This is a genomic window from bacterium, assembly GCA_035691305.1.
Lineage (GTDB): Bacteria > Sysuimicrobiota > Sysuimicrobiia > Sysuimicrobiales > Segetimicrobiaceae > DASSJF01.
The window spans coordinates 56,917-114,285 of the sequence record DASSJF010000041.1; the positions used below are offsets into that span (position 1 = coordinate 56,917).

The following is a 57,369-nucleotide window of genomic DNA, read 5'->3' on the forward strand; positions in this document are numbered from 1 at the left end:
CGGCGCCGAGATCGGGCTGCTCGCCGGGCCCCGGCTGCTCGCGTTTCGGCGGCAGGCCCAGATGATGTTTCAGAATCCGTACGAGGCGATCAATCCCCGCTTCACGATCGGTCGGGCGCTCCTCGAACCGCTCATCATCCACCGCATCGGAACGCCGGACGACCGGATGGACCGGGTGACGGCCGCCCTGGCGCAGGTGCAGCTCTCGCCCCCCGGGACATTTGTGGATGCGTTTCCGCACCAGCTGTCGGGCGGGCAGCTGCAGCGCGTCGGTCTGGCGCGCGCCCTGTTGGTCGATCCGATCTTCCTCATCGCCGACGAGCCGGTGTCGATGCTGGACGTCTCCATCCGGGCCGGCATCCTCAACCTCATGAAGGAGATCGCGCGCACCCGCCAGCTCACGACCGTGTATATCTCGCACGACCTCGCGCTCGTCCGCTATGTCTGCGACACCACGATGATCATGTACCTCGGGGCCGTGGCGGAGATGGGGCCGACGCAGGAAGTCCTGACGAGAGCCAAGCACCCGTACACCCGCCTGTTGCTCGCCGCGGCGCCCGTCCCGGACCCGACCTTTCGCGTCCCGGAGATCGCTTCGACGGAGCTCGTGCCGACCGCGATCGGGCCCGCGCGGGGGTGTCCGTTCGTGGACCGCTGCCCCGAGGCGATGCCGGTCTGCCGGACGACCGTGCCGCCGTCGACGCTCGTCGGTCCGGGGCACCACGCGGCGTGCCACTTGTACGTTTGACCGCCGCCACATCCCGCCGGAGGGTGACGATGAAGCGAAAGAACTATCGAGGATACCGGTCGTTCCAGTATCTCGAGCCGGGCGTCGACTACAAGCCGTTCAAGCTCGCCGCACAGCTCGGCCGCGTCGCCTCGACGCCGTATCCTGTGTCCGCGGAGCAGGAGGCGCGCGTCCAGCGGCTGTTCGAGGAACAGGTGGTCATCTCGCTGCACGAGCACTGCTTCGTCGCGCCGGAGAACCTCGAGGAGATCTGGGAGTTCCGGCGGTGGGGGCGCGATTGGACCGCCTACGAAGGGCTGGCCGCCTCGGGTCTCGACGCCGTCTTCGACAACCTGATGGACGGCACGGCGCTCATCCATTCGCGCGCCGGGTGGAAGTGGGACGACGTGCTGACCGATCTCGGCCTGCGGCTTTCCGACATCGCTCACCAGGACATGGTGATCCAGTGCCGCACCGTCGCCGACATCCACCGGGCCAAGGCGAACGGCCAGATCGCGTTCATCCCCGCGCTCGAATGCATCACGATGATCGAAAACGAGCTGGACCGGCTGGACGTCCTCTACGGCTTCGGCGTCCGGAACATGGGGATCGCCTACAGCGAGGGCAATGCCGCCGGCGCCGGTCTGCGCGAGGCGCGGGACGGCGGGCTCACCCAGTTCGGCCGGCAGGCCGTGCGGCGGATGAACCGGCTCGGCGTCGCGATCGACGTCTCACACAGCGGCGACCAGACGAGCCTCGATACGGTCGAGGTGAGCGAGGATCCCGTTTTCATCACGCACGCCGGCGCCCGCGCGCTGTGGAACACGAGGCGGCTGAAGCCGGACGACCTGCTCCGGGCCTGCGCGGCCAAGGGCGGGGTGATCGGCATCGAGGCGGCGCCGCACACGACGCTCACCAAGAAGCATCCGCGCCACACGATCGAGTCCGTCATGGAGCACTTCGAGTACGTGGCGGAGCTCGTAGGGATCGACTCCGTCGCCTTCGGACCCGACACGCTCTTCGGCGACCACGTCGGCCTGCACCACGTGTTCGCGAACCAACTGTCGATCTCGAGCGCGCACGGAACGAAGGACTTCGAGGAGGTCGAGTACGTGGACGGGCTCGAGAATCCCGCGGAGGGATTCTGGAACATCACCCGCTGGCTGGTCGCGCACGGCTACTCGGACGCGGAGATCGCCAAGGCGATCGGCGGCAACGTCCTGCGAGTGCTCGAGCGGGTCTGGGCGCCGAGGAGCGGAGCGGCATGATTACGGCGATCACGGCGCAACGGGTGCTGGACTGTACGGGCAAGGCCCCGATCGAGCGCGGCGTGGTGCTCGTCGAAGGCGAGCGGATCAAGGCGGTGGGCCGGCGCGCCGACGTGGCCGTCCCGGCCCGCGCCGAGGTGATCGACTGCGGCGCGCAGACGGTGCTGCCCGGGCTCGTCGACGCGCACTCCCATGCGTCGATCGTCCCGGGCCTCGGCGACCAGATCGGGCAGTTGCGGCAGCCGCCGGCGCCGCAGCTGCTGCGCGCGGTGCGCAACCTGCGGACCGACTTGTTGTCCGGCGTGACGACGCTGCGGGTCGTCGGTGAGGAGCACTTCCTCGACGTCGAGCTGCGCGACGCGATCGCGGCCGGCCGGCTGCCGGGCCCGCGCCTGCTGGTCGCGACCCGGCCGATCACCGCGCGCAACGGGCACGGCGCGGCGCTCACGTTTTCCGACGGCGAGCAGGAGATTCGCAAGCACATCCGCGAGAACGTCGCGGCCGGCGCGGACCTCATCAAGCTGTTCATGACCGGCGGCGTGTCGAGCAAGGGCACCGCGGCGCGGTGGTACGCGTATTCGCGGCATGAAGTCGAGGTGGCCGTCGAGGAGGCGCATCGCAACAGCAGGCCGGTCGCGGTGCACGCACACGGCGGCCCGGGGGTCCGCATCTGCATCGAGGCGGGCGTCGACACGATCGAGCACGGCAAGCTGACCGAGATGGACGACCTGATCGCGATGCGCCACCGGGGCACGTGGCTCGTCACCAACAACGCCGTCTCAGGGCACCCCGACGGCATCGAGAAGGGCGACGCGCACGTCCCGTCGATCATGGCGAAGCTGCTCGAGTCGCGCGAGAAGTCTCGCGAGAACTTTTCGGCGGTGCTCGAGAGCGGCGTGCGGTGGGCGCTCGGCACCGACTCCATGCACGGCCTGATGTGGTGGGAGATCGCCAAAGTGGTAGAGTGGGGCGCCGACCCGTACGACGCGCTGCGGGCCGGCACCCAGCGCGCCGCCCAGGCGATCGGCCTCGGCGACGACTGCGGTACCCTCGAGCCCGGCAAACGCGCCGACGTCATCTCCGTCGACGGAGACCCGTTGACGGACGTGGCCAGTCTCGCCCGCGTCGGCATCGTGATGCAGGGCGGCCGCCGGCGCGACACGCTCTCGGTGGAGTAGGGCCGGCGCCGTGCGCACGATGAACGCGGCCGTCGTGCACGGGCGCGGCGGGCCGGAGGTCGTCTCCGTCGACCGCGTGCCCGTGCCCGACCTCGGTCCCGGCGAGGCCCTCGTGCGGGTCCGCGCCTGCGCGATGAACCGCATGGACGTGTGGGCGCGAACCGGTCCACCGCAGCCGGTGTTTCCGTGGAAGGGACGGGCCTATCCCGTCATCACCGGCGCGGATATCGCCGGCGAAGTCGAGGCCGCCGCCTCGGGCGTCACCGGCGTCCGGCCCGGCGACCGGGTGGTGGTGTTCGGGGCGCTCTCGTGCGGGCGCTGTGAGTACTGCGCGCGCGGCGAGCAGACGATGTGTCCGGAGTACCGGATCTTCGGTGAGCACACGCAGGGCGGCTTCGCGGAGTACGTGGCGGTGCCGGCGGACAACCTCGAGCCGATCCCGGCGGGCACGGACTTCGCGGCGGCCGCGGCCGGCTCGACCTCCTACTGCACGGCGTGGCGCTGCGTTGTCACGCGCGGCGAAGTGCGGCCGGGAGACGACGTGCTCGTGCTCGCCGCGGGCGGCGGCGTCGGGGTCGCGGCGATCGACATCGCGCGGCAGGCCGGGGCCCGGGTGTTCGCCGGCGCCAGCACCGTGGAGAAGCGCGAGAAGGCGATCGCGCACGGCGCGGCGGCGGCCGTCGACCACGGCACCGCGTTCTCGGCGTGGGTGCTCGAGCAGACCGGCGGCCGGGGGGTCGACATCGTGGTCGATTCGCTCGGCGCGACGTGGCCGGAGAGCATCCGCAGCCTCGCGCGGGGCGGGCGCCTCGTCGTCTGCGGCGCGACACTCGACAACAAGCCCGCGTTCGACATTCGCGAGCTCTACCAGCGCCACCGCTCGATCCGCGGCGCGCCGATGGGCAGCCGCGCGGAGTTCCGGCAGGTGCTGAAACTGCTCGGGCAGGGCCGGCTGCGTCCGACCATCGACTCCGTCTTTCCGCTCGACCGCATCCAGGAGGCCCACCGCCGGGCGGAGAGCCGCGTGCCGTTCGGCAAAATCGTCGTCACGATGTAGCAGACAGAGGGGGTCGAACATGCCCGAGATCCGGCCGAAGGCTACGATCGCCACCCGGGAGTACGACTACGTCGCGCCGCTCGCGCTCGGTGAGGTCACCGCCGATGGGGTCGACCTTCGGATTCGGCGCTCGTTCGACGCGCTGCGCCGGTTTGCCGGCGACGAGGCGATGGAAGGCGGCGAGGCGTCGTTCAGCCAGTACCTGCGGCGCATCGCCTCAGGCGACCGGTCGTTCGTCGGACTGCCGGTGTTCATCATGCGGGAGTTCCGGCACCGCTGCTTCTTCGTGCGCCGCGACAGCGACATGAGCGACGCCGCGCACCTGCGCGGCAAGCGCATCGGAACGGACGCCTGGGGCGCGAGCGGCAACACGTGGAGCCGCGCCATCCTCCGCGGCGCGGGCGTGCCGCTCGACGGCATCCGGTGGTTCGTGGGGCCGGTCAACGCGGGCGACGCCCCGGCCGACACGCGCGACCTCCCGGCCGGGGTCTCGCCGACGCCGGGTGGACGTCCGCTCGGCGAGCTCCTGCTCGCGGGGGATCTCGACGCGCTGATGTGCCCGTGGCCGCCGCGCGGGTTCGACGATCCGCGCTCGAAGATCCGGCGGCTGTACGACGACTACCGGACCGCGGAGCGCGAGTACTACCGGCGCACGCGCATCTATCCGGGCCACCACGTGATCGTGCTGCGCCGCGCCTTCGTCGAACGCCATCCCGGCGCCGTCGTCCCCATCTACCGCGCCTTCGTGGGCGCGCACGAACTGGCGGAACGCCTCCATCTCATCCTGCACGAGACGAGCCCGTGGGTGCTCGCGGATCTCGAGGAGCAGAGGGCGTTGATGGGCCCGGAGTACCGGGCGTACGGGTACCGCGAGAACCGGGCGATGGTGGCGGCGTTCTGCGAGGAGCAATACGCGCAGAGGCTGATCCGTGAACCCCTCGAGCCGGACGCGCTGTTCGCCGACTTCGAGAGCCTGCCGGGTGTCTAGAGCTCGTACCGGAGACGGTAGACCAGCAATTCTTGGAGTTTGAAAAGGACGTCCGGCTCGGCTTCGACGCGGACCGTCCGCGGCGCGATGCGCCGCACGCCCGGGACGAGGGCCGCCGTCTGCGCCATGTCCGTGCGGTTGTAATCGATCTCCATGACGAGCGGATTCGTCACCGCGACCGGCCGGATCTGTCCGCGGGCGCGCACCGCCTCGGCCGCCGCCTCGCGGATGCGCCGGCAGGCTTCGCGCGGATGCAGCGAGGCGGCGACGCCGCGGCCCCGTCCGGTCTTCACCGCGACGGTGCGCGCCTGCGGGAGGAACTCTCGCGTTTGCGCCATCGTCGCCTCGTCGCCGGTGAGCAGCACAACCGGCACGCCGAACCGGCCCGCGACGAGCGCGTTGAGCTCAGCCTCGTTCATCACGCGGTCGTTGATGCGCAGATTGTAGATCATGGTGCTGTTCCAGGTGTGGTCGAGCACGGCGTCCGGCGTGCCGGCGCGTCCGTGGGTCCCGGTGATGAACACCGCGTGGAACGACGCGTCGAGGCCTTCCATTTGCAGCGAGTCGCGCATCGCGCCGCGCAGCAGCACCGCCCGCTCGTCGAGGCGGCCCGGAATGATGTTCTGCATCCCGGCGTGGCTGTCGCAGACGTACACGTCCGTCGCGCCGCCGTCGAACGCGCCGGCCACGGCCGCGCTCACCTCGTCGGTCATCAGCTCGCGGCCTTCCTGGTATTGGCGGGCCGCGTCGAGCGTCTGCAGCGCCGTCGCGACGCCGGCGACCCCTTCGATATCGGCGGAGATGAAGATGCGGCACCCGGCCATCGTGTGACCCCCGTTAAGACGGATAGCGGATCTTCCGCACCATCGCGGGGAGATCGGCGTCGATCAGGCGGCGGCTGCCCGACAGGTCCGTGAGGCACGCCCCGCCGCGCATCCTGTCCTTCAGCACCTTTTCGGCCGCCTCCGCGTCCCGGGCGCGCTTGAGCAGTGCGGGCGCTTCGCCCGGATCGAGCACGAGCACGCCGTTGTCGTCGGCCGTCACGAGGTCGCCCGGGCGTACGGTCACGCCGCCGACGGACACCGGGACGTTGATCGCGCCGCCCATCCCCCACATCTTCGTGGTCAGCGCCGTGAGACCGCGCGCGAACACAGGCAGACGATACTCTTCGATCTCGCGGATATCCGTGGCCAGGCCGTCGATGACGACGCCGGCGACCTTCTGCGTCATCGCGGCGAATGCCACCACGCCTCCAAATCGCGCGTGCACCGTGTCGCCGCTGCCGTCGATCACCAGCACGTCGCCGGGCTTCACGTACTCGAAGCACCGGTGCAGCATCGTCGTGTCCATCGCGGGGGTGCGGACCGTAAACGCCGGGCCGGCGAACTTCACCGGCCGCCACAGTGCCTTGATCCCGCCGTCGACGAATCCGTGGTGGATGAAGTGTCCGACCGTGGCGGGGTCGACGTGCAGGAAGCCCTCCACCAGATCCGGCGGCAGGCGGTCGACCCGCGGGCTGATGCTCATCGTCCGGCCTCACTCTGCTCGCGCGCGCCCGTGCCGAGGTGCGGATCCACCGTGCGGAACCACTTCAAGAAGCCGGCGCACTGCTCCACCGCGTATTCGAGGAGCTGCCGGCCGCGCTCCCCGCTCCCGAGCTTCGGGTCGGAGAGACTGCCGGTCGGCGGAGTAACGTCCTCCATGTCGAGCGGGACCGCGGCGCGGACGCCGTTTACCTTGATGCCGCCGAGCCCGTCGGTCGGCATGCCGAAAACCTTCTGCCGGCCGAAGGCGCCGGCGCGGTGCATCTGCATGCGTTCCGGCCGCAGATACATCATCAGCGATCCGATCGGCTCGCCGCCGTGCCCGAGTTCGACCCTGCCGCCGTAGACGCGCTCGACGAGGTCCGGCGCCTGGATGATCTGGAACGGTGCGATGGAAGGAATGATCAGGCCGTGCGAGCGCCGGTAGCGCCGCTGGACGAGCTCGACGGTGCCGGTGTTGCCGTTGTGGCCGTTGAGGATGACGATGCGCTTGAACTTGTGCAGCAGCAGGCTGTCGATCGTATCCGTCAGCACCGCCGCCAGCGTCTCCGAGCGCAGCGTGATCGTGCCGGGATAATTCCGGAAGTACTCCGAATAGCCGAACGGCAGCGTCGGCGTCAGCACGTCGCCGGAGAGATCCGTGGCGCGGGTACCGATCTCATCGACGATGATGTAATCCCCGCCCGGGCTGTGCGGACCGTGCTCTTCGATCGATCCGAGCGATACGACCGCGGTCGCGCCGCGGGCGATTGCCTCCCGAACTTCCGTCCAGGGCATCTCACCCAGTCTCACGCCGATTCCCTCCTCAAGAGCCATTCGGTCTGGAGCCCCGCTGATTTCAGGAGGAAATTCGTGAGATATGTCAAATATCCTGGCTCACATATCACATATCTTCGAGGGTGATAGAGATTGGCCCCATTAGGACCCGTTCCGGTCAAGCGCCTCGGTGACACCGTATACGAGACGCTTGCCGAAGCGATCGCGTCCGGCCAGCTGCCGGAAGGCGCGAAACTGTTCGAGGATGAGATCGCGAAGCAAATGGGCGTCAGCCGGACGCCGGTCCGGGAAGCGTTCCGCCAGCTCGCGAAAACCGGGCTCGTCGACGCGGATCTATACCGGACGCCCGTCGTGCGTCGGCTTACCCGCCAGGATATCGAGGAAATCTACGCGCTTCGCGAGGCGCTCGAACCGCTCGCTCTCGGCCTCGCGGTGCGCAATCCGGACAGGGCGTGGCTCGACGATCTCGACGCCAAGCAGCGCGCGATCGAAGAGCAATACGCCCTCGGCTCGGCCGGCGTCGCCGAGTCGGTGCACTACAACGAGTTCTTCCACCGTGCCTTCGTGACCGCCAGCCGGCACGAACGGCTCGCCAATATCATGGATCCGTTGTGGATCCAGGTGCTGCGGCTCTCCTTCCTGTCGCATCAGTTGGAACGGCTGCCCTCCGGCCGCCTGCCGCGCGCGATGGCGGAACATCGTGCGATTCTCGAAGCTGCGCGGGATCGGGACGTCGAGCGCGGCGAGACGCTGCTGCGCCGCCACGTTCGTCGAGGACACGAGGATCTGATCGCATCGCTCTTTTCAGCGTCGCTCCAAGGAGGCACGTCGTGAGCATGGTGAACCCGGCAGGCAAGACGCAGACCGCGGCGGCGGCGCCGCGGCCCGGCTTCGTTCTGGTACGCGGGGCGCCGCGGACCGATCCGGCGACGGTCGAGGCGTTCCGCGACGTTCCGGCCGCGCTGGTGTCGGATTCCCAGGGCCGGCAGCTGACGCTGCACCATTCCGTAAAGCCGATCTATCAGCCGATGCCGCGGCTGCTCGGCTCGGCGCTGACGGTGAAGGCGCGGCCCGGCGACAACATGATGGCGATGAAGGCGATCGAGGAGGCGCGGTCCGGGGACGTGCTCGTCATCTCGAGCGACGGCGAGTCCAACCTCTCGGTCTGGGGCGGCATCATGGCCACGATGGCGGTCCGCCGCGAGATCGCCGGCGTCGTGACGGACGGACTCGTGCGCGACGTCGCGCAGATCAGGAAGGCCGGCCTGCCCGTGTTCGCCACCGGATTGACGCCGGCGGCGCCGACCAAGGACGGGCCGGGGCAGCTCAATACGGTCATCGCCTGCGGCAACGTCATCGTGCACCCCGGCGACATCGTGATCGGCGACGAGGACGGCGTCGTGATCGTGCCGCGGGCGGAGGCGGCGTTCGTGCTCGAGATGGTACGCAACCGGCAGGCGCGGGAGCGGATGTGGCTGGAACACATCGCCCGCGACGATTTCAGCCCGCTCGTCAACACCGACGAGGATTTCCGGGCGCGCGGATGCGACATCCGCGGAGCGTAGTGCGGCGGAGCGCCGGTACGGCCGGCGAGTCGGGGGGAGGGTCACGATGAACGAGATCGATCTGCGAGACGTAGCGCGGCTTTTGGGGGTCCGCGGAGCGGGGGTGACACGGCGGGCGCTGCTGCGGCGGGGTCTGTCGGCCGCCGCCGTGACGACGGTGCTGGGAGCCGCGGGGGCGCTCACCGCCGGCGGCCGCGCGTTCTCGCCCGCCGCGGCACTCGCCGCGCCCTCCGTCGCGGGCTCCAAAACGCTCACGCTGGCCCAAGCCGCCGAACCGAGCACGCTCGATCCACAGTTTGAACAGTCCGGAATCATCGGCACGTACTTGAACGCCATGATGGAGCACGTCATGGAGTTCGACCGCAATCTGGCGATCAAGAACGTGCTCGCCCAGACCTCGACGCCTCCCAAGGACGGCGTCACCTACCGCTTCAAACTACGCCCCAATATGAAGTTCTGGAACGGCGAGCCGGTCGATGCGGCCGCGGTGAAGTTCACCTACGACCGCGGGCTCAGCAAGGAAAACCGCGCGAAGGGTCTCAGCGATCCGGTTCCCATTCTCCAGGGCATCGATCACGTGCGGGTGGTGGACCCCCTCACGGTGGAGGTCGTCACCGCAAAGCCGTCCACCCTGGCGTGGCCGTTCTTCTGTCAGGAGTTCATCCTCGCGCCCAAGTACTACGCGTCGCTGAGCTTTCAGGACTCAGCGATCAAGCCGATGGGCAGCGGTCCGTGGAAATTCGGGCACTGGATGAAGGGCGACCGGCTGGAGATGACGGCCAACGCCGATTACTGGCGTGGGAAGCCCCAGATCGACAACCTTGTCTTCCGTACGGTGCCGGACGCGTCCACCCGCCTGGCGATGCTGGAGCGGGGTGAGGTCGACATCATTACCGATGTCGATCCGGACGACCTCCCGACGATCCGCGGCAACGCCAAACTGCGCGCCGAGGCCGCGCTCACGACGTTCCGCGTCCATATCGGCGTGCCGTGCAACCAGGCGAAGTGGAAGGACCGGCGGGCCCGTACCGCCCTGAACTACGCCGTCAATGTCGACAACATCATCAAGTACGTCCTCGGCGGCATTCCGAAAGAGCGGCTCCGTACCCCGGTCATCACGCCGGGCTGGCCGAACGCCAACATCAAGTCCTACCCGTACGATCCGGCAAAGGCGAAGGAGCTCCTGAACGCCGCCGGGTTCGACTGGAACCAGAAGGTCACGCTGTACACCATCACCGGCGGGATGAAGCGCCTCGACGTCGCACAGGCGATTGTCGCCGACCTCAAGAGGCTCGGCATGAGCAGAGCGGAGGTGCAGGTGCTGCAGAGCGCCGAGTTCACCTCGAAGCTCAAAGCGAAGGAGTTCGACGACCTGTATCTCAACCTGCTCGGTGCCCCGAGCTACGGGCCGATCGAGGTGGCGCTTCCGACGGGCGACCTTGCGCTGGACTCATCCCACTTCACGGATGCGACGCAGAACGGGCCCAAGTACCTCGAGCTGTACCACGAGGTGCGGGAGACGTTCGATGTCCGCCGGCAACACGACCTGGTGAACCAGCTGCAGTCGCTGTTCATGGAAGAGTCCGCGTGGATCCTGCTGTACCGTGAGGCCTATCTGTTCGGAGTGAACAAGCGGACGGACTGGCGCCCCACGAGCTACACGCGGATCCACTTCTGGCTGCCCGACGACCGGGACGTGCGGATCACCGGCTGACGGCGTAGACCGTGCTGCGGTACGTCGTCCACCGCGTGCTGCTGGCCGTGCTGGTGGTTGCCGGTGTCTCCATCGTCTCCTTCGGACTGCTCTTTCTTTCGGGCGACCCCGCGGCGGCGCTCGCGGGAGACAACTGGACGCGGACGCAGATCGACGAGTTCCGGCATCAGATGGGATTCGACCGTCCGTGGTACGTGCAGTACGCCGATTTCGTGGCGCGCGCGGTGCGGGGCGACTTCGGCACGTCGCTGCGCGAACACCGGCCGGTGTTCGAGCTGCTGATGGAACGGATGCCGGCGACCCTGGAACTGACGGGGACCGCGTTTCTCATTTCCGCCGTCCTTGGTATCGCGCTCGGCGTCGTCTCGGCGACGCGGCGGCGGTCCCTGTACGACCGGGCGGTTCTCGTGCTGACGCTTGCGGGGCAGTCGATGCCGGTTTTCTGGGTCGGCACGATGCTGATTCTGGTCTTTGCCGTACGGCTTGGGTGGCTTCCCATCGCGGGGCGCGGCGGTGTCAGCCACCTGGTGCTGCCGGCCGTCGCGTTGGGCTTCTTTCCGGTCGCGCGCAACGCGCGCGTCGTCCGGTCGTCCATGCTCGAGGTGCTCGGCGCCGACTACGTGCGGACCGCCCGGGCGAAAGGCCTGCCGGCGCCGCGGGTGCTGCTGGCCCACGCGCTGCGGAACGCCTTGCTGCCGGTGGTGACGCTGCTGGCCCTGGACATCGGGTATCTCCTCAGCGGCGCCGTGATCACCGAGAGCATTTTCGCGTGGCCGGGCGTCGGGCGGCTGACGGTGGCCGCGGTGCTCGGCAAAGACCTGCCGCTCGTCGAAGCGGCGGTCGTTGTGCTCGCCGCCGGCTTTGTCATGATCAACCTCAGCGTCGATCTCTGCTACGGCGTCATCGATCCCCGGGTACGGTTCGAGTGATGCTTGCCCCGGCTCGCCGGCCGGCCCTCCGGGTGCCTGCGGGCCGCGGCGCGGCCGCCGAACTGCTGGCGCGGCTGATCCGGGACCGGCTCACGCTCACGGGCGCGGTCATTCTCCTGCTCCTTGCCGCCCTGGCCGCGCTCGTGCCATTCCTGTCTCCTATCGATCCGACGGCGACCAGCCTGCCGGACCGGCTGCTGCCGCCGGTGTGGATGCCGCGCGGAACGCCGGCCCATCTGCTGGGGACGGACGGCCTCGGCCGCGATGTTCTGATCCGCATCGTCTACGGCGGACGGATCAGCCTCACGGTCGGTTTCGGCGCCGCGTTGATCGCGGCCGGGCTCGGCGTGCCGCTTGGCCTGTGCTCCGGTTATTTCGGCGGCGCGCTGGACGCCGTGATCATGCGTCTCGTCGACATCCAGTTGGGGTTCCCGTCGATTCTGCTGTACATCAGCGCGCTCGCCGTCGTGAAGCCGGGCTTGTTCAACATGGTGGCGATCCTCGGTGTCGCCGGATGGGTCATCCACGCGCGGGTGGTCCGCGCGCAGGTCCTGTCCCAGCGCCGGACAGAGTACGTCGAAGCGGCGCGCGCCCTGGGATCGAGCCACCTGTGGATCCTCGGCCGGCACATCCTTCCGAACGTGCTCGCGCCGGTGGTGGTCATCTCGACGTATTCGATCGCCGTGTTCATCATCACCGCGTCGTCGTTGAGCTTTCTCGGACTGGGCCTCCCGCCGTCCACCCCGGATTGGGGCCAGATGATTGCGACGTCGATGGACTACATCCGCCGCGCGTGGTGGCCGTCGACGTTTGCCGGACTCGCGCTCAGCCTCACCGTTTTCGGCGTCAGCGTGCTGGGGGACTGGTTGCGCGACTATCTCGATCCCAGACTGCGGGTGGAGACATGACGGGTTTACCTCTGACGCCGGACGACGCGATCCGCGCGGCCGACCGCCAACTGATCGGCGACGTCTGGACGAGCGACGAGGCCTGGTCGCACTGCGAGGCCCTGGTGGACCGTTTCCCGCGCCGGTACGCGGGGCATCCCGACGAGGCGGGTGCCCGCGACTACCTGCTCGCGGCGCTTGAGCGCTACGGCGTCGCCGCGCGGGCGGAGCCGTTTCCGTGCATGCATTGGTCGGCGGGGTCCGCGGAGCTCATCATCCACAGCCCGGAGCGCCGCGCGATTTCCGGCGTCAATTTGCCGATGAACGTGGACACCGAGGTGACGGCGGAGATCGGCTTCGTCGAGGAGGGGACCCCGGCGCAGTACGCGGCCTACGCGGACCGCGTAGCGGACCGCATCGTGCTGGTGACGAGCCGCTGTCCGGCGTATTCGCACCGCCCGCGCACGTGCCGCCGCGAGAAATACCTGCGGGCCGTCGAAGGCGGCGCCCGCGGCTTCCTCTACATGCGGCACGAAGGCGGGCTGCTGCCCGAGACGTACAGCCTGAGCGCGGACGGACCGCCGCCGATTCCCGGCCTGAGCCTGACGCGGGAAGCGGGAGCGGAGATCCTGCGCCTGCTGGCGCGCGGACCGGTCCGCGCGACGCTGCGCACGGCCGGCAAGGTCTCGCCGGGGACGTCCTGGAACATCGTAGGCGACATGCCGGGCCCGCGCCGTCGGGACCGGGTGATCCTGGTTGGTGCGCACTACGACACGCTGATCGGATGCCCGGGCGCGGTCGACGACGCGTCGGGCGCGGCGGTGCTGCTGGAAGTGGCGCGCGCCCTCTCGAAGCACGCGCCGCTCCTCGGCACGACGGTCCGGTTCGCGTTCTTCGGTCTCGAAGAAGGCGGGCTGCAGGGCGCGTACGCGTACACGGAGGCGCACGCCGGCGGCCTCGGCGCCGTCGATTTCATGCTGAACGTCGACGGCGCCGGTTTCGGCGATCCCCACAAGGGCGTCGGCCTTCAGGGATGGCCGGAGCTCATTCCGTTCTTCCGCCGCCTCGGCCGCGAAATGCGCGAGGACTTCCCGGTCGACGTCTGGATCACGCCCAACTCCGACATGCACCCGTTTCTCCTGCGCGGCGTGCCCTGCGCGTGGCTGTTCGATCTGGGGATGTCGCTGGCGAATCTCGGGTGGCCGCACACGGCGGCGGACTCACTCGACAAGATCTCCCGTCGCTCGCTCCGCACCGTGGCCTTGCTGGTCGCGCGCCTGCTGCTGTACATGACAAACCGGGATTGGCCGGGACGGCACGCGCGGCCCGAAGAGGTCGCCGCGTGGCTGTCGGAGTGGAATCTCGAGCCCCGGACGAAAAGGAGGATGGACATATGAAGCACGCACGACGGATCACCCGTCGGCGGCTGATCGGACAGGCGGCGGCCGGCGGGCTCGGACTCGGCGCCGGCGGCCTGCTCGCGCCGTGGCGGCGCCCCGCGGTCGCCGCGGCGAATCCGGCGGTCGTGGTGATGCAGGGCGTCGATCCGGAGACGCTCGATCCGCAGTTCGGCGAGTCCGGGATCATGGCCAACGTGCTCAGCAACGTGGTCGAAGGACTGACCGCCTACGACCGCAACATGAACGTGGTGCCCTTCCTCGCCGAGTCGCTGCGCGTCCTCGACGACAAGGTGACCTGGCGGACCGTCCTGCGCGACGGCATCAAGTTCTCCAACGGCCGGCCGCTCAACGCGGAGGCCGTCAAATTTACCGTGGACCGGACGCTCGATCCGAAGATGCGCGCGCAGGGGCTCAACGATCCGTTCCCGTCGCGCTCGGGCGTGGTGCGGGTCAACATCGTCAACGCGAAGACGGTCGACATCGTGCTGCGCGAGCCGAACGTGATCTTTCCGGTGTTTCTGTACTTCCTCTACATGCTGGAGCCCAACTACTACTCATCCACGCCGCCGCAGCGCACCGCGGTCGCGCCGGTGGGCACCGGCCCGTGGACCGTGAGCGAGTGGGTCAAGGGCGACCACCTGACGATGGTCGCCAACAACGGATACTGGCGGGGGGCCCCGCACGTCCGGGAGTACCGGTGGCGTCCGGTGCCGGAGAAGGCGACGCGGCTCAACAGCCTGATCCGCGGCGAGGGCGACATCGCAACCCACCTGGATCCGGACGACATCCCGATCATCCAGCGGGTCGACCGCCTGCGCGTCTCGACCGCGCCGGGCAGCCGGCGGGTGCACATCGGCTTTCCCTGCGACGTCGCGCGCTACCACGACCGCCGGGTGCGGTACGCGCTGTCGTCCGCGGTGGACTACAACGGTCTCGCGAAAGGGCTGCTCGGCCAGTTGGGGCCCAAACCGGTCTCCACCGTGCTTGTGGCCGCCGACGTGTGGCGCAATCCGGCGCTGCATCCCTTCGAGTACAACCCTCAGAAGGCGAAGGCGCTCCTCGCCGAGGCGAAGTTCCCGATGAACGAGCCGATACGCATCTACGTCCCGGTCGGCCGCTACCTCAAGGGCGAGGACGCGGCCCGGGCGGTGGCCGGCTATCTCCGCAACGTGGGCCTCAAGGCCGATGCGGCCCCGCTCGACTGGTCGGTGTATACCGACAAGATGCGCAGCCCAAAGGGCATGGACGACCTGTACCTGCTGGGCCTCGGCTCCCGGTTCAACGGCCCGGAGGATCTGAGCATCGTGACTACCGGGCAGATCTGGGACCAGACGAAGTGGGTGACATCCACGGAGAACGGCCCGAAATTCAACGCGCTCTACAAGCAGCTCAGCTCGACGTTCGATCCGGCGCAGCAAAAGAAACTGGCGTTTCAGATGGAAGCGCTGTTCGTCGAGGAGGCGCCCTGGATCAACCTGTGGATCGAGCCGGGCGCGTCCGGCGTCAACCGGCGCGTCACCTGGCAAGATTCGGGCGGGGGCGACCGGCTGGAGTTCTGGCTGCCGGGTGAAGGGGACGTCCGCTACACGTAATCCCGATGACCGCGTACGTCGCCCGGCGCATCGCCCAGACCGTGGTCGTCGTTTTCGGCGTCTCCGTCCTGGCCTTTGGGATGATGTTTCTCACGGGCGACCCGACGATGGTGATGGCCGGCGAGAACTGGACCCGGCAGCAGGTCGACGAGTTTCGTCACCAGATGGGGTTCGACCGGCCGTGGTTGGAGCAGTACGGGACGTTCGTGACGCACGCCGTCCGCGGTGATTTCGGGATGTCCATTCGGCAGCAGCAGCCGGTGTTTCAATTGATCATCGTGCGGGTGCCGGCGACGCTCGAGCTCGCCGGGACCGCGATGGCGATCACGATCGCGGTCGGCATTCCGCTCGGCATGCAGGCGGCGATGCACCGCAACACCGCCCTCGACCGGGGCGCCATGGGACTCGCGCTGCTCGGCCAGTCCATGCCGGTGTTCTGGCTCGGCCTGCTGCTCGTGCTCGTATTCTCGGTGTGGTTGGGATGGTTTCCGGTGGCGGGCCGCGGCGGGCTCGCCCACCTCGTGCTGCCGGGCCTGACGCTCGGGCTCTTCTCGCTCGCCTACACGGCGCGGATCACGCGCTCGGCGATGCTCGACGTCCTGTACACCGACTACCTCCGGACGGCCCGGAGCAAGGGCCTGGCGGAACGGCGGGTGCTCGTGCGCCACGCGTTGCGCAACGCGCTCGTGCCCGTCATCACGGTGCTCGGGCTGCAGTTCGGCGGGCTGCTCGGCGGGGCGGTGATTACAGAGACGATCTTCGCCTGGCCCGGCGTCGGGCGCCTCGTCCTCCAGGCGATTCAGGGCAAGGATCTTCCGCTCGTGCAGGCCGCCGTGTTCCTCCTGGCGGTCATGTTCGTCACCCTGAACCTGTGCGTCGACCTGCTCTACGTGTGGATCGACCCGCGCGTGCGGTTCGCATGAGCGCCCGCGTCCCGCCGTCCGTCCTCGCGGCGCTCGGCGTCCTGGGCCTGCTGGCCGCCACGGCGGTGTTCGCGGGCCAACTGTCGCGGTACGATCCCGGCGCGGTCTCGCTCGGGGACCGGCTCACGCCGCCGGCGCTCTTCGGCGGCACGTGGCGGCATCCGCTCGGCACCGACACGCTGGGCGAAGACGTCCTGAGCCGGGTCATCTACGGGGGGCGGATCTCCCTCATCGTGGGCCTCTGCGCCGTCGCGATTTCCGGAACGATCGGCATCGGCCTCGGAACGCTCGCGGGTTACCTCGGCGGCGGCGTCGACGACGTGATCATGCGGGTGGCCGAGATCCAGCTCGCGTTCCCGTCCATTCTCCTGTACGTCAGCATTATGGCGGTGCTGGGTCCGGGGCTCGGCAAGATCATCCTGGTTATCGGCATCGTGAGTTGGGTCGCGTACGCGCGGATCGAGCGCGGCGTCGTGTTCGGGCTCAGGGAGCGCGAGTTCGTCGAAGCGGCCCGCGCGATGGGCGCGCCCGCGTGGGCGATCATCCGGCGACATATTCTACCGAACACGCTCGGGCCGATGATTGTCGTCGCCAGTTTCACGCTGGCCGGCGCGATCATCACCGAAGCGTCCTTGAGTTTCCTGGGTCTCGGCGTGCCGCCCGCGGTGCCGTCCTGGGGACGGATGCTGGCCGACGGGCGGGATTATCTCGAGCGGGGATGGTGGATCGCGACGGCGCCCGGGATCGCGATCATGCTGGTCGTGCTGGCGGTCAACATCACGGGGGACTGGCTGCGGGACGTCCTGGACCCGCGCCTGCGAATCTGAGATGCCGTCCCGGGTTGTGACCACGGCGGACGTGCGCTGTACGGTCCCGGAATTGCGGTCCCGCGGCGGCATGGTGGCGTCCAACCACCGGCTCGCCGCGGAGGCCGGCGCCGCGATACTCGCGCGGGGCGGCAACGCGATCGACGCGGCCGCGGCCGTTTCGTTCGCGGTGGGCGTAGTCGAGCCGGCGATGAGCGGGCTCGGCGGCCGCGGCTACCTCGTCATCCGCTTCGGCGCGTCCGGAGAGACCGCCGTGATCGACGGCCATGAACGGGCGCCGCGGGCGGCGACACCCGACATGTTCGAAGTCGCCGACGTGCGCGAGCGCCCGAACCCCGGTTGGGGGCCCGAAGTCCCCGTCGTTGGACAGGCCAACATTATCGGGCATCGCGCCGTCGCCGTGCCGGCGGTGCTCGGGGCGATCGCGCTGGCCCACGGCCGGTTCGGCCGCCTGCCGCTGGCCGCCGTGCTGGAGCCCGCGATTACGTTGGCGGAGGACGGTTTTGACGTGAGTGTGGCGCTCGCGGCGGCGATCGCGCAGCACCGCGGCAAGCTCGCGCGGTATCCGGCCGCCGCGGCCGTCTTTCTTCCCGGCGGCGCCGCCCCCGCGCCGGGCGAACGGCTGGTCCAGCGCGATCTCGGGCGCACGCTGCGGCGCATCGCCGGACGCGGGCCGGACGAATTCTACACGGGCGAGATCGCCGGCGCGATCGACGCGGAGATGGTCCGCGGCGGCGGGCTCGTCACCCGGCGGGATCTGGCGGAGTTTCGGCCGCGCGTCTGGGCGGGCCCGCTCGCCGGTACGTATCGCGGCTATCACATTCTGACGGTTCCGGAGGCGACCGGCGGCGTCACACTGCTGCAGATCCTGAACCTTCTCGAAAGCATCGACACGGCGGCGTTCGAGCCCTTCGATCCGCGGTATCTGCACCTGCTGCTGGAGGTGTTTCGGGCGGCGTTCCGCGACCGGCTCGCGGTGATCGACGACCCCGCGTTCACGCCGGTCCCGTACGCGGGCCTGGCGTCGAAGGCGTTCGCGGCCGCGCGCGGCCGCGCGCTGTCGCCGGACCGCAGCGTGGATCCGCTGGATCCGGCGGATCCCTGGCCGTTTGACGGAGCGCGCGACGGCGCGCTTCCGCCGTCGCGCCACGCGTCGTGGCGGGCGCCCGCCGTCGAACACGAGACGACGCACTTCTGCGTGGTGGATGGCGAGCGGACCGTGGTGTCGATGACCCAGTCGATCATCGACGCGTTCGGGTCCGGCGTCGTGGTGCCCGGTACGGGCATTCTGCTGAACAGTTGCATGCACAATTTCAACCCCGTGCCGGGACAGTTGCGATCGATCGCGCCGTGGAAGCGGTCCGTTCACAACGGGGTGCCGGTGATCGTGCTCCGCGGGGACGGCCGGCCGCTCCTGGCCGTCGGGGGCGCCGGGGGCACCAAGATCATCACCGGAGTCGCGCAGATCCTCGTCAACCTCCTCGACCGCGGTTGGGACGTCCAGCGGGCCGTGGAGGCGCCGCGCGTGCACAACGAGGGGGACGCGAGCCAGGTCGACGGCCGCCTGGGGACGGAGACCGCGGACCGTCTTGCGCGGATCGGCCACACGGTCTCGATCGTGACGCCCAGGTACGCGAGACCGGTGTTCTCGCGGATCAACGCGATCGTGATCGACGCGGACGGTGAGCTCGCCGCCGGCACGGATCAGTTTGGCGACGCGGGCGCGGCGGGGGTGGAATGATGAACGGCATGATCGTCTGCGCCGAGCCCCTTGCAGCGGAGGCGGGCCGGGAGGTTCTCCTGGAGGGCAACGCGGCGGACGCCGCGGTGGCGACGGCGTTCGCCCAGGGCGTCGTGAACCCGTTCATGTGCGGGCTTGGCGGCATGGGCATCGCCGCCGTCCACCACGGCCCGACGGCCGAACGGACCGTGCTCGACTGCTACGCCGCGATCGGCTCCGTGCCGCCGCCGGCTTCGTGGGCCGACGAGTACATCGGCCGCCTTGAGTCGTACGGCCGGTTCGTCATCAAGAGCGAGGACAATCAGGCGGGCTACAAGTCGATCATGGTGCCGGGCGTGGTGCGCGGGTACGCCGAACTCTGGCGGCGCTACGGATCGGGCCGGGTGGCGTGGCGTCGCCTCGTGGAGCCCGCCCTGCGCCTGGCGCGGGAAGGGTTCGCGGTCGGCGCTACGCTCGCCGGCATGTGGGGCCGCGACGACGACGCGCCGGGTTTGCCGAGCCGGGCGGCGAAGTTTGCGCGGTCGCCGGAAGCCGCGCGCGTCTACGGGCGGCCCCACCGGGAAGGTGAGCGGTTCGGGCAGCCCGACTATGCGCGCACCCTCGAGCGGATCGGGGACGGCGGGCCGGAGGAGTTCTACACGGGCGCGCTCGGCCGCGAGATCGCGGCGGATCTAGAACGCCGTGCGTCATTGATCGCCCCGCACGACTTGTCCGGGTACCGCGCCGGGCCGATCCCGCCGCTGGTGGGCATGTACCGCGACTGCGAGATCGCCGGCCCGCCGGTGCCGTGCGGGACGGCGCACGTTCTCGAGATGCTGCAGGTCGCCGACGGCCTCGACCTGGCGCGGCTCGATCCGTTGGGTCCTGACTACGTCGAGCTCGTCACGGCAATCATGCGGGTGACGTTCGGCGAGCACGTGCCGCTCAAACTCGACCCGCCGTATCTCGTCGCGCACCACCGGCTTCACGAGCTCACCTCGCGCCTCCATGCCGGCGAGGTCCGCGAGCGCATCAAGGCGGAGCGGCGGGGCGCCGATCCCGGGACTACGCATCTGACCGCCGCGGACGACGAAGGCACCGTGGTCAGCTTCACGCACTCGCTCGGCTCCGGCGCGGGGTCCGGCGTGGTCACGCCGGGCCTCGGCTTCTTGTACAACAACTTCCTCGGACACTACAATCCGCTGCCGAACCGGTGGGACTCGATCGTGCCCGGCAAGCGCGGCGTCGGCACGACGCCGGCGGTGCTGTACCGCGCCGGGCGGCCCTGGCTCGGTATCGGCGCGGCGGGCGGCAGCCGCATCAACACCGCGGTCTTCCAGACCATCCTCAACATCGTGGAGCGCGGCATGACCGCGCGCGACGCGGTGGCCGCGCCCCGCTGCCATTCCGAGGAGGCGGACATCGTCTTCGTGGAGGGGGACGCCTACCCGGAGGCGACGGTGCGCGACCTCGGCCGCCGCGGCTACGACGTGCGCCGGACGCAGCAGGTCGCGCGAGTTCAGGCCGTGTTGATCGACCCGACGGGCACGATGCACCCAGGTCCGGATCCGCGCGGGGGAAGCGGGTTCGCGCAGGTGCCGTGACGGCGCCGCGGACCGGCGCCCCCGGCACAGCCGGCCTGACGTCGTCAGCCCGCTGTCGGTGTACTCGAGCCTGACCATCTCGGGGCCACGTTTTCTCGGCATCGGGGTGCAACCGCCGAGGGCCGACCGGGGAGTTATGTTGACCCGCGGCCGCGAATATCTCCTGGTGGCGCCGTGGATTCCGTTCTTCCACGGCCTCGCGATCTTCCTTACCGTGATGGGGTTCGATCTGCTCGGCGACGGCCTGCGGGATGCGTTGGACCCGCGGCTCAGGCTGGTGGTGTAGAAGGGAGCCGACCGATGGACGAAACCGCGACGCTCTACGCCGCGACCGGGGAGCTGGCCGAGGCGATCGCCGTGCTGCAGAAGGCCTCGCCGGCGTGGGTCAGCGACGCGCAGAGCACGATGAATACCATGGATCCGGGGATCAAGCCGGTCTGGAAGGGCGCGCGCGTCGTGGGGCCGGTGTTCACGGCCCGGTGCCTGCCGGAGAGCATCATCACCGTCCACAAGGCGTTGCTCGAGGCCCCGAAAGGCTCGGTCATCGTCGCGGACGGCGGCGGCTCGCACCTCGGAGCGCTGTTCGGCGAATTGATGGCGACCGAAGCGCGCAACCGCGGCATCGCCGGGCTCGTCGTTGATGGTGCGGTACGCGACACCGAAGCGCTCGAGGCGCTCAAGTTCCCGGTGTTCGCGCGGACGGTGACGCCCCGCGTGGGCTCGAACCGGCGGCTCGGGGCGACCCAACTGCCGGTGGTGTGCGGGGGCGTGCCGGTCCATCCCGGCGATGTCGTCCTCGCCGCGCACGACGGCGTGGTCGTGGTGCCGCGGGCGCGGCTCGCCGCGGTGGTCGCGGCGGTGCAGGCGATCGAGAAGAAGGAAGCCGACCTGCGGACCCGCATGGGGCGCGGGGAAGGGCTCGCGGAGATGATCGGCATGATGCCGATCATCTACCCGAAGTGACGCGACGCCGCCCGCGCGCGAACGCGCACGCCTCGGCGGATCCGGGACTTCGGGTTCGCCACCACACGTTCTTCGGCTGCCCGCCTCGTGACCCGGCGGGCGGGCGCACCGACCTCGCGTTCCTCGGGGCGCCGTTCGATCTCGGCACAACGCTGCGGCCCGGCACCCGGTTCGGTGCCGACGCGGTGCGCGCCGCCTCGGCCTGGTGGCAGTACGCGCGCGACGACGGACGCGCCGCGCCGGCCGAGGGCTGGTACGATCTCGACGCCGGCCGGTGGATCCTCCGCGGTGTCTCGATGGCCGACTGGGGCGACGTGCGGATCACCCCGACCCACCTTACGGAGAACCTGGACCGCATCACCGCGGGCGTTCGCGCGATCCTCGAGGCGGGCAGCTTCCCCGTGCTGGTCGGCGGCGACCACGCCGTGACCTATCCGGCGATCCGCGCGTTCGCCCGCGGCGGGCCGCTGCACATCGTGCAGTTCGACAGCCATCAAGACTTCAACGACGAGCGCCACGGCGTGCGGTTCGGCCACGGCAACGTGACGCGGCGGGCCTCCGAGCTGCCGTTTGTCACCGGGATCACCCAGATCGGCCTGCGCAGCCTGCAGAAGTACACCGATACGCTCGAGGCCGGTCGGCGGTACGGCATTCGCACGGTAAGCGCCTCGGAGCTGCGCCGGGGCGGCCCGGGCGCCGCGGCGGCGGCCGTGCCCGCCGGCGTACGCTGCTACCTCACGCTCGACATCGACGGCCTCGACATCGCCATGGCCCCGGGCACGGGAACGCCCGAGCCGGGCGGTCTTACCTTCGCGGAGATGCGCGAGGCGGTTCGAGCGGTCGCAGGGCGGTGCACGATCGTGGGCGTCGATCTCGTCGAGGTCTCGCCGCCCTACGATTGGGCGGAGATCACGTCGCGGACGGCGGCGCGCCTTCTACTCGATACGCTCGCCGCGATCTTCGACGGCGGCGCTCCGCCGCGGTCCGCTACGCCACGGACCGCAGACGCGGGTCGAAGGCGTCGCGGATCGCGTTCCCGAGGAGATTGAAGCCGAGGACCGCCAGGAAAATCGCGAGCCCCGGAAACGTCGGGTACCACCAGGCGTCGACCATGTAGCTGCGCGCCTGCGCGATGAGGGCGCCCCACTCCGGGGTGGGCGGCTGCGCGCCGAGGCCGATAAAACTGAGGCTCGCGGTCGCCAGGATCGCGAAGCCGATGTCGATCGACGCCTGGATCACGACCGTGGTCCCGACGTTCGGAAGCAGGTGCTGCAGGAGGATACGGGGCCGGCCGGCGCCGAGCGAGACGGCGGCCAGGACGTACTCCTGCTCTCGTAGAGAGAGCAATTGTCCGCGCACGAGCCGCGTATACCACGGCCACCACGACAGCGCGATCGCGACCACGCTGTTGGACAGGCCGGGGCCCAGCGTCGCCGCGATGGCGATCGCCAGCACGAGGCGCGGGAAGGCAAGGAACACGTCGGTCGTCCGCATCAGAATCTCGTCCATCCAACCGCCCCAGTACCCCGCGATGAGACCGAGGCCCACCCCCACGACCATGGCGAGGATGAGCACGACCACGCCGACGGCGAGCGAGATGCGGGCGCCGGTCAGCACGCGGCTCAGCAGGTCGCGGCCGAGGTCGTCCGTGCCGAACGGGTGGACCGGCGACGGCGGGCGCAGCTTGTCGGCGGCGGAGATGTGGAACGGGTCATACGGCGCCGCCGCGGGACCGGCGAGCGCCACCGCCGCCAGCAGCGCGACGATCACGGTGCCGATCCAGGCCGACGGGATGCGGGCGAGCAGGCGAAAGGAACGGCGCAGGTAGGTCGTGCCGTGCCCCGCCGAGGGCTTAGTAGCGGATACGCGGGTCGACGACAGCATACAAGAGGTCCACGCCGAGATTGACCAGCACGAAGGTGAGCGTCAGTAGCAGCGACGTCCCCATGATCGCGGAGTAGTCGAACGCCGTGATCGCGTTCACGCTGTACAGCCCGACGCCCGGCCAGTCGAAGATCAGTTCCACCAGGAACACCCCGCCGAGGAGGCCGCTCGTGTAGAGCCCGAGCACCGTGATCACTGGGATGAGCGCGTTGCGCAGGCCGTGGTGGATGAAGACGCGCGACGACACGAGGCCTTTCGCCCACGCCGTGCGGATGTAGTCCTGCGACAGTGCCTCCATCATCGTCGAGCGGGTGATGCGCACCGTCGGCGCGAGCGAGGTGAGCGCGAGCGTAAGGCTCGGCAGCGCGAGGTGTCGGACGGCGCTCCAGAGGTCGCCGAGGTTGCCGGTCAGCAGGCTGTCCACGACGTACAGGCCGGTGACGTGGGCCGGGGGCGCCGCGGTGATCGCCAGCCGGCCGGAGAGCGGAAACCAGCCGAGGGCCCGTACGAAGACCAGCTGCAGCAGAATGCCGAAGAAGAAGATCGGGAACGACAGCCCGCTGACGCTGAGCACCTGCGCCACGAGGTCGATCGGGCCGCCGGCCTTGACCGCGGAGATGATCCCGAGCGGCACGCCGAGCACGACGGTCAGAAACATCGCCGCCGCCGTCAACTCGATCGTGGCGGGGAAGTACGCGAGCAGATCGCTGAGGACCGGGGTGTTGGTGAGCATCGACACCCCGAGGTTGCCGCGGGCCAGCTTCCCAACGTAGATGAGGTACTGTTGGGGAAGCGGCAGGTCCAGGCCAAACGCGTGCCGCACGGCGGCGACGGCCTCAGGGCCCGCGTGCTCGCCGGCGATCAGCTTCGCCGGGTCGGCCGGCACGAGATGCGTCAGCACGAAAAGGAGAAGGCTCACCCCGATCAGCAAGGGCGGGATCAGGGCGAGCCTTCTCAGCGCGTAGGCGGCCACGGCCCCTCCGCGGGGCTAGGACGGAACGCTACGTCTTCGAAATCGCGTACACGTCGAACGTGTTGCCGAGCCACGGGTTGTAGCTGTAGCCTTGGACGTTCGCGCGCATCGGCACGCGGTTGACGAGCGTGCCGATCAGGATCGCCCCCGCCTCCTGGACCACGACCTTTTGGGCGTCGCGGAACAGCGCGACGCGCTTGCCTTGGTCCGTGATCTGATTGGCCTGCTTCATCAGCGATTCGACCTTGTCGTTCGCGTAAAAGCTGAAGTTCCATCCCGCGGTGCCCCACCCGTCCCGGCCGAAGGTGGCGTCGAGCATCGACGACGGGTCGGCGTAGTCGGGATAGTTGCGGACCGGTAGGAGGTCCGGCGCGGTCTCCGGCTTCCCGGCCTTCTCCAGCAGGACCGACGACGTCATGGACTGGATGTTGAGGGTGATGTTGAGCGTCTTGAGCGAGTTCTGGAGAATCTCCGCGGCCTTCTGGAACGTCGGATCGCCCTGGAAGAGGAACAGGCTCAGCGTGAAGCCGCCGTTGGGCTTGCTCGACTCGCTCAGCAGCTGTTTGGCCTTCGCCATGTCGAACTTGTACGGTTTGTCGGACGCCGACAGATGCGACGGGTCGCTCGGCGGCAGCGGGCCGTACAGGGGCGCCAGGTTGCCGTTGAAGATCAGGCTCTTCGCGCTCTCATAGTCGAACGCGTACGACAGCGCCTGCCGGATCTTCATGTCGTTGAGCGGCGCGCGCTGGCAGTGCATCGCGATGTAGAAGATGCGCTGGGTCTGGAACGACGCCACTTTGATGCCGGGCTCCTTGGCCAGCGCGTCGATGATGTCGGGCGCGACGACGGTCAGGATGTCGGCGTCGCTCCGCTCGAGCATGAGGCGCTGCGTCGAGGCCTCCGGTGTGATCTTGTAGATCACCGTCCGCACGTGATTGCCCTGCCAGCCGCCCCAATAGTCCGGGAACGCCGAGAGTACGACCTGCCCCGCGCCTTTGTCGTAGCTCGCGATGCGGTACGGGCCGGTGCCCGCGTCGTTCGCGGCGAGCCAGCCCTGGCCCATGTCGGTTCCGGAGGCGTGCGCGGCGACCGCGGCCGGGCTAACCATCAAGGCACCGGAGATCGCCGCGAGCTTCGACAGAAATGCGGCGTCGGGGCCGGTCAGGTTAAAGCGCACCGTCAGCGGATTGGGTGTGTCGATCGTGTCCACGACGCCCTTGTACGCGTAGCCCATGCCGCGGTTGATTTTGATCAGCCGCTCGACCGTGCTCTTGACGGCCGCCGACGTGAACGCCGTCCCGTCGTGGAACTTGACGCCGGACCGCAGCCGAAACGTCCAGTGCTTGGCGTCCGGCGTGCTTTCCCACGAGGTCGCGAGGGCCGGCACGATCTGCGCGGTCCCGCCCTTGAGCGTCACCAAGCCTTCGTAGACGCCGCGCGTGATCCGGACCGTGTTGTCGTAGACGATGTTCGGATCGAACGTCTGCACCGAGGTGTCCTGCGCCACGACGAGCGTGGTTGGGCCGACGCCGGCGGCGGCCGCCGGGGTCGGGCGGAGCAACTCCCGGGCCCCGGCGGCGCCGGAACCGACCGCGGCCGCGCCGAGTCCGGCTGCCTTGAGGAACGAACGACGAGATATCCCAGACCGCGAGCCAGATTGCGCCATGCGACTTTGCCTCCCCAGTCGTTCTCGTGGTTCGTAAAGCTCCGGTGATGGGTGTAACGCGGATGTGCCTCGGGAGGTTCGCGGTGGGACGGCGCGGTCCTCCGTCGGGAGAGGGGGGCCGCCGGAACACACCGAAGTTGCTCAACCCTGCACTTATCGGCGGTCTCTCAGAGGCACGCGATCGTCGCCGCGGCGTTCGGGGCGGCCGACGTGATCGCTCGAATCCGCGCTGAACCTGAAGGAGGCGGAGCGATGAGTGGTACGGCTGAGATCACGGGGTGGAGCGACGCCGTCCTTGAAGGGCGCGTGCTCGACGGCGTCTCGCTGAAGGTGCCCTGGCGGGTCGTCCAGGACTTCTCGAGGCTCGTGCGGCTCTCCGGCTCGCCCGAGGAGCGCCGCGCGTTCGAGATCCTGATCGGTCACCTGGACAAATGGGGCGTGCCGCACCAACTGCACGAGCCGATGTGCTTCATCTCGATCCCCGGTCCGTCGAGCGTCCGGTGCAGCGGGACCGTCTACCGCGCGAAGACGCCGGCGATGTCCGTGTCCACGAACGGGCAGGACGTCGCCGGCGAGCTCGTCTACGTGCCGGGCGCGAGCGCGGACAGCGCCTACGACGTGTTCTCGAGCGGCGTCGAGTTCGGCGGCGCCCGCGTCGCCGGCAAGATCGTGCTGACCGAGGGCATGGCGTCGCCGGGGAAGGTGAGGGACCTGATGGCGGCCGGCGCGCTCGCCGGCATCTTCGTGAACCCCGGCCGGAACATCCACGAGGGCATCTGCACGACGATCTGGGGCGCGCCCGATCTCGACTCGGCGCCGCGGCAGCCCTCGATTCCGGTGGTCGCCGTCAACAACCCCGACGGGCAGGCGCTCATCCGCGCCGCCCAGCAGGAGGCCCGCGCGTCGGTCGCCACCCAGCTCGACACCGGCTGGCGGCGGATCCCTGTGCTGGTCGCGGAGATCGAGGGCCGGCAGGCGCCCGACGAGTTCGTGCTGCTGCACGGACACCTCGACGGCTGGCACTACGGCGTGGGCGACAACGCGACCGGCGACGCAACGCTCTTGGAGATGGCGCGCGTCTTCTGGCGGCACCGCCGGCGGCTCGCGCGAACGCTGCGAATCGCGTGGTGGTCCGGCCATTCCCACGGCCGGTACGCCGGCTCGACGTGGTACAGCGACGCCCATGCCGTGGAGCTGGCGCGCGGCGGGGTGGCGCAGGTCAACTGCGACTCGCCGGGCTGCCGGTGGGCGACGACGTTCAATCACCTGACCGCCATGAGCGAGACCGTTCCGCTGGTGGAGGCGACGATCCGCGCCGTCGCCAACATCACCCCCGAGCCGGAGCGCCCGCCGCGCGCCGGCGACTACTCCTTCAACGACATCGGGCTGTCGTCGTTCTACATGCTGAGCTCGACGATGTCGGAAGAGGACCGCGCCGCCAAGCAGTACTACGCCGTCGGCGGGTGCGGCGGGAACATCGCCTGGCACACCGAGGACGATACGATGGAGATCGCCGACAAAGAGAACCTGCTGCGGGACATGCGGGTGTACGCGGCAACGGTGCTTCGCGTGCTGAACGCTCCGGTGCATCCTCTCGACTGGACGCGGACGGCGGCCGAGTTCCGCGAGACGCTCGGGCGATACAGCCAGGCGGCCGGGGACCAGTTCGACTTCGCGCCCGCCCGGGCGGCGCTCGACGCGCTGCGATCTTCGCTCGAGAGATTCTACGGAAAGGCGCCCGGGCGGGGGACGGCCAAGGCCGCGGCGGTGCGGCGTTTCAACGCGGCACAGCGGCGCCTCGGCCGCCTCTTGATCCCGGTGAACTACGGCCGGATGCCGGCCTTCTGGCACGATCCGGCGGTCAACGTGCCGCCGCTCCCGGATCTCGCGCCGGCACTGTCCGCCCCGCGGGCGGCCGGGAACACCGCCCAGGAGGGCATCCTGCGCGCGCACCTGACCCGCGGCCAGAACCGCCTGGTCTGGGCGCTCGAGCAGGCGCGGGAGGTCGTGGAAGCCTAGGCGGCCGACGCCAGACAGCTTTCGACGATCCAGCAGGCGGTCCGCAGCGCGTCGAGCACGGCGTTGCGGCCGCGGACAAGGTCGACGCGGAGAAACTTCGCCTCGTTGCCGTCCGGCGGCAGTCCGGCGAGGCGTTTGGCCGCGGCGAGCCGCGGTAGAAACACGGTGTCGAGCGCGGGGTCGTGGGCATAGGAGCCCGCGACGGTGTACGTCGCGGGGATCAGCGTCCGTCCGAGCCGGGCGAGGCAGGCGTTGATCGCGTGGGCCTGCGTGGCCGCGGCGCCGCCCGCCGTGCCGGCCAACCGGCCGCACAGTTCCTCGAGGCGTCCGGCGGCCGAAATAGCCGCCGTCAGGTCGACGGACGGTCCCGCTTCCGCGGCGAGCGTCCGCAACTCGTTCCGCAGGTCGGCGGCCGCGGCGGCGTAGTCGAGCGGAAGCACCGGGTCCGCGAGCAGCCGCTCGAGGGCGAGCGCGAAGATCTTCGCGTCCCGCACGAGCCGCTCCGGATCGATCTTGTCGAGCGTATCGTGCGGCGTGTGCCACCACCAGCCGAGGCTGCCGTCTTCTTGGTGTGAGAGCGAGCCGAAGAGCGACGGGATGCCGATGCCGAGGAACGACTGATCGGAGTCCCGGCCTACCCGCTTCGGCGTGAGTGCCGCGCCCGCGATCTGCCGCACCGCCCATACGCCCAGGCCCGCGGTCTGCGGCATCGAGTTCGTTACGAAACGGTCGGCTCCGGCGCCGCCCACCGAGTCGATGTTGACGTGCGCGACGCAGTGCTCCGCGAGGTCGAACCAGTGGTTGTCGGCGTACCAGGCCGACGAGGAATACCGCCCGTGCGAATGGCCCGACCACATCGCCACGCGCATGCCTCGCCGCCACACGGAGCGCCGCCCGGCGAGCACGCGGGCCACTTCCAGCGTCGTCGCATTCGCGCTGCCGTTGTCCATCGCCCCGAGGTGCCAGCCGTCCAGGTGCCCTGAGAACAGCACGAACGTCCCCGGGTCGGCGTCGGGGTGGCCCGCGGCAAGGTCGGCGAGCACGATCGGCGTCTTGGTCCATCCGGTTCGCACTTCGGCCGTCAACCGGACGGCGGTCCGTCCTTCGGTGCAGAGCCGCTGCAGCGCCCGGCCGTCCGCCTGGTGCACCGAGAGCATCGGAATGGTGGGCAAGGTGCCGGCGGTGCTCGGGGCGGGGTTGCCCCACACGGGCGAGACGCACATCTCGTGGGCGTGCCGGCCGCTGACGAAGATGAGCCCGGCGACGCCGACCTGCGAGCCGAGCACGGCCTGCTCCGGCGTCGCGAGGTCGTCGACGAGCGCGATTTTCCCGGCGGCGCCGGCGCGCGCGTAGTCTTCGGGGCGGCCTTTGCCCACGTCGACGAGATCCGCGGCGACGCCCTCGGGGCCGGTGGGGCGTCCCATCGAGTGCGTGATGCAGAAGACCTCGCGCGCCGCGGGCAGCGTGACCTGCAGGGCCGCAGGGCCGGGCAGGCTGATGTAGGCGTCGTGCACGACGATCTGCGTACGGTAGCCGAACGCACGGAGCTGCGCTTCCGCGTACTCGGAGGCACGGTATTCATCTTCGTTGGAGGAGAGCCGCGTCCAGCGTGCGAGCTGCCGGTTGTGCTCGACGAGGTTGGGCTGCGAAACCTCGTCCGCAGCGGATCCTATGACGTGCGCCATTACGGGAGCACGATCGCGTGGGTGGCAAACTGCGGCGGCCACACGAGCGCGCGCGTGTTGGGGGCGATCCACTCCCAGATCACGCTCGACGCGCGCAGGTTCTCTCCCGCCGCGGCCGTCCCGGGCGCGCCGAACCGGAGTCCCGCCCCGTTGGGCAGCGCGCCCGCGGGCAGGTTTGCGGCGCGCGCCGCCTCCGCGATCCCGGCTGCGGAGAGGTCGCGCGCCCGCGGCAAGACCTCCTCGAAGAGCGCCAGGCCGCCGGTGAAGCCCGAGAGCGCGGGCTCCCACAGCGGATGGCCGTACCGCTCCCGGAAGGTCTGCCGCGCCCAGAGGAGGGCCTGTGCCGCATGCGGCGTGAGTGCCCGAGTGGGGAGCAGATCGCCGGTCTTGTCGGCGGAGAAGACGCCGACCGCGCCCGTGCCGAGCCGCCGTCCGAACTCCGGCATGATGTAGGCCGAGCAGCCGCCGATGTTGACGGCGAGCGGCACGCGCGCCTTCAAGATCGCCCGGCGCAGCGCCACCGCGTTCTCCATGTAGGCCCCGACGATGAGCACATCGGTCCGGGCGTCCGCGATCTCGCGGGTGAGGGCGGCGTAGTCGACGTGCCACGGATCGAACGGGAGACCCGCGGCGAGCGGCAGCCCCGATCGGTGGATCTCCGCGATTTCCCCCCGGGCCTCCGACCGGCCAAACGCGTCGTTCACGTAGGCGACCGTATAGCGAAGCGGGCCCGGCCGGTGCAGGCGCGGCGCGAGTCGATCGCGCACGAAGGCGACGGCCTCGCGGCCGAGCACGCCGCCGCTCGGGGCGACGCGGAAGAAATGCGCGCCGGGCCGGGCTTCCGCGGGGATCTCGCCGACCGCGCCGGTCTCCCAGTAGACGACGCCGAGCCGTCCGGCGGCCGCCGCGCCCGGCCGGGCGATGACGCTCCCGTAGGTGCCGGCCATGACGGCAACGCCGCTCTCCGCCAGCTGCTCGACCGCGTCGGGCGCCGCGTCCGATGACGGCGCGGACGCGAGCCGGATTTGGACCGCCCGGCCCCCGATGCCCCCGTGCGCGTTGACGTAGGCCGCGGCGAGGAGCAGGCCGTGGTACTCGTCGACGCCCGCTCCCGGCGCCGCCTGCGGCCCCTCGACGGGATAAATGGCGCCGACGACGATCGACCGCCCTTGGCCGGCGGCGGGCATCCCCGCCGTGAACGCAAGGAGAAGTACGGCTGCCGCGATGCGCCGCATCAACCAGTCACCTCGGACCCCGTGGACTTACCTCTTCGACGGCACGTTCTACCTCGGCACGCTGCAGAATCCCTGTGCTTCGATGCGGAACGCGTGGTTGAAGCGGCTGCGGAAGTTCTCGAACGCGATGTGCGCCGTCAGCTCCACGAGCTGGTCGGCGGAGAACTGCCCGCGCAGCGCGGCGAACAGCTCATCCGTCGTGTCGCGTCCGGTGATCGTCACCGCGTCCGCGTACGCGAGGACCAGCCGTTCGACCGGCGTGAACACCGGACTGGCCGCGTAGCCGGCGAGGTGCGCGAACTTCTCATCGTCGATGCCGGCCGCCTGTCCCGAGGCGGTGTTGATGTCCACTCAGAACGGGCAGCCGTTGAGCGACGCGACCCTGACGTAGACGAGGTACTTGAGGCCGGGCGGGATCAGCGCCGCCTCGCTCATCGCTTTGCTCCACGCCTTGTACGCGGTCAGCAGCGCGGGGTGGTGTGTCCACACCGTCGTCGTGTTCAGCGGGGTGCCGAACCGCCGCGTCTCTTCATCCAACATGCGGCGGACCGGCTCGGGCAGCGCGGCCGGATCCGGCGGGTCGAGACGGCTCGTTTTGTGCGCCTGCTCGGGGGGCATGCGAGACCTCCGTACGCGTGTAGGCGGATCGCCGTACAGACTTTCGGCGGCGCGCCGGCGGACCCTACTGCCGCAGAAGGTTGCGGGCGACGAACAGGACGTTCGCGGGGCGCTCCGCGAGGCGCCGCATCAGGTACGGATACCACTCCGGGCCGTGCGGCGCCGCCACGCGGACACGATAGCCCTGCCGGGCCAAGTCGAGCTGCAGCCGCGGACGCACGCCGAGCAGCATCTGGAACTCGAACGCGGCCGGCGGAATGGCCCGGCGCGTTACAAACTCAACGGTGCGGCGGATGATCCGGTCGTCGTGGGTCGCGACCGCGGTGTACGCCTGCGCGCTCAACGCGCTTTCGACGAGCCGCACGTAGGCGCGGTCCACGTCGGCCTTGCGTGGATAGGCCACGCCCGCCGGCTCGAGGTACGCGCCCTTCACGATACGCACGTTGGGCGCGAGCGGGAGGAGATCCACGAGATCGCGCTCGCTGCGGTAGAGGTACGATTGGAGCACGACGCCAACGCGATCGTGGCCGGACTCCCGCAGCCGGCGGTAGATTCGCAGCGTGGCGTCGACGTACCGGGACTCCTCCATGTCGATTCGGACAAAGTTGGCGTACCGCGCGGCGTGCTCGACGAGCCGCGCGGCATTGCGGTAGGCGACGTCTTCGCCGAACTCGAGCCCGAGGTTCGTCAGCTTGACGGCGATGTTGGTCTGCAGCCGTTCGCCGTCGATCCGGTCCAGCACGGCCATGTATTGGTTCACGATCGACTCCGCGACGCCGGCGTCCGTGACGCCTTCGCCGAGTACCGTCGTGTTCGTGAGCAGTCCGTCGCCGTTGAGCCGCCGCAGCACGGGGACGCACTGGTCGAGCGACTCGCCGGCGACGAACCGCCAGACGCCGATCCGGCCGCCGTGCCGGTGCGCCGCCGCCGCCAGCCGGGGCGAATGGGCCGCGGCCAGCAGCGCGTGCCGGAGGAGGGATGCCTGCGGCACTAGCGTCCGAACGACGCCGGCTTGAGGTCGACGCCGTCGGGGTCTTTCAGGTAGCCGGGCTTCCGGCCCGCGACCCCCGTCACGCCATACTGCCAGACGATCCGCTTGGTCTGCCGGTTGAGGATGATGACGCGGTTGTTGTCGTCGTCGTTCAGAAGGATGTTGCCGTTCGGCAGCTCGACGGCGAGAGACGGATGGTTCAGAACTCCCGGACCGGACTTCGGCGCGTACGACCACAGCAGTTTGCCGGTCCTGGAGACGACGACCACTTTGCCGGGATGCACATAATCCACCGTCAAGTACTCACCGGCGCGGGTGAGTTGCGTGTCCGATGCGTAGACGACCGGCAACGGGGTCCGGCGGACGATCTGTCCGGTCGCCAGGTCGAGTTCCGAGGCGCTGTGCCGGCCGATCTCGGTGACGAGGAGACGGCCGTTCGGCAGCGGCGTATCGCCGTTCGGCGACATGAAGTGCCCCGGCGCGGCGTCGCATCGGCCGGTCCTGCCGAACTGCCGCTGGATGCGGTGGGCGGGCGGGGGATCGAAGAGCAGCACACGGCAATTCTTGATGTCCGCGACGACCACCCGGCCGTCGGGGAGCTGGTAGGCATCGTCCGGCGTATTGAGATAGCCCGGCGCGCTGCCCGGGTGACCGGCGTGCCCGTATTCCCAGACGATCCTGCGCGTCGCGTAGTCGATGATGGCGATCGTGTGGTTTTCTTCCTGGTTGGTGATGATCGTGCGGCCGCCCGGCGTATAGAACGCGTCGTCGGGGCCGAGGAAGGTCTGGCCGGGCGCGAGATCGCCGGGCCGCGGGAACTCCCACACGATACGCTTGTCGGGCGTCACCTCGATGATTCTGTCGTTGTCCGCGTCGGCGATGAGCACATTGCCCGTGAGACCGGCGGCCTCGTCGGCGGCCGGACCGGCGTGTGCGGCGCCGAGCAGCGCCGCGAACAGGGTGATGAGAGGGGCATAGACCCACGATGTCCGCCGAAGCACGAGCGTCCTCCATGTTTTGCGCGTCGCCCGCGGTCCGCGGGCATTTCCTACACTCTAGCGCCGCCGCCCGGGCGGGAACATCGGGTCGAGGTTTGATGCGGACATCGGGTGCGGCGGAACGCCGCGCGGCAGGAGCCGGCCGATGACCCCGCCGTTCGCCGCGGACGCGGCGCGGATCCGGGAGGCGCCGCGGGCCGCCGGCCTTTCGACGCCGGTCGCGGCCGTCAGTCGCCGAACCTGATGCCTTGCGCGAGCGGGAGTTCGCGAGACCAATTGATCACGTTGGACTGCCGCCGCATGTAGGCCTTCCACGCGTCGGAACCCGCCTCGCGGCCGCCGCCGGTCTCCTTCTCGCCGCCGAAGCCGAGCCCGATCTCGGCGCCGCTCGTGCCCACGTTGACGTTGGCCATGCCGCAGTCCGACCCGGCGGTGGAGAGGAACCGCTCGGCGGTGAGCAAGTTGGTCGTGAAGATCGCGCTCGACAGGCCCTGCGGTACCTCGTTGTGGATGGCGATCGCCTCGTCCAGCGTCCCGTATTCCATTAAATAGAGGATCGGCGCGAACGTTTCTTCCCTTACGATCGGCGTCTGCCGCGGCATCCGGACCACAGCGGGCGCGGCAAAGCACCGCCCCTTTCCCGGGAGGCGGCGGCCGCCCGTGAGGATCTCTCCACCCTCGGCCTTGACGGTCTCGAGCGCGGCCATCATTGCATCCACGGCGGCCTCGTTGAGGAGCGGGCCCATCAGCACGCCTTCTTCCATCGGGTCGCCGATCGTCACCTGTTCGTACGCCTTCACCAGTCGGCGCGCGAGGGCGGGGGCGATGCTGCGATGCGCGATGATCCGCCGTGTGGTCGTGCAGCGCTGTCCCGCGGTCCCGACGGCGCCGAACACGATGGCGCGCACCGCGAGGTCGAGGTCCGCGTCCTCGGTCACGATGACGGCGTTATTCCCGCCCAGCTCGAGGATGGAGCGGCCGAGCCGTCGGGCCACGCGTTCCGCGGCCTGCCGGCCCATCCGCACCGAGCCGGTGAACGAGAGGAGCGGCAGGCGCGCATCGTCGAGCATGCGCGCGCCGATCGTGTCGCCGCTGCCGATGACGAGGTTGAACACTCCGCGCACGCCGTGGTCGGCGGAGACCCGGTTTGTAATTTGCTGGACGGCGACGGCGGTCAACGGTACCGCCGAGGCGGGCTTCCAGACCATCGTGTCGCCGCAGACCGCCGCGATGGCGGAGTTCCAAGACCAGACAGCCACCGGAAAGTTGAACGCGGTGATGATGCCGACGACGCCGAGCGGATGCCACTGCTCGTACATCCGGTGCCCCGCGCGCTCGGACTGCGTGGTGACCCCGTAGAGCTGCCGGGAGAGGCCGGAGGCGAAGTCGCAGATGTCGATCATTTCCTGCACTTCGCCCATGCCTTCGACCTTGATCTTGCCGTTTTCGAGCGTCACGAGCTCGCCGAGCGGTTCCTTGAGCTCGCGCAGCGCCATGCCCAGGTCGCGTACCACTTGGCCGCGCTTCGGCGCGGGAAGCGCGCGCCAGGCTTGGAACGCCTCCCCGGCGGCGCCGACCACCGCGTCGTAGGTGGCGGCCGTCGCCTGCACGACGCGGGCGATCGCCTCGCCGGTGGCCGGGTTGTACGAGACGAGCGTTTCCCCGCGCGGATCGGAGAGCCAGCCGTCGGGGCCGGTGCAGGCGCCGGGATTGACGTCGCGTAGATTGAGCTTGTCCAGGAGCGTCTTCATGATGCCGAAGGTTTCAGGGCGACGGAAGCGATTCCTACGCGGAGGGCTGCCGGTGCCTCCGCCGCCGGCGCCCAGGATCGTGAGGGGCGCGCTGTGAAGATTGACCCCGGTGGAGCGCCGTCAGGTTCTTGGCACCTCCGCTCGGGCCCGCCGGCCTAAGTCGGTTCCCCCGGGGGTCGCGAAGCCGAAACGCCGGCCTCACGGGCATATCCGTGGAGGGACGGTTTTGGGCCGGAGCGAACGGAGCGGCACCCGGGCATGAGCACCCGACAGAATGTCTCAATCGGCTGAGCCCCACCCGGCCGCGTCGCCGTCCCGGTTCGCGCCGGCCTGGCCTGCGTTCGGGGGCGCGCTGCTGACGTCGCTCGCGACGAGCGCGGTCGTCGTCCTGCTGCATGAGTCTTATCCGACGCGCGCGTTTACGTTTCTCTACCTGCCGGTCATCGCCGTCATCGCCTATCTGGCCGGCCGCGGTCCCGGCCTGCTCAGCGCGCTGATCGGTCTCTTCGGCGCGTGGTACGTGCTGCTGGGACCGGCACGCGGCACCGCCGTCGACCCGGGGCTGATCCTCTTCGCGCTGCTGTTCGCGGCCTCCACGATTGGGCTGAGCGAGGCGATGGCGCGCCTGCGGCGTCAGGCGCAGTCTTCGCGGGAGCTCGCCGCGATCGTGGAGTCCTCGGACGACGCCATCTTCGCGAAGTCGATGGACGCGATCATCCTTACTTGGAACGCCGGCGCGGAGCGCATGTACGGCTACACCGCCGCGGAGGCGATCGGGCGGCCCGTGGCGATGCTGACGCCGCCCGACCGCGCCGGCGAGATCCCGGCGCTCATCGCGCGCCTCGCGCGTGGCGAGCCGGTCGAACGCTACGAGACCACCCGGGTGAAGAAGGACGGTACGATCCTCGATGTCTCGCTCACGATCTCTCCGATCCGGGACACCGTCGGCCGGCTCGTCGGGGCGTCGACGATCGCGCGCGACATCGCGGAGCGCAAGCGCGTCGAGCGGCAGCAGCAGTTCCTGATCGAGGCGGGCGATCTCTTCACCGCCTCGCTATCGGTTGAGAGCCTGCTGCGGGGCGTCGCGGCGCTGCTCGTCCCGCGTCTCGCGGATTGGTGCGCCATCGACATCATCGACGACGCCGGCGAGCTGCAGAACGTCATCGTGGTGCACCGCGATCCCGCCAAAGTGGCCCTCGCGCGGCAGCTGCAGCAGCAGACGGCCGCGGACCCGCGGGTCCGGGAGGGCCGGTGGCGGATCATCAACACGGGGCGGCCGGAGCTGCTCGAGGACATCCCGGATGAGATGCTTGTCCAGGCGGTGTCCGATCCGGGCGTGCTGGCCACCCTTCGCGGGTTGGGTCTACGGTCCTCGATCGCGGTTCCTCTCAGCGCGCGCGGGCGCGTGATCGGGCAGATGAGCCTGATCACGGCGGAATCGGGGCGGCGGTACCGCCCCGAAGATCTCGCGTTCGCCGAGCAGATCGCCCACCGGGCGGCCCTCGCCGTGGACGCCGCCCGTCTGCACGAAGCGGAGGCCGCCGCGCGCCGGACGGCGGAGCAGGCCGCCCGCCGGATCGGACGGCTGCAGGCGTTCACCGCAGCGCTTTCCGAGGCGCTCACGCCCGAAGAGGTCGGCGAGCTCACGCTGCGGCAGATGGCCGAAGAAGCCGGCGCCGCCGCGGCCGCGCTGTGCCTGGCTGCCGACGAAGCGGAGAACCTGGCGGTCGTCGCCGTGCTCGGGTATTCACCGGAGCTCCACGATCGCTGGTGGCGCGAGCCGCGGCGGATCCTGCCGCTCGTCGACGCGATGCGGAGCCAGCGGGTGGTGTGGTTTCCGTCGTGGCAGGTCTTTCAGGCCAGCTACCACGAACCGGAGCCGCCGGCCGATCCGGTGCGGCGGGGGGCCCGCGCCGCGATCCCGCTGATGCTGCACGGCCGCGCGCTCGGCGCGATGTACGCCAACTGGGTCGAAGAACGGCGGTTCTCGCCCGAGGAACTGGAGTTTATGCTGAGCCTCGGCCGGCAGTCCGCCCAGGCGGTCGAGCGCGCCCGCCTCTACGCGCGCGCGCATCAGGTCGCGACCACGCTGCAGCGGGCGCTCCTACCCGCCGACATCCCGCAGATGCCGGGCATCCGCGTAGACGCGGCCTATTTGGCGGCGACGCGGGCGGCCGACGTCGGCGGCGACTGGTACGACGTCTTCCGGCTGAACGACGGCCGGCTGTGCGTGGCGATCGGCGACGTCGTCGGTCACGGCCTTCAGGCCGCGGTGATGATGGGCCAGGTCCGCCAGGCGATCCGGACCGCCGCGCTGGAAGGCCATGAGCCGGCCAAGGTACTGTCCCTCGCCAACCACGTCCTGGCCCTGAACCGCCAGGAGGGCATGACGACGGCGATCGTCGGCCTGTACGATCCGCTCGCGCTGACCTTCACGTACGCCGCGGCGGGCCATCCGGCGCCGGTTGTCGCCGAGGGCCCGCGCGTGGTCACGCTGACATCCGGCGGGCTGCCGCTTGGGTTCCTGGACGCCGGCTCGCTGTCGACCTGGACCGTGCAGCTCACGCCCGGGTCACTGCTCGTGCTGTATACCGACGGGCTGATCGAGTTCGGCCGCGACGCCGCGGCCGGCCATGCCGCGTTGGTCGCGGCTGTTCGGGCGGAGCAGGCCGACGCGTCCCCCGATCCCGCCCACCGCATCCTGGACCGCATACTGTCCGGAAGCCAGGCGCGCGACGACGTGGCGATCGTCGCGATCGCGCTCGCGCCCGGCCCCGTGGACCGGCTCGACGTTACGCTTCCGGCCGAGCCGTCGAGCCTGCGCCTCGTGCGGCAGGCGGTGGCGCAGCTGTCCGCCGGCGTCGGCCTCGACCCACGGCGGTCGTTCGATCTCAACGTGGCCGTCGGCGAGGCCGTGAACAACGTGGTCGAGCACGCCTACGGGGCGGCCACCGGCACGATCCACGTGCGCGCGTACCGCGAGGATTCGGTGCTGCGGGTCGAGGTGGAGGACGCGGGGCGCTGGCGGCGCGACCGTCCGGACAACCCCGGCGGTCGCGGGTTCAATCTGATGCGGGCGCTTACCGACGGCGTGCACGTCGTCACCGGCGAGAAGGGCACGATCGTCCGGCTCACCATGCGCCTCCAGCCGGCGCACGCCGTTCTGGCGGGGCCCTCCGTCGTCGGGCCGGCTTCCCCGGCGCCGGCGGCCTTCCGGATTCCGGAACTCTCGGCGAAGCCGTCCGCGCCGGCGCCGGTCGAGGACGCCGTCGATCACGCGCCGCCGCCCATCGAAGCCGGCGAGAATAGGGCGCCCGGCCCGCAGGCCGGAACCCTCGGTGCCGCGCGGATCGACGTGCGGACGGAGAACGGCACGCCGGTTGTGACGCCGTTCGGCGACCTGGATCTGTCGAACGCGGTGCGGTTTCTGGAGACTTTGGAACGCGTCGCCGCGGACGCCCGGGGCCTCATCGTCGTCGTGCTCGACGGCGTGTCGTACTTCGACAGCCAGGGCGTGCGCGCGCTGCTGCGCGCGCAGCAGCGGCTCGTCGCCTCGCGGGTGCGGCTCGCCATCGTTGCGCCGGGCGGGTCGATGGTTCGCCGTTTGATAGAGGTCGCCGGGCTCGGCACGGCGATCCCGTTGTTCAACACCGTGTCGGAGGCGCTCGCGCGGCGGGACGCCTGAGCCTTGTCTCAGCCGCCGATCAACCGAGACGGGCGCTTCGTCGAGGCGTTCGCACCCTCCGGCTGAGGAAATATCGAGGCCCGCGGCCTGTCCGGCACCGCGGGCCTCGGCGGCCTTTACAGCCGCGCGATTCGTGTTACTGAAGGATCAGGTGACCAGTCGCCCACATCGCCAGTCCGGCGAGCAGAAGCAGCGCAACAAGCATCGTCGTTACCTCCTCTCGCTTTGCTCTCCCACCCGCCCTCATTTTTCCCAGACTCAACCGTCACATTGTGCGGATGTTGTGAAGAGTGGCCCCCCGAACGCGGTTTCGCGGCGGGGGTCTATGCGGAGCCCGCGACGCGTCCTTCGTCGCGCACGGCCGCGCGCGCGGCCCGCGCGCTCTGCTGCACGGGCCCGAACCACCGCGCAAGGAGATACGCTCCAAGGCTGAAGGTCGGGACGAAGAAACTCACCGGCAGCGAGGTGAGCACCGCGCAGACGATGCCGCCGAGCGTCGCGCCGAGAGCGATCAGCGTGCTGTACAGCGTGATGCGCGCCGGGCGCAGCGTGAGACGCTGGGCGGTGCCTGCCGGGGCGATCAGCAGCGTGAGGACCAGCAGGACGCCGATCACCTGTACCGTGACCGTGACCGCGAGCGCCAGCACGAGCAGGAACAGGGTGGAGAGAAGCCGGACCGGGACGCCGCGCGCGTCGGCGACCTCCGGGTCGATGCTCGCAAAGCGGAGCGGCCGGCCGATGACCGCGAGGCCCGCGAGCGCGACCGCGCCGACGACCGCGGCCCGGATCACGTCGTCCGTGCCGACGGCGAGGATCGATCCGAAGAGAATGCTGAACGCGTCGGTCGAATAGGTACGGTACAGGGTGAGAAACAGGACGCCGCACCCCGTGGAAAAGGCCAGGACGCTCCCGATCGCGACGTCGCGCTCGCGCAACCGCACGCCGAGCGAGCCGAAGCCGATCGCGGCGAGAAAGCTCGCCACGAGCACGCCGAGTTCGATCGGCAGCCTCAGGAACACCGCCCCCGCCGCGCCGGCGAACGATACTTCGGCCAGGCCGTGCACCGCGAAGCCCTGGTTGCGGAGCGTCACGAAGGGCGCGACGCTGCCGGCCACGATCGCGGTGACCGCCCCCACCATCAGCGCGTTGTGGACGAAGCCATACTGCCAGATCGAGGCCGGCGTCATGCGCGGTTGCGGGCGCCCGCGAGCCGGTGCGCGGGTTCGTCTTCGTGCGCGTGGGCGCCGAGGTCGGCCCCGAGGATCACGAGGCGCCCGGCGTGTCGCAATACTTCAACGGGCGCATCGTACAGCCGGCTGAGGGTCTGCGCGGACAGCACGTCGTCGACCGGTCCCAGCGCCCATCGGTGCGCCGCCAGCAGCAGGACGCGGTCGGAGAAGGGCAGGACCGGATTGATGTCGTGCGTGACGAAGACGACCGTCGCTCCGCGGCGACGGTTCCAGTCCGAGATCAGCTCGACCACCGCGCGCTGATAGTAGAGGTCCAGACTCTGCAGCGGCTCGTCGCACAGCAGCAGCGCCGGCCTCGCGACGAGCGCCTGGGCGACTCGGAGGCGCTGCTGCTCGCCGCCCGACAGGCGCCCGACCGGCGTGTCCGCGTACGGTCGGGCGCCGACGAGGTCGAGCGCCTCGTCGATGCGGGCGCCGGATTCCGGGGTCCTGATCGGCGGGCCCCAGCGGTGTCCGTCGAGGCCGAAGCCGACGAGATCGCGGCCCAGCACCGGCAGGTCCGGATCGATCGCGCGGTACTGGGCCACGTATCCCACGTTCGGATCTCCGCGCCGCGGCGCGCGCCCGGCGAGGCGCACCGCGCCGGACGTCAGCGGCTGCAGGCCGAGCAGGACACGGAGCAGGGAGGTCTTGCCGGCGCCGTTGGGCCCGAGCACGACGAGAAACTCGCCGCGCGGGACGGCGAAGGTGAGGTTCTCCCAGAGCCGGCGCGCGCCGAACGCCAGCGTCGCGGATTCGGCGGCCACCGCCGTGTCGGCGCTCCGCGCCGTGCCGCTGCTCGAGAGGATCCCGCCGCTCATCGTTCCCTGCTCAGGGCCCGCTCGATCTCGTTCAGCTGTTTGATCATCCAGTTCTGATAGGTGAGCCCCGGCGGCAGCGTCTCCGACACACCGACGACCGGCACGCCGAGGCGGGCCGCGTCCTTCCGGATCCGCTCCGTCACCCTGCTGACCGTCTGGACGTTGTAGACGAGCACCTTGATCTCGTGGAGGTGGAGTTGATCCTGCATCTCCGCGATCGCGCGGGCCGGGGGATCTTCGCCTTCTTCCACGGCTTTCTGGAACTCCCGCGACGTGAGGGTCTCCATGCCGAGCGCGACCGCCATGTTCTCGAAAATCGGCTCCGTCGCCCCGATCGGCGCGCCCGCAAACTTGGCGCGGATCGCCGCGATCTCGGTCCGAACGGGCCTGTAGGCGGCGTCGAAGCGCAGCAGCCGGCTTCGGTACGATTGGGCGCCCGCGGGGTCGACACGCACGAAGAAGTCGGTGAAGGCGCGCGCGAACTTGGGCATGATCGCCGGATCGTACCAGATGTGCCAGTTGTCGCCCGCTTTCTTGCCGGTGATCCGGGAGACGTCCAGCACCTCGCGCGTCGAATTCGGCGTGGCCTTGAGCAGCTTGGGCATGAAGCCGTCGTATCCGAGGCCGTTGATCACGACGAGCCGCGCCCGGCCGATCGCGGCCATGTCGCGCACGCTGCTCGCATACTCGTGCGGGTCCGCGATTGGATCGCTGATGATGCTCGTTACGGACGCGCGGCCGCCGGCGATCTGGGCGATGACGTCTCCGTAGAAGTTCTCGGCGGCGACGACCGTAATCTTCGCCGGGGCCGCCTGAGCGGCATCGACCCACGGCCGTCCGGCCCTGCGGCCGAGCAGCGCGATCGCCGCGGCGGCGGCGCCGGCCAGTACCGCGCGTCTCCCGAACGAGGGTGTCACCGAGGTTCCCGTCGACGCGGGCCTCTCGTCGCGAGGCGTGCCAAACGGGTCCGGTCAGCCCGCCCGCTGGCAGCTCTGACAGAGCCCCAAGAGATCGAGACGGTGTCCCTGAACGAGGAACCCGGTGCCGCGGAGTCGCTTCCCGGCAAGCGAGTCCAGGAGGCAGCCGTCGGTGGCTTCGATCGTGCCGCAGCGCCGGCAGATCGTGTGGTCGTGGTGACGGTCCGACAGCCCGAAGTGGGCGACGCCGCGGATGTCGACCTCTTCCACGAGGCCGGCCCTCCGCATCCGCTCGAGGATGCGGTAGGCGGTGACGAGACCGAGCCCGTCGGTGCGGCGTTGCGCACGCTGCCAGACGTTCTGACACGTCGCGAGGTGGCGGCCGGCGGCAAGAGTTTCGAGCACCGCCACGCGCTGCGGTGTGACGCGCAGGCCGGCGCGGCGAAGCAGGGCGTGGAGACGATGTCGGGTCACCGTCCACCTCCGGGTCTGGACACCGCGTTTCTTCCGATAGTTATTTTCTTATGAAAATGACTGTCGTCTACACTCGACACTGTAGCGGAGCGGCGGCCGCGCGTCAAGCGAAGCGACAGAGGCTAGGGGCTCAGCAGGCGGCCGTGCGGCGCGGACGGTATCACCGCGGCCGCCGCGAGATCCACGGCGGTGATCGCGAGGCCCGTCGGGATGAAGGAACGCCGCCGTGTTCGTGGGAAGGAGAGGTGCATGATCATACGCGCATCGTACGACCTGCTTCCGCTTCAGATTTTCCTCGGCACCTTGGCCGTCCTCGCGTTCGTCGCGGGGGCGGATGCCGCCGCGCAGCGCCATCCGGTCGCCGTCATCCACACGACCCTCGGCGACCTTCGCTGCGAGCTGTTTCCGGACAAGGCGCCGAAGGCGGCGGGCAACTTCATCGGCCTCGCCACCGGCAAGAAGGACTGGGTGGATCCGCGAACCGGCAAGGCCCAGCACAACAAGCCGTATTACAACGGCATCGTTTTTCACCGCGTTATTCCCGGGTTCGTGATTCAGGGTGGCGATCCGACCGGAACCGGAACCGGCGGCCCGGGTTACCGCTTCGAGGACGAGCTGCACGCCGATCTGGTCTTCGATCGCCCGGGACGGCTGGCCATGGCCAACGCCGGTCCCAACACCAACGGATCGCAGTTCTTCATCACGGAGGCGCCGCTGCCCGGTCTCAACCCGTGCCTCGACGAGGCCGGCTGCGTGCGGGGCGGCCGCCTCGTGCCGAAGGGCACCGGCTATACGATCTTCGGCCAGTGTGACGACAAGTCGGTCGAGTTGGTCAAGCGCATCGCGCGGATGCCGCGCGACGCCAACGACCGCCCGGAGCAGCCGGTGGCGATCACGCGCGTCGAGATCATCGACGCGCCGTAGCGGCTCGGACGGCGCCGGCATGGCCCAGCGCGTCGCGGTCGTCGGTGGGGGAGCCGTCGGCAGCTCGGTCGCCTACTTTCTCGCGAGCCATCCGCGGTTTCGGGGCAGCGTCGTGGTGATCGAACGCGATCCGAGCTACCGCTACGCGTCGTCCGCGCTCTCGGCGAGCGCGATCCGCCAGCAGTTTTCCACGCCGGTCAACATCGAAATCTCCCGCTTCGGCATCGACTTTCTGCGGCATATCGGCGCGCATCTTTCGGTCGGCGGCGATCGCGCCGACGTCGGGCTGGCGGAGCCCGGTTACCTCTTTCTCGCGACCGCGGCAGGCGTGCCGGTGCTCGAGCAGAACCACCGGGTCCAGCGCGAGCACGGCGTCGACGTGACCCTGCTCACCCCGGGGCAGCTGGCTCGGCATTTTCCGTGGATGAACGTCGGGAGCATCGCCGCCGCCTCACTCGGCCTCTCGGGCGAAGGCTGGTTCGACGGGTACGCGCTGCTGCAGGCGTTTCGCCGCAAGGCGTTGTCGCTCGGGGTCACCTACACGGCGCAGGCCGCGGCCGGGTTTGTCCGGGCCGGACGGCGCGTGACGGCGGTGACGCTGGCCGACGGGTCGACGGTGCCGTGCGACGCCGCGGTCAACGCGGCGGGACCGTGGGCCGCCAAGGTCGCGGCGATGCTCGAGATCGATCTGCCGGTGCGCGCGCGCCGCCGCTGCGTGTTTCTGTTTGCCTGCCGCACCGGGCTGCCCGGCTGCCCGCTCGTGATCGACCCGTCGGGCATTTGGTTCCGCGCGGACGGGCCGAACTTTCTGACGGGCGCGCCGCCGCGGAGCGGCGAGCCCGATCCCGACGACGCGCCCCTCGACGAAGTGGACGAACGGTTATTCCCCGACCGCATCTGGCCCGTGCTCGCCGGACGGGTCCCGGCGTTCGAGGCGGTCAAGGTCTTGAAGAGCTGGGCCGGATACTACGAGTACAACACCGTGGACCACAACGGGATCGTCGGACCGCATCCGGCGTACGAAAACGTCGTCTTTGCCAACGGCTTCAGCGGGCACGGGCTGCAGCAGTCCCCCGCGGTCGGCCGCGGCGTCGCGGAGTTGATCGTCGACGGCGGCTACCGCACCCTCGACTTGACCCCGCTTGCGTTCGACCGGCTGCTCCAGGGCCGGCGCCTCGTCGAGCTCAACGTCATCTAGTCTCGTTCACTCCGACCGCTGCACCGATACGATCGGATGTTCCCGGGCCGGCGGCGCCTGTTCGAGCCCGACGCGGCCGATCGCGATGTCGGCGACAAAATAGTTTTCGCCCCGCACCGGGGAGCCCGCCAGCCGTCGGCGCGTCGCGAGCTGTCCGAGGTGCGTCAACGCGTCCGCGATCGGTCCCTGAAACAGCCGCTCCGCGGGCGCCTCGATCGGCGCCGGCGAGGCGAGGTAGGCGTCGAACGCCGCGAGCGCGCCGAAGAACCGCTCCACCTCGCCCCCCCACTCGCCGGGCGCCGAATTGTGCCACGCCGACCGGCCTGTGGCCATCGACAGGGCCCAACCCATGAGATCGCCCATGTGCGAGAGGATGCGCGCCGGCGTCATCGCCGTCGGCTCCGCGAGCAGGAAGCCGCCGAAGCCGGGCGGCGCGTCCCGCACGGTTTTCGCGGTCCGGTAGGCCAGCGTTGCGAGGCAGTGCCGCAGCCACGTGCGCTCATCCATCATGGCGTCGAGGTCACCTCCGTCGTGTGAATCGCGCGCGGCCGGTCGAGCAGCCCGCGCGCCGCCTGGACGATGCCGCCCGGCAGCGCGATCACGATCGCGATGAACAGCAGGCCGAAGATGAGAAGATGGAGTTCGCCGAGCCGCAGGGCCAGCGCCTCCCGCAGCGCCAGGAAGACGAGCGCGCCGGCGATCGGGCCGGCCACCGTGCCGACGCCGCCGAGATAGACGATCAGCAGCGGATCGAACGTCCAGAGCGGGCTGAAGGCGAAGCTCGGATAGAAGCCGACGTGGTAGTAGGCGAAGACGCCCCCGGCGGCGCCCGCGAGCGCGCTCGAGATCACGAACGCCGCCAGCGTGTGTCCGTACGCGTTCACGCCGACGCTCTCGGCGACCGCTTCGTCTTCGCGCACGGCCACAAGGCCCCGGCCGAATCGCGAGCGCGCGATCCACGCGGCGGCGCCGGTGGTGACGGCCGCGAGGCCGAGGGCCAGATAGTAGCGCGGCGCGAGCGTGTACGCGGCGAGCGCGCGCGGCGGCAGCGCGGCGATCTCGGGCAGCACATTGCCCGCCGTGATCCGCAGAATCTCCGCGACGGCGAGCGTGCCGATCGCGAAGTACGGCCCGCGAAGCCGCAGCGCCGGCGCGCCGATGAGGACTCCCGTCGCCGCCGCGACGCCGGTGCCGGCCCCCAGCGCCGCGGCGATCGGCGTGCCGGCCGTCCACAGAAACCGCGTCGTCAGCGCACCCAGGCCGAAGAGCGCCGCGTGGCCGAGGTTGACCTGGCCGCTGAACCCGCCGAGTACGTTCCAGGACTGCGCCAGCGCGATGTACAGCAGCACGAGGAACGTCCAGGAGAGGACGGCGCGGCTGTGCGTGAGGACCGGAAGAAGCGCCGCCGCGACCGCGGCGGCGGCGAGCGCCGCGCCGCCGAGGGTCAGGCGGGCGTTCGTCATCCGCGCGCGAACAGGCCCTGCGGCCGGATGGCGAGGACGGCCAGAAACAGGACGAGGCCCGCCACTTCCCGGTAGGCGTTTCCGAGCAGCACGCCGCTCACGGATTCCACCACACCGAGACCGAGCCCGGCGATGAAGGCGCCGGCGACGCTGCCGAGCCCGCCGAGCACCACGACGATCAGCGCCTTGAGCGTCCACGCGAGGCCGATCGATGGACTGACCGCGTCGGTGACGGCGGCCAACGTTCCGGCGACACCGGCGAGCGCGCTCCCGAGTCCGAACGCCGACAGAAAGACCGCCGGGACCGGGATACCGGCCAGCGACGCCGCGTCGACGTCCTCCGCGGTGGCGCGGATGGCCTTGCCGGGGTAGGTGTGGTGCAGGAAGACATGCAGCGCGGTCACCGCCACGAACGCGACGGCCAGCGCGCCGAGCCGCGCGAGCGGAATCACGACCGGACCCGCCGGCAGGACGCCGCCCGCGTAGGCGGTCGTCACCGCCCGCTCGTCCCCCGTCCACGCGGCGAGCGCGATCGTCTGGAGCACGAGCGCGAGGCCGAACCCGATCAGGATGGAGTCCTTGAGCTTCGTTTCCTCCGCGGCGCGGAGCAGCCGGCCGAAGAGCACGCGGTAGAGCAGCATGCCGACGAGAAACAGCGCCGCGCCGCCCGGCAGCACCGAGACGAACGGATCGACGTGCCAGAGGGTGAAGAACCAGAACGCGGCGTAGCCGCCGAGCATGATCAGCTCTCCGTGGGCGACGTTCAGCATCTTCAGCACACCGAAGACGAGCGTGAGACCGACCGCGGCGAGGCCGTAGAGCGCGCCGATCAGCAGGCCGAAGACCGTGCTCTGCATGAGAATCATCCGCCCAGGTAGACCTCGACTACCCCGGCGTGCCGGAGCACGTCCTCCGGCCGGCCTTCCGCGATCTTGCGGCCGGCGTCGAGGACGACGACCCGGTCGCACAGATCGCGAATGGCGCCGATGTTGTGCTCGACGATCACCATCGTGATGCCGCCGCCGCGCAGCCGCCGGAACAGCGCGAGCAGGGCGCCGACTTCCGTCGGATTGAGGCCGGCCGCCGGCTCGTCGAGCAGCAACAGGCGCGGCCCCGCGGCGAGCGCCCGGGCGACCTCCAGGCGCTTGCGTTCGGCGAGGGAGAGTGTGCCGGCCGGCCGCGCCGCGAGATCCGCGAGCCCGCAGAACCGGAGGCACTCGAGCGCGTCCGACCGCGCCTGCCCAAACGCCGCGGCGCGTTCCCGCCCGTAGAGGCGCGCCAGGAGGACGTTGTCGAGCACGGAGAGCCCGGAGAGCGCCCGGACCAGCTGAAACGTACGCGCGATGCCGAGCGCCGCCCGCCGGTAGGGCGCGAGCCGCGTGATGTCGCGGCCGTCGAAGACGACCGCGCCGCGGTCGGGCGCGAGCGCCCCGGCGATCAGGTGGAAGACGGTGGTCTTTCCGGATCCGTTCGGACCGAGGAGGCCCAAAATCTCCCCGGTCCGAACCGTGAACGAGAGATCGTTGACCGCGCGCAGCCCGCCGAACGTCTTCGCGAGGCCACGCGCGTCGAGCAGATCGGGACTAGCGGGCACGCCAGGGCGGAGCCGGATAGATCAGCCGCACGCCGCCGAGGTCTCTCGGCCACACCAGTTCCTGTTTCCCGGCCTGCCATTGGACGAAGACGGTCGTCACGATGCCCGTGCCGTCGGGCCGGAACCGCACGGGTCCCATCACGGTCTGCATGTTCGTCGCCGCCATCGCGTCGCGGATCGCGCCCGGATCCAGCCGTCCCGCGCGGCCGATCGCGTTGGCCACGATCTGGACGCACGCGTACGCCGGGCCAACGATCACGTCCGCCGGACGGTGAAAGCGCTGCTCGTGCTCGGCGTTGAGCTGCGCTACGCCCGGGGACTTGAGGTCGTGGTGCCAGCCCGGCGCCAGCAGCACGTCGTCGCCGTCCTTGCCGAGCGCCTGCGCCCAGCTGGCGACGTCGGCGGCCCGGATCAGCACGATGGCCTTCGGGTTGAAGTCGAGCTCCTTCATCTGGCGGATCATCGTGATCCCGTCGGGCGGGTTCGGCAGCGCGAAGACGGCGTCGGCGCCCGCGCTCTTCGCCCGCAGGATGATGTCGGACATGTCCCGCGACAGCGGCGTATACTGCGCCCGCAGCACGATCTGGTAGCCGTACTCGCGCGACCGCGACGTCCAGACGTCGCCCATCTCCTGGCCCCAGTCCGTCCGCTCCTGGAAGATCGCGACGCGCCGGGGCCGCTGTTCGGCGGGGATGCTCGCGTTCAGCATGCGGTACGTCTCGGGGCCGAGGTCCGGCGACTTCGGGAACGGGGAGAAGAGGTACCGGAAGCCCTGCTCGTGGATCTTGTGCAGCGCGAACGCCACGCCGCAGTACGGGAGTTTGTCCTTCTCCGCCACCGGCGCCGCCGCCGCGTGCATGTCGCTCGCGAAGCCGCCGAGCAGCGCGACGACACCCTGGCCGGCCAGCGTCTCGATCCGGGTCACGGTCTTCGTCGGGTCGGATTCGTCGTCGAGCACGGACAGCTGCAGCTGGACGCGCTGACCGCCGACCGTCACGCCGCCCGCGCGGTTGATGTCGTCCACCGCGAGCTCGTATCCGGCGCGCACCTGCGCCCCCCCGCCGCCGTACCGCCCGGTCAGCGGAATGACGCTGCCGAGCTTCGCGGCCGCCGCCGGCGCCCCGACCGAGCCGGTCGCGGGTAGGCCCACCACGAGCACCGCAAGCGCCACTGCCGCCAACAGATTACGCATCTGTCACCCCCCAGCGTGTGCGGCCCTCCGGCCGCCGATGCGACCCCCGGGCTACTTCCATACGTCGCGCGCGGTCTCGACCACCAGCCGCAGTTTCGCCCACTGGTCGTCCTCCGACAGCAAATTGCCCTCCATCGTCGAGGCGAAGCCGCACTGCGGGCTCAGCGCGAGCCGCTCGAGCGGCACGTACTTCGCGGCCTGCTCGATGCGGCCGGTCAGATCGCGCTCGGATTCCAGTCGGGGGCGCTTGCTGCTGACCAGGCCAAGGACGACGGTCTTGCCCGGCGGCACGAAGCGCAGCGGCTCGAACGTGCCCGACCGTTCGTCGTCGTACTCCAACAGAAACCGGTCGACCGCGAGCCCGCCGAACAGCCGCTCGGCGATGAGGTCGTAGCCCCCCTCGGCGTACCACTGGCTGCGGTTGTTGCCGCGGCAGAGGTGGATCGCGAGGGTCACCCCGGCGCGGCGCGCACCGTCGAGCGAGGCGTTGTCCGCGCGCACGGCTTCGTCGAGCGCGGCCTCCGGTTCGACGCCCATCTCGCGGCGCACGTAGTCACGCCACTTCGGGTCGACGTAGTAGCTGTAGCGCGGCGCGTCGATCTGAATGTAGGGAACGCCGGCGGCGGCAAGCGCGCGGATCTCCGCGTTGACAATGGGAACGATGTCCCACAGCAGCGCCGAGTGGTTGGGGTAGACGCGGTCGGTGACCCCGCGCTTGAACGCGATCGCCGGAAACTGGTTGGCGCTCGGCAACGTGATCTTCACCGGCCCGGCGCTGTGCGCTTGCAGGAAGGGCAGCTCGTGCGCGGTGAGGCGCCGGCGCTGCGTGAGCCTGGCCGTGGCGATGCCGGTCACGCTGCTGACCGGCGCCGCGCCGGGCGCCGTCGACGCTGTTCCGCTCCACGTGCGCGCGACCGCGTCGCCGCTGTCGAATCCGTCGACGGCGTCCAGCAGATCGCTCATGAAATTCGTGCGGCGCAGTTCGCCGTCGGTGAAGACGTCGAGGCCGAGGTCGCGCTGGCGTCCGAGGACGCGCAGGATATGCCGGTCTTCGATCTCGCGAAGGCGGCCCGCGGCGCCACCCGCGGACCTCGCCTCCAACAGCTCCGGCGGCCGGAGCAGGCTGCCTACGTGGTCGGCCCGGCAGGGCCCGGTCATGCTGGTCATGATGCCGGGGCGTCTTTGGCGTGACGGCGAACCACTCCTGCTTCAATAGGGCGGGGTGCGAACGCGGCCGAGACGGGGGGGTAGAGCGGCGCGAGACGCCGAACACCGCTCTGCGCCGGGTTCGGTCCAAGCGGACCACCGCCGCGAGTCCCGGCGTAGTTGGAGGCGTTGGATGGGTACGACCGCGCCGCTGATCGCTCAACTCGCGCACGTCGAGCTGCTGACGCCGTGCCTGGACGAGAGCCGGTGGTTCTTCCACGACCTGCTCGGTTTCGAAGAGAGCGGTCGGGAAGGAGCCTCGGTCTACCTGCGGGCGTACGAAGACTTCTACCATCACACGCTCAAGCTCACGCAGGCCGACGGACCCGGGCTCGGCCACGTCGCATGGCGAACGCCGTCCTCCGAGGCTCTGCCGGTGCTGGCGCGGCGCCTCGACGCCGCCGGGCTGGGGCGCGGTTGGCACGACGGCGACCGCGGGCACGGACGAGCCTTCCGCTTCGTCACGCCGGACGGCCATCCGATGGAGGCGCTGTGGGACGTCGAGTACTACCGGGCCCCATCGGGGAAGAGCAGCAAGCTTCGGAATCGTCCGCAGAAGCGGCCGCTGCGCGGCATACCGGCCCGGCGTATCGACCACGTCAACCTGATGGCCAGCGATGTCGCCGACGTGCGCCGCTTTTTTATGGACGTCCTCGGGTTCCGGCTGCGCGAGCAGAAGATCGGCGAGCGCGGCGTCGAGGTCGGCGCGTGGCTCAGCGTGAGCCCGATGGTGCACGAGGTCGCCGTGATGCGGGATGGCACGGGCGCGGCCGGCCGGTTTCACCACGTCGCGTACTGGTACGGCTATCCGCAGCATCTGATCGATCTCGCCGATCTCTGCGCCGAGTACGAGGTGCCGGTCGAGGCCGGCCCCGGGAAGCACGGGGTGACGCAGGGCTTGTTCATGTATACGCGGGAGCCGGGCGGGACGCGCGTCGAGCTCTTCGGCGACTCCGGCTATCATATTTTCGATCCGGAGTGGAAGACGGTCGTTTGGGACGTTGCCAACGAAAACGATCTGGAGAAGAGCAGCATCTGGTTCGGCGGCCGGCTGCCGGAGACGTTCTACACGTACGGCACGCCGTCGTGGCCGTTGCCGGCTCCTACGCAGAAGGCGGCTGTGGCGCCGAGGCGGTCGCGATGACCGCGGAACTCTGCTGGACCTCCGGCCGCGACCTCGCCGCGCAGATCCGCCGCAAGGCCTTCTCGCCGGTCGAGGTCGTGGATGTGGTCCTCGAGCGGATCGAGCGGATCAACCCCGCGGTGAACGCGTACTGCACCGTGACGGCGGACCAGGCGCGCGAGTGCGCGCGCGCCGCCGAGCAGGCCGTGTCGCGCGGCGAGACGCTTGGGCCGCTGCACGGCGTCCCGTACTCGCTCAAGGACCTCACGCCGGCCCGCGGCGTCCGCACGACGATGGGCTCGAAGATCTTCGAGCACCAGGTGCCGGAGGAGGACGCGATTCTCGTCGAACGCCTCCGGGGCGCGGGCGCCATTCTGGTCGGCAAGACCAACACGCCGGAGTTTGGCTGCAAGCCGTTCACGGACAACCGGATCTTCGGGGCGACGCGGAACCCATGGGCGCTCGACCGGTCGGCCGGCGGTTCGAGCGGCGGGGCGGCGGCCGCGGTGGCGAGCGGCCTCGCGCCGCTTGCGGAGGGCAGCGATCTTGCGGGATCCATCCGGCATCCCGCCGCGTGGTGCGGGGTCGTCGGGTTCAAGCCGTCGCAGGGGCGGGTGGCGCGCTATCCAAACGCCGCCGCGTGGAACGCGATGTCCACGAGCGGGCCGATCACCCGTACCGTCGCCGACGCGGCGCTGATGTTCTCGGTCATGACGGGACCCGATCCGCGCGATCCGCTGGCGCTGCCCCACACGGGCGAGGACTGGGCCCGGCTCGCGGACGGCGCGCAGATCCGAGGCCTGCGGGCCGCCTGGACGCCCGACCTCGGCGGCGCGGCGGCGGTGGACCGCGGCGTGGCCGCCGTGTGCGAGGGCGCCGCGAAGCGGTTCGCCGACCTCGGGGCGGGCGTGGAACAGGCGTCGCCCGAAGTCGGGAACATCACCGATTCATTTCTCGCGCTCAACGCGGCGGTCCGGCTGGCAACCGTCGGCAGGTACCTGGAGCAGTGGCGCGAGCAGATGGATCCGATCCTCGTGCGGCGGCTCGAGTTGGGCCGCAGCCTCACGCCGGACGACATCGGGCGCGCGGAGGTGGAGCGAACGGCCTACCATCACCGCCTGAGGCGCTTCTTCGAGCACCACGATCTTCTGCTGCTGCCGGCAACCGCCGTCGCGGCGACCCCGCTCGACCTTCCGTTGCCGGCGGAGATCGCCGGCCGGCGGATCACGCAGCACATCGACATGCTGCTGCCGACGTTCGCGTTCAACTTCAGCGCCTACCCGGCGATCACGGTGCCGTGCGGGTTCACCGACGAGGGGCTCCCGGTCGGGCTCCAGATCGTCGCCGGCTGGCAGCAGGACGCGAGAGTGCTCACGGCCGCCGCGGCGTTCGAAGCGGCGTTCCCGTGGGCGGACCGGCGTCCGCCGGCCCGGTAAACGTTGGGCGGGGCGCGGCCTTGAGGCCGCCCCGCGGGGGTGTGCCGCGCGTCCGGACCGACGGCTCTACGTCGCCGCGGTCTGCTTCAGGCGCTCGCGGTAGGCTTTCCGGAACTTGGCGACCTTCGGGCCCACGACCACCCGGCAGTACGGCTGGTTGGGGTTGTGCGCGAAGTACTCCTGATGGTAGTCCTCCGCTTTGTAGAACGCGGTGAACGGTTTGACCTCGGTGACGATTGGGTTGCCGAATCGCCGCGCCTCGGTCAGTTCGCGAATCGCCTGCTCGGCCGTGGCCTTCTGCTCCGGCGAGTGGTAGAAGATCGCCGAGCGGTACTGCGTGCCGACGTCGTTGCCCTGGCGGTTGAGCGTTGTCGGGTCGTGAATGTTGAAGAAGACCTCGAGCAGATCCCGGTACGACAGGGTCCGCGGGTCGAAGGTGATCTGGACGACCTCCGCGTGCCCGGTCGTGCCGGTGCAGACCTGCTGGTACGACGGGTTCGGCACGGTGCCGCCGGCGTAGCCCGATTCGACGCGGAGCACGCCGTCGAGATCGTCATAGACGGCCTCGAGACACCAGAAGCAGCCGCCGGCCAGCGTGGCGGTCTCTTCTCGCGGCGTGTCGTGCTGCGCCCGGTCCGCTGCGTTCATCGGTGGCCCTCCTTGTCGGTCAGGCGGTCGGTTGCCGCTAGCATACCGCGCGGCGCGCCGGAATACAGGAGCCGTCTCCCGGTGACCCGAAGGCTAGCCCGTGGGGTCGGGCCGGCGAGCGGAATTGAGCAGTTGTTCGAGGACGCGCGGCAGATCCGCGGCGATCACGCCGTTGGTCGTCACCGCGTCGCAGCCCGCGAGCTGCGCCGCGCGGGCGCGTTTGGTGTCGCGGTGTCCGCAGAACCCGAGCAGGGGAATGCCGCGTGTCGCGCCGTCGGCCTTCATCCGGCGGATCGCGCCGGGCGCGTCGAATCCCCGGACGGCGAGATTGACGATCACCGCGCGGGGCCGGCTGTGGACGGCGGCGTCGAGCGCGTCCGCCGAGCGGACGACGACCGCGCGGTATCCAAGCCGCTCGACCGACGCCGAGACCCGAGAAGACAGCAGCAGATCGTCGTCGGCGACGACGATCCGCGGTGGTTCCCCTGCGGACGTCATGCCGGGCGCGGCGCCGCCGCCGCTAGACGGAGAACCCCATTGCCTGCAGCGAGAGACGGCCCTCGTCGGTGAGGCGCTCCGGCGACCACGGCGGATTCCAGACCATCTCCACGGCCGCGTTTTCGACGCCGTCGATGCCGAGCAGCTTCGATTCGATCTCGGCGATGATCTGCGGTCCGAGCGAGCAGCCCACCGCCGTCAGTGTCATTTTCACGTTGACGACGTCGTCCACGATCGTGATGTCGTAGATCAGCCCCAGGTCCCAGATGTTGACGGGGATCTCGGGATCGAAGCAGGTTTTCAGAACGTCGATGACCTGGTCGCGCGTAACCATGGCACCCTCCGTCGCCTTCGCCCATTCTACCACGGCCGGCGGCGGGAGGTGTGGCGATGAGGGCGCGGCCGGCGCTGCTCGCGGCGCTGGTGGCGGCGCTGCTCGTCTATCCCGCCGCCGCCCGCTGGTACACCGAATGGTTGTGGTTCGGGGAGGTCGGCTACCGGACGGTGTTCTGGGTGCCGTTCCTCTCGAGCGCGGCGGTGGCTGCCGCGGCGGCGCTCTCGGTGTTTCTGATCTTGTACCTGAACGCGCGACCGCTCCTGCGGCTCCGGCCGATCGCGCGCGTCGTCGAGTTGCGGCCGGTCGGAGGGACGCGGACCTACCGTCGCATCGTCGGGGGCCTGTCGCCCGGACGGCTGGCGGCGATGCTCGCCGCGGTGGTGGCGATCCTCGCCGCGCTCAGCGCGGCCGACTCCTGGCCGGTCTTTCAGACGTTTCTGCATCAGGTGCCGTTCGGCGTCCGGGATCCGGTGTTCGGCCGCGACGTCGCGTTCTACGTCTTCGCCCTCCCGGCGTACGAGGCGGTCTACGGCTGGCTGTTCGGCTGGCTTTTCGTCGCCCTGTTGGGCTCCGCCGCGGCGTACTATCTCGACCTCGTGCCGCTCGCGATCCGCGGCGTCTGGGCCGTGCCGCGCGGCGTCCGGGTGCACCTCAGCGTGCTGGCCGGCCTCCTGGTGCTGTTGCGTGGGGCCGGGTTCTGGCTCGACCGCTTCGGCATCCTCTATTCACCGCACGGCGCGGTGTACGGCGCCGGCTACGCGGATCTCCACGCGACCCTGCCCGCGCTCACCCTCCTCGCCGCGCTGTCCGCGGTGACCGGCGTGCTGCTGCTCGCTTCGACGCGCGCCCGCACGATCCGCCCCGCGGTTGCGGCGCTCGTCGTGCTGCTGGCCGTGTGGATCGGCGGGACCGTTTTCTACCCGGCGTTCGTGCAGCAGGTCGAGGTCGCGCCGAACGAGCTCGACCGGGAGCAGCCCTACATCCGGAACGGTATCGCGTCGACGCTGCGCGCGTACGGGCTCGATCGCGTCGAGGAGCAGTCGTTCCCGGCCACGCTCAGCCTGACCCCGGCCGCGGTCGAGAGCAACCGGACGGTGCTCGACAGCGTGCGGCTCTGGGACTACCGGCCGCTCTTGCGGACGTACGCGCAGCTGCAGAGCCTGCGGCTGTACTACACGTTCACGGACGTCGGCATCGACCGCTACCGGATCAACGGCCGCGAGCAGCAGGTGATGCTGTCGGCGCGCGAGCTGGACGTGGAGCGACTGCCGGACCAGGCCCGCACCTGGGTCAACGAGCACCTCGTCTTCACCCACGGGTTCGGACTCGTGATGACCCCGGTGAACCGGATTTCGGCCGAGGGGCTGCCGGAGTTCTACATTAAAGACATCCCGCCGCAGAGCACCATCGGTCTGACCGTCGCGCGGCCGCAGCTCTACTACAGCCTGCTCACCACGCCGTACGTGGTCGTGAACACGCGCAACAAAGAACTGGACTACGCCCAGGGCGAGCAGAACGTGTACGCCACCTACGCCGGCCGGGGCGGCGTGCCGCTCACGGCGCCGCTGTCCCGGCTCGCGTTCGCGTCGCGGTTCGGTCACATGTCACTGTTATTGACCAACGACATCACGCCGCAGAGCCGCGTACTGTTCCACCGCGACGTCCGGGACCGCGTCTCGCGGGTGGCGCCGTTTCTGAAGCTCGACCGGGATCCGTACCTCGTGCTGGCGGACGGCCGGCTGTTTTGGATTCTCGACGGCTACACGACGACCTCGAGGTATCCGTACGCGCGACCGACCGGCGGTCTCAACTACATCCGCAACTCCGTCAAAGCGGTCGTCGACGCGTACGACGGGACGGTCGACCTGTATGCGATCGCCCCCGCGGATCCGCTGCTCGAGACCTACGGGCGGATCTACCCGGGCCTGCTCAAGCCGTTCTCGGCGATGCCGCCGGCGCTCGCGGCGCACGTCCGGTACCCGGTCGATCTCTTCACGATTCAATCGGACGTCTACGCGACGTTTCACATGAAAGACCCGCGCGTCTTCTACAACCGCGAGGACCTCTGGGGCATCCCGACCGAGCTGTTCGGGGGATCGCCCCAGCCGGTGGAGCCGTACTACGTGAACTTGAAGCTGGATCCCGCGCGCGGCGAGGAGTTCGCGCTGATCCTACCGTTCACGCCGTCCGGCAAGGACAACATGGTCGCCTGGATGGCCGCGCGCAGCGACCCGCCTAACTACGGGCGCCTCTTGGTCTATCGGTTCCCGAAGGACACGACCGTCTTCGGGCCGATGCAGATCGAGGCGCGGATCAATCAGGATCCGACGATCAGCGCGCAGCTCACTCTCTGGAATCAGATGGGCTCGCAGGTGATCCGGGGCAACCTGCTCGTCGTGCCGATCGGGGACTCGCTGCTGTACATCGAGCCGCTCTATCTACAGGCGCAGGGAAGCGCGCTGCCCGAGCTCAAGCGCGTCATCGTCGCCTACGGCGCTCAGATCGCGATGGAGCCGACGCTCGACGGGGCCGTGGCCCGTATCTTCGGGGCGATGCCGGCGGCGTCCGCGCCTCAGCCGCCGTCGGGACCGCCGGCGTCCGCCGTCCCATCCGCGCCGGGCGCACCGCCCAAAGTCCCCGCGGGACGCGGCGCGGAATCCGCGCAGGTCGCCTCCCTGGTCGCCGAGGCCAACGCGCACTACGCGCGCGCGCAGGCGGCGCTCCGCGCCGGCGATTTCGCGACCTACGGCAAGGAGATCGACGCCCTCGGCCGCGCGCTCACCGAGTTGCGGCGCATCACCGGCACGCCGTAGCCCGGACTAGGACTCGGACCTCTTACCGGATCAGCACGTCCAGCTCGGGGAGCAGCACGATCCCGTCTTGGTCGCTCGCGGCTGTGTGGGCGACCAGCGCCGTGCAGGTTGTTCCGGACCGGTTCATCACGAGGTGGGGCACGTCCGCCGGAATGAACATGAACTCGCCGGCGCCGGCCTCGAGGTGGTGCTCGAGCCGCGGCCCCCAAAACATCTCGGCGCGGCCGTCGATCACGTACGCGGCCGTCTCGATGCCGCGGTGGAGATGCGTCTTCGCCCGCGCGCCGTCCGGCATCTCGAGCACGGTCATGCAGATGGATTTCGAGCC

Annotated in this window: 52 protein-coding genes (2 of these 52 cut by a window edge); 25 read left to right on the plus strand and 27 right to left on the minus strand. The window is 70.0% G+C overall.

Going from position 1 to position 57,369, the window contains the following annotated elements; all coding sequences use genetic code 11:
- The 5 genes in view from VFL28_07705 to VFL28_07725 are tightly spaced (at most 29 nt apart) and all read left to right on the plus strand, a layout consistent with a single transcriptional unit that may run on beyond the window.
- Window positions 1–748, plus strand: the 3' portion of a protein-coding gene (locus VFL28_07705; protein HET7264537.1) for an ABC transporter ATP-binding protein. It extends 248 nt beyond the left edge of the window; the window shows 748 of its 996 coding nt (coding positions 249–996); its start codon lies beyond the left edge, outside the window; the stop codon is at window positions 746–748.
- A gap of 29 nt (window positions 749–777) precedes the next feature.
- Window positions 778–1,995, plus strand: a complete 1,218-nt coding sequence (locus VFL28_07710) for a membrane dipeptidase (GenBank protein HET7264538.1) — start codon at window positions 778–780, stop codon at window positions 1,993–1,995.
- On the plus strand, window positions 1,992–3,173 hold the full coding sequence (locus VFL28_07715) for an amidohydrolase family protein (GenBank protein HET7264539.1): 1,182 nt from the start codon (window positions 1,992–1,994) through the stop codon (window positions 3,171–3,173). The genes VFL28_07710 and VFL28_07715 overlap by 4 nt, the downstream gene beginning before the upstream one ends.
- 19 nt (window positions 3,174–3,192) lie before the next feature.
- Window positions 3,193–4,230, plus strand: coding sequence for a zinc-binding dehydrogenase (locus VFL28_07720; GenBank protein ID HET7264540.1), 1,038 nt, complete (start codon window positions 3,193–3,195; stop codon window positions 4,228–4,230).
- Window positions 4,231–4,249: 19 nt separating this feature from the next.
- Entirely contained in the window at window positions 4,250–5,218 is a 969-nt protein-coding gene (locus VFL28_07725; GenBank protein ID HET7264541.1) for a hypothetical protein, read from the plus strand.
- On the opposite strand, the gene VFL28_07730 is transcribed toward VFL28_07725, so the two are convergent.
- The 3 genes from VFL28_07730 to VFL28_07740 are packed head-to-tail and all read right to left on the minus strand — an operon-like array spanning window position 5,215 to window position 7,554.
- A complete protein-coding gene (locus VFL28_07730; protein HET7264542.1) occupies window positions 5,215–6,042 on the minus strand; it encodes a M55 family metallopeptidase in 828 nt (275 codons plus the stop codon). The two genes, VFL28_07725 and VFL28_07730, sit on opposite strands and share 4 nt — an antisense overlap.
- A gap of 13 nt (window positions 6,043–6,055) precedes the next feature.
- Window positions 6,056–6,745, minus strand: a complete 690-nt coding sequence (locus tag VFL28_07735; GenBank protein ID HET7264543.1) for an RraA family protein — start codon at window positions 6,743–6,745, stop codon at window positions 6,056–6,058.
- The gene (locus VFL28_07740) at window positions 6,742–7,554 is read right to left on the minus strand and encodes a creatininase family protein (GenBank protein HET7264544.1); all 813 of its coding nucleotides are present in this window, start codon (window positions 7,552–7,554) and stop codon (window positions 6,742–6,744) included. Before VFL28_07740 ends, VFL28_07735 begins: the two co-directional genes overlap by 4 nt.
- A 117-nt stretch (window positions 7,555–7,671) precedes the next feature.
- On the opposite strand from VFL28_07740, the gene VFL28_07745 reads away from it, so the two are divergent.
- The 13 genes from VFL28_07745 (at window position 7,672) to VFL28_07805 (ending at window position 22,712) form a co-directional block, all read left to right on the plus strand.
- Window positions 7,672–8,373, plus strand: a complete 702-nt coding sequence (locus tag VFL28_07745) for a GntR family transcriptional regulator (protein HET7264545.1) — start codon at window positions 7,672–7,674, stop codon at window positions 8,371–8,373.
- A 2-nt stretch (window positions 8,374–8,375) separates the two neighbouring features.
- Window positions 8,376–9,104: an RraA family protein gene (locus VFL28_07750; protein HET7264546.1), complete on the plus strand. Its 729-nt coding sequence runs from the start codon at window positions 8,376–8,378 to the stop codon at window positions 9,102–9,104.
- 46 nt (window positions 9,105–9,150) lie between these two features.
- A complete protein-coding gene (locus VFL28_07755; GenBank protein ID HET7264547.1) occupies window positions 9,151–10,818 on the plus strand; it encodes an ABC transporter substrate-binding protein in 1,668 nt (555 codons plus the stop codon).
- Window positions 10,819–10,829: 11 nt separating this feature from the next.
- On the plus strand, window positions 10,830–11,747 hold the full coding sequence (locus VFL28_07760) for an ABC transporter permease (GenBank protein HET7264548.1): 918 nt from the start codon (window positions 10,830–10,832) through the stop codon (window positions 11,745–11,747).
- 32 nt (window positions 11,748–11,779) lie between these two features.
- Window positions 11,780–12,655 carry an ABC transporter permease gene (locus VFL28_07765; GenBank protein ID HET7264549.1) on the plus strand — a complete coding sequence of 292 codons (876 nt, stop codon included), beginning with the start codon at window positions 11,780–11,782 and terminating at the stop codon, window positions 12,653–12,655.
- Entirely contained in the window at window positions 12,652–14,031 is a 1,380-nt protein-coding gene (locus VFL28_07770) for a M28 family metallopeptidase (GenBank protein HET7264550.1), read from the plus strand. Before VFL28_07765 ends, VFL28_07770 begins: the two co-directional genes overlap by 4 nt.
- Window positions 14,028–15,626 carry an ABC transporter substrate-binding protein gene (locus tag VFL28_07775; protein ID HET7264551.1) on the plus strand — a complete coding sequence of 533 codons (1,599 nt, stop codon included), beginning with the start codon at window positions 14,028–14,030 and terminating at the stop codon, window positions 15,624–15,626. The genes VFL28_07770 and VFL28_07775 overlap by 4 nt, the downstream gene beginning before the upstream one ends.
- 5 nt (window positions 15,627–15,631) lie before the next feature.
- Window positions 15,632–16,549, plus strand: coding sequence for an ABC transporter permease (locus VFL28_07780; GenBank protein ID HET7264552.1), 918 nt, complete (start codon window positions 15,632–15,634; stop codon window positions 16,547–16,549).
- Window positions 16,546–17,376, plus strand: coding sequence for an ABC transporter permease (locus VFL28_07785; GenBank protein ID HET7264553.1), 831 nt, complete (start codon window positions 16,546–16,548; stop codon window positions 17,374–17,376). Before VFL28_07780 ends, VFL28_07785 begins: the two co-directional genes overlap by 4 nt.
- A 1-nt stretch (window position 17,377) precedes the next feature.
- On the plus strand, window positions 17,378–19,117 hold the full coding sequence (gene ggt, locus VFL28_07790) for a gamma-glutamyltransferase (protein HET7264554.1): 1,740 nt from the start codon (window positions 17,378–17,380) through the stop codon (window positions 19,115–19,117).
- Window positions 19,114–20,700, plus strand: coding sequence for a gamma-glutamyltransferase (locus tag VFL28_07795; protein ID HET7264555.1), 1,587 nt, complete (start codon window positions 19,114–19,116; stop codon window positions 20,698–20,700). The genes ggt and VFL28_07795 overlap by 4 nt, the downstream gene beginning before the upstream one ends.
- A gap of 300 nt (window positions 20,701–21,000) precedes the next feature.
- Window positions 21,001–21,663 (plus strand): RraA family protein, encoded by a 663-nt coding sequence (locus tag VFL28_07800; GenBank protein HET7264556.1) that lies wholly within the window; start codon window positions 21,001–21,003, stop codon window positions 21,661–21,663.
- Window positions 21,660–22,712, plus strand: a complete 1,053-nt coding sequence (locus VFL28_07805; GenBank protein HET7264557.1) for an arginase family protein — start codon at window positions 21,660–21,662, stop codon at window positions 22,710–22,712. Before VFL28_07800 ends, VFL28_07805 begins: the two co-directional genes overlap by 4 nt.
- On the opposite strand, the gene nikC is transcribed toward VFL28_07805, so the two are convergent.
- The 3 genes from nikC to VFL28_07820 are packed head-to-tail and all read right to left on the minus strand — an operon-like array spanning window position 22,651 to window position 26,186.
- A complete protein-coding gene (gene nikC, locus VFL28_07810; protein HET7264558.1) occupies window positions 22,651–23,547 on the minus strand; it encodes a nickel transporter permease in 897 nt (298 codons plus the stop codon). The two genes, VFL28_07805 and nikC, sit on opposite strands and share 62 nt — an antisense overlap.
- Complete coding sequence (locus tag VFL28_07815; protein HET7264559.1) at window positions 23,516–24,520, minus strand: ABC transporter permease; 1,005 nt, start codon at window positions 24,518–24,520, stop codon at window positions 23,516–23,518. The genes nikC and VFL28_07815 overlap by 32 nt, the downstream gene beginning before the upstream one ends.
- Before the next feature lie 28 nt (window positions 24,521–24,548).
- The gene (locus VFL28_07820) at window positions 24,549–26,186 is read right to left on the minus strand and encodes an ABC transporter substrate-binding protein (protein HET7264560.1); all 1,638 of its coding nucleotides are present in this window, start codon (window positions 26,184–26,186) and stop codon (window positions 24,549–24,551) included.
- 252 nt (window positions 26,187–26,438) lie between these two features.
- Here VFL28_07820 and VFL28_07825 point away from each other — a divergent pair, with 252 nt between their 5' ends.
- Window positions 26,439–28,205: a M28 family peptidase gene (locus VFL28_07825; protein ID HET7264561.1), complete on the plus strand. Its 1,767-nt coding sequence runs from the start codon at window positions 26,439–26,441 to the stop codon at window positions 28,203–28,205.
- Here the strand turns inward: VFL28_07825 and VFL28_07830 are convergent.
- The 7 genes from VFL28_07830 to VFL28_07860 form a co-directional block, all read right to left on the minus strand.
- Complete coding sequence (locus VFL28_07830; protein ID HET7264562.1) at window positions 28,202–29,890, minus strand: M28 family peptidase; 1,689 nt, start codon at window positions 29,888–29,890, stop codon at window positions 28,202–28,204. The genes VFL28_07825 and VFL28_07830 overlap by 4 nt on opposite strands.
- The gene (locus VFL28_07835; protein HET7264563.1) at window positions 29,890–31,125 is read right to left on the minus strand and encodes an ABC transporter substrate-binding protein; all 1,236 of its coding nucleotides are present in this window, start codon (window positions 31,123–31,125) and stop codon (window positions 29,890–29,892) included. The genes VFL28_07830 and VFL28_07835 overlap by 1 nt, the downstream gene beginning before the upstream one ends.
- A 48-nt stretch (window positions 31,126–31,173) precedes the next feature.
- Window positions 31,174–31,476, minus strand: a complete 303-nt coding sequence (locus tag VFL28_07840) for a hypothetical protein (GenBank protein ID HET7264564.1) — start codon at window positions 31,474–31,476, stop codon at window positions 31,174–31,176.
- Window positions 31,477–31,743 (minus strand): hypothetical protein, encoded by a 267-nt coding sequence (locus VFL28_07845; GenBank protein ID HET7264565.1) that lies wholly within the window; start codon window positions 31,741–31,743, stop codon window positions 31,477–31,479.
- Between the two features lie 64 nt (window positions 31,744–31,807).
- Entirely contained in the window at window positions 31,808–32,734 is a 927-nt protein-coding gene (locus tag VFL28_07850) for a proline dehydrogenase family protein (protein HET7264566.1), read from the minus strand.
- Window positions 32,734–33,735, minus strand: coding sequence for a PQQ-binding-like beta-propeller repeat protein (locus VFL28_07855; protein ID HET7264567.1), 1,002 nt, complete (start codon window positions 33,733–33,735; stop codon window positions 32,734–32,736). Before VFL28_07855 ends, VFL28_07850 begins: the two co-directional genes overlap by 1 nt.
- 224 nt (window positions 33,736–33,959) lie before the next feature.
- Window positions 33,960–35,483, minus strand: coding sequence for an aldehyde dehydrogenase family protein (locus VFL28_07860; GenBank protein HET7264568.1), 1,524 nt, complete (start codon window positions 35,481–35,483; stop codon window positions 33,960–33,962).
- A gap of 274 nt (window positions 35,484–35,757) precedes the next feature.
- On the opposite strand from VFL28_07860, the gene VFL28_07865 reads away from it, so the two are divergent.
- Window positions 35,758–39,168 carry an anti-sigma factor antagonist gene (locus VFL28_07865; protein ID HET7264569.1) on the plus strand — a complete coding sequence of 1,137 codons (3,411 nt, stop codon included), beginning with the start codon at window positions 35,758–35,760 and terminating at the stop codon, window positions 39,166–39,168.
- Between the two features lie 323 nt (window positions 39,169–39,491).
- Here the strand turns inward: VFL28_07865 and VFL28_07870 are convergent, their stop codons facing one another.
- Genes VFL28_07870 through VFL28_07885 form a run of 4 tightly spaced genes read right to left on the minus strand, consistent with a single transcriptional unit; the run spans window position 39,492 to window position 42,609 of the window.
- Complete coding sequence (locus tag VFL28_07870) at window positions 39,492–40,355, minus strand: metal ABC transporter permease (protein ID HET7264570.1); 864 nt, start codon at window positions 40,353–40,355, stop codon at window positions 39,492–39,494.
- Complete coding sequence (locus VFL28_07875; protein HET7264571.1) at window positions 40,352–41,218, minus strand: ABC transporter ATP-binding protein; 867 nt, start codon at window positions 41,216–41,218, stop codon at window positions 40,352–40,354. The genes VFL28_07870 and VFL28_07875 overlap by 4 nt, the downstream gene beginning before the upstream one ends.
- Window positions 41,215–42,135: a zinc ABC transporter substrate-binding protein gene (locus VFL28_07880; protein HET7264572.1), complete on the minus strand. Its 921-nt coding sequence runs from the start codon at window positions 42,133–42,135 to the stop codon at window positions 41,215–41,217. Before VFL28_07880 ends, VFL28_07875 begins: the two co-directional genes overlap by 4 nt.
- Before the next feature lie 54 nt (window positions 42,136–42,189).
- On the minus strand, window positions 42,190–42,609 hold the full coding sequence (locus VFL28_07885; protein ID HET7264573.1) for a Fur family transcriptional regulator: 420 nt from the start codon (window positions 42,607–42,609) through the stop codon (window positions 42,190–42,192).
- A gap of 249 nt (window positions 42,610–42,858) precedes the next feature.
- Here VFL28_07885 and VFL28_07890 point away from each other — a divergent pair, with 249 nt between their 5' ends.
- Together VFL28_07890 and VFL28_07895 are read left to right on the plus strand one after the other, a co-directional pair.
- Window positions 42,859–43,533 (plus strand): peptidylprolyl isomerase, encoded by a 675-nt coding sequence (locus VFL28_07890; GenBank protein ID HET7264574.1) that lies wholly within the window; start codon window positions 42,859–42,861, stop codon window positions 43,531–43,533.
- Window positions 43,534–43,552: 19 nt separating this feature from the next.
- Window positions 43,553–44,731, plus strand: coding sequence for an FAD-binding oxidoreductase (locus VFL28_07895; protein ID HET7264575.1), 1,179 nt, complete (start codon window positions 43,553–43,555; stop codon window positions 44,729–44,731).
- Window positions 44,732–44,737: 6 nt separating this feature from the next.
- On the opposite strand, the gene VFL28_07900 is transcribed toward VFL28_07895, so the two are convergent.
- Genes VFL28_07900 through VFL28_07925 form a run of 6 tightly spaced genes read right to left on the minus strand, consistent with a single transcriptional unit; the run spans window position 44,738 to window position 50,147 of the window.
- Window positions 44,738–45,241, minus strand: a complete 504-nt coding sequence (locus VFL28_07900) for a hypothetical protein (protein HET7264576.1) — start codon at window positions 45,239–45,241, stop codon at window positions 44,738–44,740.
- Window positions 45,238–46,194, minus strand: coding sequence for a branched-chain amino acid ABC transporter permease (locus VFL28_07905; protein HET7264577.1), 957 nt, complete (start codon window positions 46,192–46,194; stop codon window positions 45,238–45,240). The genes VFL28_07900 and VFL28_07905 overlap by 4 nt, the downstream gene beginning before the upstream one ends.
- Entirely contained in the window at window positions 46,191–47,051 is an 861-nt protein-coding gene (locus VFL28_07910) for a branched-chain amino acid ABC transporter permease (protein ID HET7264578.1), read from the minus strand. The genes VFL28_07905 and VFL28_07910 overlap by 4 nt, the downstream gene beginning before the upstream one ends.
- A gap of 5 nt (window positions 47,052–47,056) precedes the next feature.
- Window positions 47,057–47,788 (minus strand): ABC transporter ATP-binding protein, encoded by a 732-nt coding sequence (locus VFL28_07915; protein HET7264579.1) that lies wholly within the window; start codon window positions 47,786–47,788, stop codon window positions 47,057–47,059.
- Window positions 47,778–48,980 (minus strand): amino acid ABC transporter substrate-binding protein, encoded by a 1,203-nt coding sequence (locus tag VFL28_07920; GenBank protein ID HET7264580.1) that lies wholly within the window; start codon window positions 48,978–48,980, stop codon window positions 47,778–47,780. The genes VFL28_07915 and VFL28_07920 overlap by 11 nt, the downstream gene beginning before the upstream one ends.
- 51 nt (window positions 48,981–49,031) lie before the next feature.
- The gene (locus VFL28_07925) at window positions 49,032–50,147 is read right to left on the minus strand and encodes a methionine synthase (protein HET7264581.1); all 1,116 of its coding nucleotides are present in this window, start codon (window positions 50,145–50,147) and stop codon (window positions 49,032–49,034) included.
- Between the two features lie 172 nt (window positions 50,148–50,319).
- Here VFL28_07925 and VFL28_07930 point away from each other — a divergent pair, with 172 nt between their 5' ends.
- A complete protein-coding gene (locus VFL28_07930) occupies window positions 50,320–51,330 on the plus strand; it encodes a VOC family protein (GenBank protein HET7264582.1) in 1,011 nt (336 codons plus the stop codon).
- Window positions 51,327–52,745 carry an amidase family protein gene (locus VFL28_07935; protein HET7264583.1) on the plus strand — a complete coding sequence of 473 codons (1,419 nt, stop codon included), beginning with the start codon at window positions 51,327–51,329 and terminating at the stop codon, window positions 52,743–52,745. The genes VFL28_07930 and VFL28_07935 overlap by 4 nt, the downstream gene beginning before the upstream one ends.
- A gap of 66 nt (window positions 52,746–52,811) precedes the next feature.
- On the opposite strand, the gene msrA is transcribed toward VFL28_07935, so the two are convergent.
- The 3 genes from msrA to VFL28_07950 form a co-directional block, all read right to left on the minus strand.
- Window positions 52,812–53,393, minus strand: a complete 582-nt coding sequence (msrA, locus tag VFL28_07940) for a peptide-methionine (S)-S-oxide reductase MsrA (GenBank protein ID HET7264584.1) — start codon at window positions 53,391–53,393, stop codon at window positions 52,812–52,814.
- A gap of 93 nt (window positions 53,394–53,486) precedes the next feature.
- On the minus strand, window positions 53,487–53,891 hold the full coding sequence (locus tag VFL28_07945; protein HET7264585.1) for a response regulator: 405 nt from the start codon (window positions 53,889–53,891) through the stop codon (window positions 53,487–53,489).
- A 22-nt stretch (window positions 53,892–53,913) separates the two neighbouring features.
- The gene (locus VFL28_07950; protein ID HET7264586.1) at window positions 53,914–54,225 is read right to left on the minus strand and encodes an iron-sulfur cluster assembly protein; all 312 of its coding nucleotides are present in this window, start codon (window positions 54,223–54,225) and stop codon (window positions 53,914–53,916) included.
- A gap of 56 nt (window positions 54,226–54,281) precedes the next feature.
- Here VFL28_07950 and VFL28_07955 point away from each other — a divergent pair, with 56 nt between their 5' ends.
- Window positions 54,282–57,041, plus strand: coding sequence for a UPF0182 family protein (locus tag VFL28_07955; GenBank protein ID HET7264587.1), 2,760 nt, complete (start codon window positions 54,282–54,284; stop codon window positions 57,039–57,041).
- Window positions 57,042–57,063: 22 nt separating this feature from the next.
- On the opposite strand, the gene VFL28_07960 is transcribed toward VFL28_07955, so the two are convergent.
- Window positions 57,064–57,369: the 3' portion of a cupin domain-containing protein gene (locus VFL28_07960; protein HET7264588.1), read on the minus strand. Its footprint extends 102 nt past the window's final position; 306 of the gene's 408 nt are visible here — the last part of the coding sequence; its start codon lies off the right edge, out of view; the stop codon is at window positions 57,064–57,066.

Excerpts from the sequence above, each read along its gene's own strand:
- VFL28_07710 (HET7264538.1), top strand. The coding sequence starts at position 778 with ATGAAGCGAAAGAACTATCGAGGATACCGGTCGTTCCAGTATCTCGAG.
- VFL28_07715 (HET7264539.1), top strand. The coding sequence starts at position 1,992 with ATGATTACGGCGATCACGGCGCAACGGGTGCTGGACTGTACGGGCAAG.
- VFL28_07720 (HET7264540.1), top strand. The coding sequence starts at position 3,193 with ATGAACGCGGCCGTCGTGCACGGGCGCGGCGGGCCGGAGGTCGTCTCC.
- VFL28_07725 (HET7264541.1), top strand. The coding sequence starts at position 4,250 with ATGCCCGAGATCCGGCCGAAGGCTACGATCGCCACCCGGGAGTACGAC.
- VFL28_07730 (HET7264542.1), bottom strand. The coding sequence starts at position 6,042 with ATGGCCGGGTGCCGCATCTTCATCTCCGCCGATATCGAAGGGGTCGCC.
- VFL28_07735 (HET7264543.1), bottom strand. The coding sequence starts at position 6,745 with ATGAGCATCAGCCCGCGGGTCGACCGCCTGCCGCCGGATCTGGTGGAG.
- VFL28_07750 (HET7264546.1), top strand. The coding sequence starts at position 8,376 with ATGGTGAACCCGGCAGGCAAGACGCAGACCGCGGCGGCGGCGCCGCGG.
- VFL28_07755 (HET7264547.1), top strand. The coding sequence starts at position 9,151 with ATGAACGAGATCGATCTGCGAGACGTAGCGCGGCTTTTGGGGGTCCGC.
- VFL28_07770 (HET7264550.1), top strand. The coding sequence starts at position 12,652 with ATGACGGGTTTACCTCTGACGCCGGACGACGCGATCCGCGCGGCCGAC.
- VFL28_07775 (HET7264551.1), top strand. The coding sequence starts at position 14,028 with ATGAAGCACGCACGACGGATCACCCGTCGGCGGCTGATCGGACAGGCG.
- VFL28_07780 (HET7264552.1), top strand. The coding sequence starts at position 15,632 with ATGACCGCGTACGTCGCCCGGCGCATCGCCCAGACCGTGGTCGTCGTT.
- VFL28_07785 (HET7264553.1), top strand. The coding sequence starts at position 16,546 with ATGAGCGCCCGCGTCCCGCCGTCCGTCCTCGCGGCGCTCGGCGTCCTG.
- ggt (HET7264554.1), top strand. The coding sequence starts at position 17,378 with ATGCCGTCCCGGGTTGTGACCACGGCGGACGTGCGCTGTACGGTCCCG.
- VFL28_07795 (HET7264555.1), top strand. The coding sequence starts at position 19,114 with ATGATGAACGGCATGATCGTCTGCGCCGAGCCCCTTGCAGCGGAGGCG.
- VFL28_07800 (HET7264556.1), top strand. The coding sequence starts at position 21,001 with ATGGACGAAACCGCGACGCTCTACGCCGCGACCGGGGAGCTGGCCGAG.
- nikC (HET7264558.1), bottom strand. The coding sequence starts at position 23,547 with ATGCTGTCGTCGACCCGCGTATCCGCTACTAAGCCCTCGGCGGGGCAC.
- VFL28_07820 (HET7264560.1), bottom strand. The coding sequence starts at position 26,186 with ATGGCGCAATCTGGCTCGCGGTCTGGGATATCTCGTCGTTCGTTCCTC.
- VFL28_07825 (HET7264561.1), top strand. The coding sequence starts at position 26,439 with ATGAGTGGTACGGCTGAGATCACGGGGTGGAGCGACGCCGTCCTTGAA.
- VFL28_07830 (HET7264562.1), bottom strand. The coding sequence starts at position 29,890 with ATGGCGCACGTCATAGGATCCGCTGCGGACGAGGTTTCGCAGCCCAAC.
- VFL28_07835 (HET7264563.1), bottom strand. The coding sequence starts at position 31,125 with ATGCGGCGCATCGCGGCAGCCGTACTTCTCCTTGCGTTCACGGCGGGG.
- VFL28_07845 (HET7264565.1), bottom strand. The coding sequence starts at position 31,743 with ATGCCCCCCGAGCAGGCGCACAAAACGAGCCGTCTCGACCCGCCGGAT.
- VFL28_07860 (HET7264568.1), bottom strand. The coding sequence starts at position 35,483 with ATGAAGACGCTCCTGGACAAGCTCAATCTACGCGACGTCAATCCCGGC.
- VFL28_07865 (HET7264569.1), top strand. The coding sequence starts at position 35,758 with ATGTCTCAATCGGCTGAGCCCCACCCGGCCGCGTCGCCGTCCCGGTTC.
- VFL28_07870 (HET7264570.1), bottom strand. The coding sequence starts at position 40,355 with ATGACGCCGGCCTCGATCTGGCAGTATGGCTTCGTCCACAACGCGCTG.
- VFL28_07875 (HET7264571.1), bottom strand. The coding sequence starts at position 41,218 with ATGAGCGGCGGGATCCTCTCGAGCAGCGGCACGGCGCGGAGCGCCGAC.
- VFL28_07890 (HET7264574.1), top strand. The coding sequence starts at position 42,859 with ATGATCATACGCGCATCGTACGACCTGCTTCCGCTTCAGATTTTCCTC.
- VFL28_07895 (HET7264575.1), top strand. The coding sequence starts at position 43,553 with ATGGCCCAGCGCGTCGCGGTCGTCGGTGGGGGAGCCGTCGGCAGCTCG.
- VFL28_07900 (HET7264576.1), bottom strand. The coding sequence starts at position 45,241 with ATGATGGATGAGCGCACGTGGCTGCGGCACTGCCTCGCAACGCTGGCC.
- VFL28_07905 (HET7264577.1), bottom strand. The coding sequence starts at position 46,194 with ATGACGAACGCCCGCCTGACCCTCGGCGGCGCGGCGCTCGCCGCCGCC.
- VFL28_07910 (HET7264578.1), bottom strand. The coding sequence starts at position 47,051 with ATGCAGAGCACGGTCTTCGGCCTGCTGATCGGCGCGCTCTACGGCCTC.
- VFL28_07920 (HET7264580.1), bottom strand. The coding sequence starts at position 48,980 with ATGCGTAATCTGTTGGCGGCAGTGGCGCTTGCGGTGCTCGTGGTGGGC.
- VFL28_07925 (HET7264581.1), bottom strand. The coding sequence starts at position 50,147 with ATGACCAGCATGACCGGGCCCTGCCGGGCCGACCACGTAGGCAGCCTG.
- VFL28_07930 (HET7264582.1), top strand. The coding sequence starts at position 50,320 with ATGGGTACGACCGCGCCGCTGATCGCTCAACTCGCGCACGTCGAGCTG.
- VFL28_07935 (HET7264583.1), top strand. The coding sequence starts at position 51,327 with ATGACCGCGGAACTCTGCTGGACCTCCGGCCGCGACCTCGCCGCGCAG.
- msrA (HET7264584.1), bottom strand. The coding sequence starts at position 53,393 with ATGAACGCAGCGGACCGGGCGCAGCACGACACGCCGCGAGAAGAGACC.
- VFL28_07945 (HET7264585.1), bottom strand. The coding sequence starts at position 53,891 with ATGACGTCCGCAGGGGAACCACCGCGGATCGTCGTCGCCGACGACGAT.
- VFL28_07950 (HET7264586.1), bottom strand. The coding sequence starts at position 54,225 with ATGGTTACGCGCGACCAGGTCATCGACGTTCTGAAAACCTGCTTCGAT.
- VFL28_07955 (HET7264587.1), top strand. The coding sequence starts at position 54,282 with ATGAGGGCGCGGCCGGCGCTGCTCGCGGCGCTGGTGGCGGCGCTGCTC.